Source organism: Desulfatiglans sp., assembly GCA_012513605.1.
In the GTDB taxonomy this organism is placed as follows: domain Bacteria; phylum Desulfobacterota; class DSM-4660; order Desulfatiglandales; family HGW-15; genus JAAZBV01.
Genome location: JAAZBV010000134.1, coordinates 1 through 57671, shown reverse-complemented (window position 1 = coordinate 57671; position 57671 = coordinate 1). Strand labels below are relative to the sequence as shown.

General features: G+C 43.2%; 52 protein-coding genes, 1 tRNA gene, 1 pseudogene and 1 riboswitch (1 of these 55 running past the window's edge). Of the genes and pseudogenes, 26 read left to right on the top strand and 28 right to left on the bottom strand.

The window, feature by feature from the left end:
* On the bottom strand, nt 1-732 hold the 5' portion of the coding sequence (locus tag GX654_18135) for a 4Fe-4S binding protein (GenBank protein NLD38784.1). The gene continues 279 nt to the left of window position 1, outside the view; the window shows 732 of its 1011 coding nt (coding positions 1-732); it begins with the start codon at nt 730-732; the stop codon falls past the left edge of the window.
* Nucleotides 733-1066: 334 nt separating this feature from the next.
* On the opposite strand from GX654_18135, the pseudogene GX654_18130 reads away from it, so the two are divergent.
* Both GX654_18130 and GX654_18125 read left to right on the top strand, forming a co-directional pair.
* Nucleotides 1067-1588: pseudogene (locus tag GX654_18130) on the top strand (hypothetical protein).
* A 122-nt stretch (nt 1589-1710) separates the two neighbouring features.
* Nucleotides 1711-2079, top strand: a complete 369-nt coding sequence (locus GX654_18125) for a cupin domain-containing protein (GenBank protein ID NLD38783.1) — start codon at nt 1711-1713, stop codon at nt 2077-2079.
* A gap of 61 nt (nt 2080-2140) precedes the next feature.
* On the opposite strand, the gene GX654_18120 is transcribed toward GX654_18125, so the two are convergent.
* From GX654_18120 to GX654_18095, 6 genes are all read right to left on the bottom strand, one after another.
* Nucleotides 2141-3082, bottom strand: a complete 942-nt coding sequence (locus GX654_18120) for a lipid A deacylase LpxR family protein (GenBank protein ID NLD38782.1) — start codon at nt 3080-3082, stop codon at nt 2141-2143.
* Nucleotides 3083-3234: 152 nt separating this feature from the next.
* On the bottom strand, nt 3235-3594 hold the full coding sequence (locus GX654_18115) for a VOC family protein (GenBank protein NLD38781.1): 360 nt from the start codon (nt 3592-3594) through the stop codon (nt 3235-3237).
* Nucleotides 3595-3727: 133 nt separating this feature from the next.
* A complete protein-coding gene (locus tag GX654_18110; protein ID NLD38780.1) occupies nt 3728-3985 on the bottom strand; it encodes a hypothetical protein in 258 nt (85 codons plus the stop codon).
* A gap of 54 nt (nt 3986-4039) precedes the next feature.
* Nucleotides 4040-5218: an FprA family A-type flavoprotein gene (locus tag GX654_18105; GenBank protein ID NLD38779.1), complete on the bottom strand. Its 1179-nt coding sequence runs from the start codon at nt 5216-5218 to the stop codon at nt 4040-4042.
* Between the two features lie 45 nt (nt 5219-5263).
* Nucleotides 5264-5929: a type 1 glutamine amidotransferase gene (locus tag GX654_18100; protein ID NLD38778.1), complete on the bottom strand. Its 666-nt coding sequence runs from the start codon at nt 5927-5929 to the stop codon at nt 5264-5266.
* A 35-nt stretch (nt 5930-5964) separates the two neighbouring features.
* Nucleotides 5965-6918 (bottom strand): sulfite exporter TauE/SafE family protein, encoded by a 954-nt coding sequence (locus tag GX654_18095; GenBank protein NLD38777.1) that lies wholly within the window; start codon nt 6916-6918, stop codon nt 5965-5967.
* Between the two features lie 986 nt (nt 6919-7904).
* On the opposite strand from GX654_18095, the gene GX654_18090 reads away from it, so the two are divergent.
* On the top strand, nt 7905-8378 hold the full coding sequence (locus tag GX654_18090) for a hypothetical protein (GenBank protein ID NLD38776.1): 474 nt from the start codon (nt 7905-7907) through the stop codon (nt 8376-8378).
* Nucleotides 8379-8400: 22 nt separating this feature from the next.
* On the top strand, nt 8401-9072 hold the full coding sequence (locus GX654_18085) for a hypothetical protein (protein ID NLD38775.1): 672 nt from the start codon (nt 8401-8403) through the stop codon (nt 9070-9072).
* Here GX654_18085 and GX654_18080 read toward each other — a convergent pair.
* The 4 genes from GX654_18080 to GX654_18065 form a co-directional block, all read right to left on the bottom strand.
* Nucleotides 9056-9199: a hypothetical protein gene (locus GX654_18080; GenBank protein ID NLD38774.1), complete on the bottom strand. Its 144-nt coding sequence runs from the start codon at nt 9197-9199 to the stop codon at nt 9056-9058. The two genes, GX654_18085 and GX654_18080, sit on opposite strands and share 17 nt — an antisense overlap.
* Before the next feature lie 8 nt (nt 9200-9207).
* A complete protein-coding gene (locus GX654_18075; GenBank protein NLD38773.1) occupies nt 9208-9390 on the bottom strand; it encodes a hypothetical protein in 183 nt (60 codons plus the stop codon).
* Between the two features lie 163 nt (nt 9391-9553).
* Nucleotides 9554-10090 (bottom strand): HPP family protein, encoded by a 537-nt coding sequence (locus GX654_18070; protein ID NLD38772.1) that lies wholly within the window; start codon nt 10088-10090, stop codon nt 9554-9556.
* 2 nt (nt 10091-10092) lie between these two features.
* Entirely contained in the window at nt 10093-10713 is a 621-nt protein-coding gene (locus GX654_18065; protein ID NLD38771.1) for a CBS domain-containing protein, read from the bottom strand.
* A gap of 222 nt (nt 10714-10935) precedes the next feature.
* Between GX654_18065 and GX654_18060 the strand changes: the two genes are divergently transcribed.
* The 7 genes from GX654_18060 (at nt 10936) to GX654_18030 (ending at nt 29172) form a co-directional block, all read left to right on the top strand.
* Nucleotides 10936-11400 carry a 7-cyano-7-deazaguanine reductase gene (locus tag GX654_18060; GenBank protein NLD38770.1) on the top strand — a complete coding sequence of 155 codons (465 nt, stop codon included), beginning with the start codon at nt 10936-10938 and terminating at the stop codon, nt 11398-11400.
* Nucleotides 11393-12943, top strand: a complete 1551-nt coding sequence (locus tag GX654_18055) for an ammonia-forming cytochrome c nitrite reductase subunit c552 (protein ID NLD38769.1) — start codon at nt 11393-11395, stop codon at nt 12941-12943. Before GX654_18060 ends, GX654_18055 begins: the two co-directional genes overlap by 8 nt.
* Nucleotides 12944-13079: 136 nt before the next feature.
* Nucleotides 13080-13820 carry a class I SAM-dependent methyltransferase gene (locus GX654_18050; protein ID NLD38768.1) on the top strand — a complete coding sequence of 247 codons (741 nt, stop codon included), beginning with the start codon at nt 13080-13082 and terminating at the stop codon, nt 13818-13820.
* Between the two features lie 402 nt (nt 13821-14222).
* Nucleotides 14223-15368: a hypothetical protein gene (locus GX654_18045; protein NLD38767.1), complete on the top strand. Its 1146-nt coding sequence runs from the start codon at nt 14223-14225 to the stop codon at nt 15366-15368.
* 320 nt (nt 15369-15688) lie between these two features.
* Nucleotides 15689-17353 carry a ShlB/FhaC/HecB family hemolysin secretion/activation protein gene (locus GX654_18040; GenBank protein ID NLD38766.1) on the top strand — a complete coding sequence of 555 codons (1665 nt, stop codon included), beginning with the start codon at nt 15689-15691 and terminating at the stop codon, nt 17351-17353.
* A gap of 30 nt (nt 17354-17383) precedes the next feature.
* Nucleotides 17384-26014: a filamentous hemagglutinin N-terminal domain-containing protein gene (locus tag GX654_18035; protein NLD38765.1), complete on the top strand. Its 8631-nt coding sequence runs from the start codon at nt 17384-17386 to the stop codon at nt 26012-26014.
* 269 nt (nt 26015-26283) lie between these two features.
* On the top strand, nt 26284-29172 hold the full coding sequence (locus GX654_18030; GenBank protein ID NLD38764.1) for a PAS domain S-box protein: 2889 nt from the start codon (nt 26284-26286) through the stop codon (nt 29170-29172).
* Between the two features lie 73 nt (nt 29173-29245).
* Here the strand turns inward: GX654_18030 and GX654_18025 are convergent, their stop codons facing one another.
* The 5 genes from GX654_18025 to GX654_18005 form a co-directional block, all read right to left on the bottom strand.
* On the bottom strand, nt 29246-29653 hold the full coding sequence (locus GX654_18025; GenBank protein ID NLD38763.1) for a hypothetical protein: 408 nt from the start codon (nt 29651-29653) through the stop codon (nt 29246-29248).
* Nucleotides 29654-29712: 59 nt separating this feature from the next.
* Nucleotides 29713-29901, bottom strand: coding sequence for a hypothetical protein (locus GX654_18020; protein NLD38762.1), 189 nt, complete (start codon nt 29899-29901; stop codon nt 29713-29715).
* Between the two features lie 65 nt (nt 29902-29966).
* The gene (locus GX654_18015; protein ID NLD38761.1) at nt 29967-30164 is read right to left on the bottom strand and encodes a hypothetical protein; all 198 of its coding nucleotides are present in this window, start codon (nt 30162-30164) and stop codon (nt 29967-29969) included.
* A 276-nt stretch (nt 30165-30440) separates the two neighbouring features.
* Entirely contained in the window at nt 30441-30896 is a 456-nt protein-coding gene (locus tag GX654_18010) for a hypothetical protein (protein NLD38760.1), read from the bottom strand.
* Nucleotides 30897-30920: 24 nt separating this feature from the next.
* On the bottom strand, nt 30921-32147 hold the full coding sequence (locus GX654_18005) for a multidrug effflux MFS transporter (protein ID NLD38759.1): 1227 nt from the start codon (nt 32145-32147) through the stop codon (nt 30921-30923).
* A 469-nt stretch (nt 32148-32616) separates the two neighbouring features.
* Between GX654_18005 and GX654_18000 the strand changes: the two genes are divergently transcribed.
* Nucleotides 32617-33357, top strand: a complete 741-nt coding sequence (locus GX654_18000; protein NLD38758.1) for an MBL fold metallo-hydrolase — start codon at nt 32617-32619, stop codon at nt 33355-33357.
* 196 nt (nt 33358-33553) lie between these two features.
* Here GX654_18000 and GX654_17995 read toward each other — a convergent pair whose 3' ends face one another.
* Together GX654_17995 and GX654_17990 are read right to left on the bottom strand one after the other, a co-directional pair.
* Entirely contained in the window at nt 33554-34549 is a 996-nt protein-coding gene (locus tag GX654_17995) for a KpsF/GutQ family sugar-phosphate isomerase (protein ID NLD38757.1), read from the bottom strand.
* A 192-nt stretch (nt 34550-34741) separates the two neighbouring features.
* Nucleotides 34742-37087 carry an ATP-dependent DNA helicase gene (locus GX654_17990; protein NLD38756.1) on the bottom strand — a complete coding sequence of 782 codons (2346 nt, stop codon included), beginning with the start codon at nt 37085-37087 and terminating at the stop codon, nt 34742-34744.
* A 146-nt stretch (nt 37088-37233) separates the two neighbouring features.
* On the opposite strand from GX654_17990, the gene thrC reads away from it, so the two are divergent.
* Genes thrC through GX654_17975 form a run of 3 tightly spaced genes read left to right on the top strand, consistent with a single transcriptional unit; the run spans nt 37234 to nt 39674 of the window.
* Nucleotides 37234-38736, top strand: a complete 1503-nt coding sequence (gene thrC, locus GX654_17985; GenBank protein NLD38755.1) for a threonine synthase — start codon at nt 37234-37236, stop codon at nt 38734-38736.
* Entirely contained in the window at nt 38737-39204 is a 468-nt protein-coding gene (locus GX654_17980) for a hypothetical protein (protein NLD38754.1), read from the top strand.
* Nucleotides 39201-39674: a 23S rRNA (pseudouridine(1915)-N(3))-methyltransferase RlmH gene (locus GX654_17975; GenBank protein ID NLD38753.1), complete on the top strand. Its 474-nt coding sequence runs from the start codon at nt 39201-39203 to the stop codon at nt 39672-39674. The genes GX654_17980 and GX654_17975 overlap by 4 nt, the downstream gene beginning before the upstream one ends.
* Before the next feature lie 24 nt (nt 39675-39698).
* Here the strand turns inward: GX654_17975 and GX654_17970 are convergent, their stop codons facing one another.
* From GX654_17970 to GX654_17955, 4 genes are all read right to left on the bottom strand, one after another.
* Nucleotides 39699-40064, bottom strand: a complete 366-nt coding sequence (locus GX654_17970; GenBank protein ID NLD38752.1) for a response regulator — start codon at nt 40062-40064, stop codon at nt 39699-39701.
* Nucleotides 40065-40298: 234 nt separating this feature from the next.
* Nucleotides 40299-41078, bottom strand: a complete 780-nt coding sequence (gene hisF / locus GX654_17965) for an imidazole glycerol phosphate synthase subunit HisF (GenBank protein NLD38751.1) — start codon at nt 41076-41078, stop codon at nt 40299-40301.
* Between the two features lies 1 nt (nt 41079).
* Entirely contained in the window at nt 41080-41709 is a 630-nt protein-coding gene (gene hisH / locus GX654_17960) for an imidazole glycerol phosphate synthase subunit HisH (protein NLD38750.1), read from the bottom strand.
* A gap of 107 nt (nt 41710-41816) precedes the next feature.
* Nucleotides 41817-42185 (bottom strand): PilZ domain-containing protein, encoded by a 369-nt coding sequence (locus GX654_17955; GenBank protein ID NLD38749.1) that lies wholly within the window; start codon nt 42183-42185, stop codon nt 41817-41819.
* 181 nt (nt 42186-42366) lie between these two features.
* Between GX654_17955 and GX654_17950 the strand changes: the two genes are divergently transcribed.
* Both GX654_17950 and tilS read left to right on the top strand, forming a co-directional pair.
* Complete coding sequence (locus GX654_17950; protein ID NLD38748.1) at nt 42367-42645, top strand: integration host factor subunit alpha; 279 nt, start codon at nt 42367-42369, stop codon at nt 42643-42645.
* 86 nt (nt 42646-42731) lie between these two features.
* Entirely contained in the window at nt 42732-44123 is a 1392-nt protein-coding gene (gene tilS, locus GX654_17945) for a tRNA lysidine(34) synthetase TilS (GenBank protein NLD38747.1), read from the top strand.
* A 31-nt stretch (nt 44124-44154) separates the two neighbouring features.
* Here tilS and GX654_17940 read toward each other — a convergent pair whose 3' ends face one another.
* The 5 genes from GX654_17940 to GX654_17920 form a co-directional block, all read right to left on the bottom strand.
* Nucleotides 44155-44547 (bottom strand): hypothetical protein, encoded by a 393-nt coding sequence (locus tag GX654_17940; protein NLD38746.1) that lies wholly within the window; start codon nt 44545-44547, stop codon nt 44155-44157.
* A 53-nt stretch (nt 44548-44600) separates the two neighbouring features.
* The gene (locus GX654_17935) at nt 44601-45593 is read right to left on the bottom strand and encodes a radical SAM protein (GenBank protein NLD38745.1); all 993 of its coding nucleotides are present in this window, start codon (nt 45591-45593) and stop codon (nt 44601-44603) included.
* A gap of 21 nt (nt 45594-45614) precedes the next feature.
* Complete coding sequence (locus GX654_17930) at nt 45615-45788, bottom strand: hypothetical protein (GenBank protein NLD38744.1); 174 nt, start codon at nt 45786-45788, stop codon at nt 45615-45617.
* 104 nt (nt 45789-45892) lie between these two features.
* Entirely contained in the window at nt 45893-46900 is a 1008-nt protein-coding gene (locus GX654_17925; GenBank protein NLD38743.1) for a uroporphyrinogen decarboxylase, read from the bottom strand.
* 299 nt (nt 46901-47199) lie between these two features.
* The gene (locus GX654_17920) at nt 47200-47577 is read right to left on the bottom strand and encodes a YkgJ family cysteine cluster protein (GenBank protein ID NLD38742.1); all 378 of its coding nucleotides are present in this window, start codon (nt 47575-47577) and stop codon (nt 47200-47202) included.
* A gap of 187 nt (nt 47578-47764) precedes the next feature.
* Between GX654_17920 and GX654_17915 the strand changes: the two genes are divergently transcribed.
* From GX654_17915 to GX654_17905, 3 genes are all read left to right on the top strand, one after another.
* Nucleotides 47765-48445, top strand: coding sequence for an adenylate kinase (locus GX654_17915; protein ID NLD38741.1), 681 nt, complete (start codon nt 47765-47767; stop codon nt 48443-48445).
* A gap of 431 nt (nt 48446-48876) precedes the next feature.
* Entirely contained in the window at nt 48877-49686 is an 810-nt protein-coding gene (locus GX654_17910) for a fibronectin type III domain-containing protein (protein ID NLD38740.1), read from the top strand.
* A gap of 191 nt (nt 49687-49877) precedes the next feature.
* Nucleotides 49878-49975: riboswitch (cyclic di-GMP riboswitch) on the top strand.
* A 68-nt stretch (nt 49976-50043) separates the two neighbouring features.
* Nucleotides 50044-50868, top strand: a complete 825-nt coding sequence (locus tag GX654_17905; protein NLD38739.1) for a hypothetical protein — start codon at nt 50044-50046, stop codon at nt 50866-50868.
* A gap of 290 nt (nt 50869-51158) precedes the next feature.
* Here the strand turns inward: GX654_17905 and GX654_17900 are convergent.
* Nucleotides 51159-51234: transfer RNA gene (locus tag GX654_17900), tRNA-His, on the bottom strand.
* 88 nt (nt 51235-51322) lie between these two features.
* On the opposite strand from GX654_17900, the gene GX654_17895 reads away from it, so the two are divergent.
* The 6 genes from GX654_17895 to uvrB form a co-directional block, all read left to right on the top strand.
* Entirely contained in the window at nt 51323-52741 is a 1419-nt protein-coding gene (locus GX654_17895) for an L-seryl-tRNA(Sec) selenium transferase (protein ID NLD38738.1), read from the top strand.
* A gap of 26 nt (nt 52742-52767) precedes the next feature.
* Nucleotides 52768-53334, top strand: coding sequence for a D-sedoheptulose 7-phosphate isomerase (locus tag GX654_17890; GenBank protein NLD38737.1), 567 nt, complete (start codon nt 52768-52770; stop codon nt 53332-53334).
* Between the two features lie 160 nt (nt 53335-53494).
* Nucleotides 53495-53728, top strand: coding sequence for a zinc ribbon domain-containing protein (locus tag GX654_17885; protein ID NLD38736.1), 234 nt, complete (start codon nt 53495-53497; stop codon nt 53726-53728).
* A gap of 25 nt (nt 53729-53753) precedes the next feature.
* Nucleotides 53754-54233 (top strand): 2-C-methyl-D-erythritol 2,4-cyclodiphosphate synthase, encoded by a 480-nt coding sequence (locus GX654_17880; GenBank protein NLD38735.1) that lies wholly within the window; start codon nt 53754-53756, stop codon nt 54231-54233.
* Between the two features lie 82 nt (nt 54234-54315).
* Nucleotides 54316-55767, top strand: coding sequence for a cysteine--tRNA ligase (locus GX654_17875; GenBank protein NLD38734.1), 1452 nt, complete (start codon nt 54316-54318; stop codon nt 55765-55767).
* Between the two features lie 141 nt (nt 55768-55908).
* A partial coding sequence (uvrB, locus tag GX654_17870) for an excinuclease ABC subunit UvrB (GenBank protein ID NLD38733.1) occupies nt 55909-57671 on the top strand: 1763 nt, incomplete at its 3' end.

The window sequence follows — 57671 nt, the reverse complement described above, 5'->3', positions numbered from 1 at the left end:
CAAGCTGTATGGACATTCCCCTGCACATTTGCCGCAACCAATGCATCTGTCTTTATCTCTTCTTACTTTTACAGGGCTAATCAATGCAAAAAGCCCGAGCAGTCCTCCATACGGGCATAAATACCTGCACCAGAAATTCTTTATAATAAAGGATGCTGCGAGTAATGCTATGAGGACAATTAATGTAGTCATACTCATGCGGATAAAAAAGAAGAGCATTTTGGCATCTGTCATCTTATAGTAGGGGCTTTCAAGAAATGTCTCTATTTCACTCACCGGCATTGATAGAATTATAAACAGGAAAAAACCGAGTATCAGGTATTTGATACCCCGCAGAGGAAAATCCAGAAATCGCAGTATTCTGAAATTTCTTCCCAGAAATAACTCTCCGGTTTTCCATACCCACTCAGATATTGTACCCACAGGGCAGATCCACCCGCAAAAGGATTTTCTGAAAAGAAGCGCGGTTAGTATAGCAAAACCAAGTATCACCATTGCTGCAGGATGGGTTTGATCCCACACGCCTTCAAATATAAAAAGCTTCCAGCCCATGAGCCCGCCTATCGGCAAAAACGCCTCAACCCCTGGTGGCCTTGATACAGTGATATTACCTTCGGAAGAAGCCTGAAACACAAATATAAAGAAATGCAGACCGATCGCCAGTGTGAGTATCAGGAAGCAGAGCTGTATGAGATTTCGTATCCCTGTAAAATAGATTTTTCCTGTTTTCATATTATTTAACCTCTCCAATTTCATTCTTTTTATAACAGGGAAAAAATTGAGTCTTTGACATAAGTCAACGACTTCAATCTGCGGAAATATTATGATGCTGATAAAAACTTCAGTTAATGTAATTTATTTTGGAGAAGACTCATGGAAAAAAATATATCAAGAAGAAATAGTTATAACAACCGACTGTATCCAGAAACCTCAGCAAGAGTATAGAGTATTGTCAGGAAAAGATATTTTATCTAGAATACATCAGGATCATAATGATCGTTCATTGTGTAATATGTAAACAAGGAGATAAGGTATGGAGACGATAAATTATTTTAAAAATAAAAAGATAAGTACACTGGTAATAGCAGCGATACTTTTGCTTGTAAATAATTTCAATGCCTTTGCACATTGCGATACAATGGACGGGCCTGTTGTGATTGAGGCGATGGAGGCACTTAATAACGGTAATGTTGTACCATTATTAAAATGGGTTAAAAAAGAATATGAAGAGGAAATTAAAGCAGTTTTCAATCATGTACAGGCTGTTAGAAATAAAGATCCTGAAGTAAAAAAACTGGCTGACAGATATTTTCTTGAAACGCTTATCCGTCTTCATCGGGAAGGAGAAGGCGCTCCTTACACGGGGCTCAAATCAGCAGGAACTATTGCGCCCTGTTTATTAAAGGCTGACCAGGCACTTGAGGCAGGTTCCGTCGACACACTGGCAGAAAAGGTCGGAAATGAAGTTGAAAAAGCTATAAAAGAGCGCTTTACACATCTGATGGAAACAAAAGCACATAAAAATGAAAGTGTTGAGGCCGGAAGAGAGTATGTAAAGGCTTATGTTATATATGTTCATTTTATTGAAGGTGTTCATAATCTGATTTCTCAGCAGGATGCCCATGGTGAGGAGTCAGGTAATCAAGAGCAGGGGAAGCATGATCATTAATTATACTGATTTTAGAGAGTCACCCAAAATTGGAGGCATACATGACACTTACACAGATAGATAGTGACACAAAGTCACAGAAGAAGACAGGTTTAAAGGCCGGTGAACCGGCGCATATTGATAACTTAATAGAATATGGAGAGGATGCAATAGTAAGCCGTACACTGGTTGAAAACGATGCAGGTACTGTCACCCTGTTTGCCTTTGATGAGGGTCAGGGATTAAGCGAGCATACTGCCCCGTTTGATGCACTTGTGCAGGTGGTGGATGGTGAAGGCGAGATTATCATAGGCGGTGCACCCAATAAGGTTAAAGATGGAGAACTTATTTTAATGCCTGCAAATATTCCTCATGCGCTAAGGGCAACTAAACGGTTTAAGATGATACTTACTATGCTGCGTAAAAAATAGACAGGCAGTTTACAATGAGTAATGGGTCGTAACCCTTTTGCGGTTACGACCCCGGTTTTTATCAAAAACTGTATGATAGATTCAGAGAGCCATAATCATGATTTGAGGCACGCTGGGTATCAAACTGTTTACTTCGAAATATAATGGAATAGGTAATCCTGAATTCTTCCACCTGCCATGTGATACCATAAACAAATTCTCCTACCAGTGATCTTTTTTTAACACTGTGACTATCCCTGAAATTGTTACCATCGAGAAAAATATCGTGTGCAACAATCTTACCATCAGTAGAAAAGAATAGATGAAGGCTGCTGCTTTTTATTCCATCCACGGAAAAAGGGGGAGATATTTCACAACCGGCACGAATAGGACAACTTCCGAAGTCATTGGGCAAGTTCCATCCCATTCGAAGTTCTGCTCCGCCATTTACGTAAATATTCACTGTGCCAATACGAACTCCCAAATGGGGGATCAGGTCAAAAGCGAAATTCAAATATGATCTGCTTGACCATGCACGCCACTGGGATTCGTATATAGCATCAATGGTTATCTCATTATTGAGTTGATGTTTCCACCCTTTGGCGCGGGCATCTCCTATAAGGTCGTGTGCAGCATTCTGGATAGTCTCCGCATAAGAGGCTGGCCCCACAATCCCCAATTGAATTTCCCATGTATTTTTCTGGACATCCATGCGGGAATGAAAACCCGCTGCAATATATGTGTAACCAGCATAGGGGCGGTCATCATTAATGAGCTCAGTACTTGCTGTATTATGTGGTGTATATATATCCTGACCAATTGAGAAGCTGAAAGCAAGGGTACTGTCACTTGCTTTTATAAAGGGCAGTATCCTATAGACCCGATCACTCCAGGCTGGAATATTTAACTTTTTCATCTCATCGAAGGATGAACTCCAGGTTAGTTTGATGCCATTAGTATAATCCCTGTCGGTACCGGAAAAAAAGTCGTTCTCCCAGTAAAGGGTAAAGTTATTTAAATCCACAGAAGATGATGTGGTATCCTCTGAGAAAGTTTCATCCGCAAGGCAATAGAGGTTTACAGATAATAAGATAGCTAAATAAGTTAGCAAAACAGATTTTCTCAAGCTCAAATACTCCTCATGTGAAACATTTACAAAATAATTTTTTGCTTCTTCTAATCCTGCCAGATTTCAATACGATGTCCTTCCGGATCATAGGAGTAAAATACACTTGCCCCCCAGGGATGTTTTTTTACCGCGGTAGGGTTCATACCTTTATGAACAGCATCCTTATGGACAGATAAAATGTCATTAACCTCCAGCGTTATTGTAACACCCTCTCCTTTGCAGCTTTTTATTGAAGCCCGTTTTTCATCCGCAACACTCAACCTTGATGAAGGGGATAGTATGAATTCGTAAAACCAGTCATTGGAAAAATTAACCGGAAGGCAAAGAATATCTCTGTAGAATGAAACCGTAGTTTCCCAGTTTTTGCAGTAAAGGATAATATTTGAGGTTTTAAGATTTTTTAGCATGGTATTTTAATAAAGGGCCAGTTAAAACCAGCCTGCTCAGTAGAGTGGTTGGAAAAATTAAAAAACTCCTCTCCCCACTCGCCCAAGCCAGACTGGTAAATAACTGATACGAGATTAATGACCTGGACTTTTTTTATACAAATAATGAACCAAAAGTCCATGAATGATCTTCAAAATGGCTCTTAAAACACTCATCACATAAAAAAGCAGAACCATCTTTGCAGCCGAACCCGATAAGACAGTCAAAGGATGCTCCATCTTCAGATTTAATCTCTGAAGTCCATTCCCGCTCTTTACAGATAGCACACTTATTCTTTAATATCTCTATGTAATTCCCTTTTGATTTGTTTGCCTCAATATAATCTTCTCTTTTTATTCTTTTAAAATTCATCTTCCTTACTCCTTTCATTTAAAAAGGTTGTATACAGGCACCGGTTGAATAACCCTAAATAAGCCCTATCTCCCTGTGTTTATCTGCTATAGCCTGGGCAAGCCTGTCAATGGCAAGCAAATCAGCCTCTTTTGGGAGCCCTTTAACCAGCACAGGCTCAACCACCTCTACCTTGAGGTTGGGGATCATGCCTGAAAGTGTTTCAACTGTCTTACCGCCCCATCCGTATGAACCGATAATGGAGAGGAATTTTGTCCTTGGCCTTATGGCATTTGCAAGAAATGTTGCATAGGCCACGACAGGATGAGGTCCGGCCAGTACAGTGGGCACACCAACAACTATTGTTGCCGCATCCACAAGAGACATGGCGAGCTTGCCTATATCGGTAACTGCAAGGTTAAAGAGTTCAACGCTCACACCCTGTGCTGTAAGCCCTGATAAAAGCCTCTCAATCATTACCCTCGTGCTGCCGTGCATGGATATAAATGGCAGAGAGACCAGGTTTTTTGGCCCTCCTGTTACCCACTCCTTATATGCATCCATGATCCAATCAGGTTTGTCATAAACCTGGCCGTGGCTGGGGCAGATCATCTGTATGTCATAATCCTTGAGTTTTTCCAGATTTTTTTCAATCACGTTTCTGAAGGGCATCATGATCTCTGCAAAATATCTTTTTGCTGCCTCATGTACCCGGCACTGGTCTGTCACATAGATATCAGATGTAGCGATATGTGAACCAAAAAAATCACAACTGAAAAGTATTTTATCTTCTACTAAGTAAGTCACCATGGTCTCAGGCCAGTGTACCCAGGGGGTGTGTATAAATTTCAGGCTCTTGTTCCCAATAGAAATGGTCTCTCCATCTTCAACTGTTACAAACGCATTTTCATCTATATGCATCAGATCCATAAGCATACCCTTTGCCTTGGGTGAGGCTATCACCTTTGCATCAGGGTAACGCTTCAATACCATAGGTATAGAGCCTGAATGATCCTGCTCTGCATGATGTGAGATTATATAATCGACCTTCTTTACATCAGAAAGCTGCTCCATAAGTTCATCACACATTACAGGGTCAACCGAATCAATCAGAACAGTCTTTTCACTTCCGCAAATGAGGTATGCATTATATGATGTCCCATCCGGCAGAGGGATGAGCGAATCAAACAACCTCCTGTCCCAGTCAATGGAACCAAGTTTAAAAATACCATCCTTTATTTTTCGTTTCTGCATAACAACACCTCCTTGATATTAAATTGATATTGACGGGTAATAACACTAGGGCGATATTAAAAAATCAAGGGCATTATACATTAAAAGATTTGATTCAGGTATATATTTATAATCCTCTCGTAATTTTTCAGCCTGCTGAATAAAAGGCCCTTTTATCAATTCATCACCACAGTTTTTAATCAGGCTTTCAATCCCGGTTTGTGTACTCTCCAGGTGAAACTGTAATGCCATTACCCTTTCTTTATAAATAAACCCCTGGTTTTTGCATGCATCACTTTCGCCTATCGGGGTTGCCCCTTTAGGGATATCAAAGGTGTCCTCGTGCCAGTGAAAGGCATAAAATTGATCGGGGAAGATACCTGTGTATTTGGAATCTGATTTTGTATTTTTTCTCACTGGAAACCAACCTATCTCCTTATTGCTGTTTTTGTATACCTTTGCACCCAGTGCCCATGCGATTAGCTGTGCCCCAAGACAGATCCCCAGCACGGCCTTTCTTGAAAAGATAGATTCTTTGATGAATTCTTTTTCAGACTTAAGCCAGTTGTACTTATCCTCATCATACACACCCATTGGCCCGCCCATTACAACTAGAAGATCAAAAGAGTTAATGTCTGGCAATGCTTCATCGAGAAAAAATGCGGTTCTGGAGACTAGAATATTTTTATCTTTTGCCCATTCGAAAATAATTCCAAGCTCCTCAAATGGCACATGCTGTAAAAATGCAGTTTCATTGTGTTCTCCTTTTAGATAGAGGCTATAAAATCAATTACATATTTTGTTGAGGTATAGAGCATTACAAAAGTGAGCATCCACTTTATATATTTAGCAGATGCATACTTCTGGCACCTGGCCCCAAAATACATACCTGCCATGCCTCCTATACCAAAAAGAATCCCGATCAGCCAGTCAGGGGCTACTGAGAGCCCTGGTACAGACAGGGCAATGGCCTGATAAAAGAGAACACCGGCCACTGATGTTACAAATGTCCCCATCAGGGATGCGCCAGCAACAATATACACAGGCAATTTGAAAAAGGTAATAAGGAAAGGTGCAATTATAGCCCCACCGCCTATGCCATAGATTCCACCAACAACGCCTACAAAAAAGCTCAAAAGAAATATCGCTAAGAATGGCGCTTCAAAGTGTTCATCATAAATTGTAAACCCGACCCGCTTCAGGTTGAAGCAGGTAACCTTGACAGCATACAATAGCTTATCCTCCGGCTTTCTGTTTATATATCCGCCTTTAATAATTTCCTGAAACCTGTTTTCACTTATAACCAATGCCCCGTGTGTCTGTTTTTTTATTAGCAGATCCGAAAGCATTCTATAGGCGATATAGAGCAGTACAAGGGCGGCAAACAGTTTAAAATGGCTCGGATCAGGGAGATATATTATCCGTATTATAGCCCCTATAAAAACACCTGGCAGTGTCCCGGTAATAATAATCAGGGATAGGGGCCATACCATACGTCCTTCACGCCAGTAGCGGTATACTCCCGATGGAATGGCTATAACATTATATAACTGGTTTGTAGCGCTCACAGAGGGGTTTGTATAGTTCAAGAATGATATCTGAAAAGGCAGAAGAAGAAACGCACCTGATATGCCCCCCATTGATGTAAAGAATGAAATAATAAACCCAACAAGAGGTGGAATCCATGGTAACACCTCTATACCTGCAGTCTCGAAAAACATTGCGTAGATCCTTAGTAACTTAAGACCTTAATAATCATCATTTATTTTCTGTTGAAAGCCATATCACTTTTTATCCTTTAAAGCCAAGGCTGATTTTGCGTTTTATTTACTCACTACTTTTCTACCTGTCTTTGCTTCTAAAGTGGCAAAGCCACGGAACATAAAGCCCTGCAAGGGCATCATACACTAACATAGGGAGTAGCTCTATAAAGTAGCACAGTCACGCAACAAAGCCCTGAAAGGGCGATATATCCTTATCTATTATCATACTGCAACCGCTTTAGCTAAGATACTTTTTTTCAGTTCTTCCAAATCATCTATTTTCTTCTGATAGATGGCTTCCAGCTTTTATGTATCAGCTCGCAGGTCATCTAATTGCCGGACGATGGTTTGTTGTTTACAAACTCGGCGAGGTTGTCACCAGTGAGGGCGTTATGGTCCACTTCGACTCGCTCAATGACTGTTCCGTCCTTCGAAAGTAGTGCCCGTCGAAGCTTTGGGGCAGCCCATACATTCCATTGAAATGTCTCATCTGTTCCGGATATCTTTACTTTTTGGAAGGTTAAACAAAAAGAGAAACCAAAACTTAGGGACACGAAAAATTCCAAAATACCATTCACCACGGAGAGCACTGAGGACACGGAGAATCTATAGCCATTGGCTTAAAAAATTTGAAATCTTATTCCTACCATCTCCGTAAAAGTGGGTTTACATTGGTATTACAATAGTTTTCTGGTTGTCCTCCGGAGTTTATTCTGTATTTATGGGTGACAGCTATGAAGACTTATTTTTAAAGTTGGCTGTAGTCTTTTACTCCGTGCTCTACGTGTACTCCGTGGTGAAAATTCTTTGCTTATAACTGTATATTTTTTTGATATTTGACCTGTGTCAAGGAAACTTAACTCCCACTCTGTAATAATAGCTCCAGTTGTGATTGTTAAAGGTGTAAAATAGATGCAAATCTTTATTTATTTCAGGGAGGAGTTATGAAAAATATAATTAAATATCTATTGGTTGCATGGGCGTTTGCCTTATGTATGACCCCGGTTTATGCCTTTTCATATGATAATCTTTCGCCCTCAAAACAGCCGACCGGATTCAGGGGCATCTTCTGGGAATCAGGTAAAAATCACCACCTGGACCTCTTTTCAGTGTTTGATAATGTTGATGGGGTTGAGACCTTTAACAGGGAGTGTGACCTGCTAACCCTTGGGTCAGCAAGGCTAAGTGAAATCAGGTATCATTTTTATCAAAATAAATTCTACCAGGTATCACTCATACTTGATAATGAGGTTGATCATAAGGCCCTTCTGGGTGAATTGACTAATGAGTTTGGCACACCCGAAGAAAAATCTGGAACATATGTATGGGAAAATGATACGGTTTCAATATGTCTTTATCCAGATGGGGCGATAATCAGTTATCTGCCGATACTTAATGAAATTAATGATAAATATTAACAGCCTTTAAAAGGAGAGTGTAGTGGAAAAGGATAAATATTTTTTTTCAGATCACAGCAGGCGTGAATTTCTGGGCGCAGTCCCTCTATTATGCGGGGGACTCGCCATGCTTAATGTGTCAGGGCATACCGATGCAAAGGAAGTTAAAGCGGGTGTGCCGAGAGTGAAAATCCCTGAACGATCTATCTTTATGAGACTCCCTGAATCTGCCCTTTATGGCATTACTGTTGATGAAAAGATAGAGATAACACTTAATGATGTGATCAAGGTACACGGTTACTGTGTCGGCGGGGGGACATTCTCCTTCAGGGCAGCAGAGGAGGCCTTTAAACTCATGTATGGGAACGAACTGCCGGTGCGTCATAAGGTAAAGGTTCAAACCTCTCACCATTGCTGCCAGGCAGCAGCGCTGGGCTATATCACAGGCGCAAGAAGGGATTATGGGGCATACCATTCGCAGGGCAACCTGATACTTCTACCAGTGGAGGATAAAAAGATTGTCTTTACTGATATACCAGGAGGTAAGAGTGTTACCCTGAGACCTCTGTTTAATCCCCATGACACCTTTGAACCGCTTTTTAAAAGGGCAAAAAAGGAGCCCGGTTTTGCGCCAGAGGTTTCAAAGGTGATGAATGAAAAAATAGATGAATACCTTAACGCGCCAGTAGAAAAGATATTTATTGTCGAGAGTTAAACGGACAATTTACAGGGCCAAGCAGTGACCTGACCGCCCTCAACTCCGCATTGTAGGCTTTCGGGTGATTCTCAAACCATTTATCATATGCCTGTGCATGGCCCTGGTAAACATCAATTACAGACATTTATTTTGCTAAAGATACTTTGCCAGGAATTTATCCAGTTTGTCTTTATCAGTAGTGACATCAACCGGGACCCACTCATTGTTCAGTAGCAGGTTTGTAGAGCCTTTGAACTGAGAGGCATATTTGAGCGCCTCTTCGGAATCAAGCGTTAATATTTTTAATTCTATTTTATCACCATACTTATCCTTCATGCTGTTGGCTACAACTATAGCCTTTTTGCATGACCCTCAGCCAGGGTTACCACTGTGAAACAGAGTCAGGTTAACCATTTTTAATTCCTCCAGAATTAATTATCAGGTTTATAATCAATCATTATATGGATACAAGATATTATGTCAAATAAGATAAAACTGTTCATATCCAGAATTCCGGGTATTTCCTGGTCTTAGGTATATTGTTTACAAGTAGTGCTACTATAAGCATGATTAATGCACCTGAGCCAGCCGGTATAAAGGCATACATGTAGCCCAGGTTATGTACCTGATCCCCGCCTATTACTGCAATGAGGGCAGTTGCACCTCCTGGGGGGTGGAGGGTTTTTGTCAGGTGCATCACTGCTATTGAAGTAGCTACAGCAAAGGCAGAGGAAAGCCACGGTATTTGTCCCAGCATCTGAAAACTGGCAACGCCGATTACTGCTGACAATATATGACCGCCAATAAGGTTCCTGGGCTGTGCAAGTGGGCTTCTGGTTGCGCCATATATCAGCACTGCTGATGCACCGAAAGAACCAATAAGCATGATCATGCTGCTGCCTGCGAGAAGCTTAAAGTGTGCCAAGCCAACAAGGCTGATTCCCAGAAATGCACCGATCCACGACCAGAATATCTCTGTCTTGCTTACAGCAGGAGGACTTTTTGTTATCCCTTTCATCTTTCTGAAATATTCCATTTCTATTCCTGATCAGTAGTGCAGACATTATTAAAAATGGCCTTGATAATATCCGACCTTGTAATGATTCCAATAAGCCGGTTGTTTTTGTCTTTTACCGGTAATCTGTTAATGCTGCCTTTATTAAGCAGATTTATTATCTCGGAAAGCGGGGTATTTTCATAAACTGCTATAGCAGGGGCTGTCATAAGGTCCACCACCTTCAGTTTCCTGAGAGACAAAGCAAGGCAGCCTTTATTGCTGAGGCACCGGGCTATTACAGACATAAGGGAAGGAGGGGCATCTTTTATCAAACTTTTTACAAGATCCTTTTCAGAAATAATCCCCACCAGCTCCTCTCCATTATTTATTACAGGCAGACCGCTTACCTTCTCTTTTGCCATAATATCTGCTGCGAGGGAAATATTACTTTCCGAAGCTATTGATAAAACCGATCGTGTCATAATCTGACCGGCAGTAATCCCATGGAGCAGACGCTCCCTTGCATGTTTATATGCCTTAATATAAAACTCCCTGAAATCGGCAGGGGTGATATCGATGTATCCCTCCATTGACCTCATGGCAGAGAGGATATCCTCATCATTTATCTCAGGCTGGCATGAAAGGGCATTAATATCTGTCATTATAGTTTTCCTCTCAGGATTTTAGTTTTATAATAGTATGGCAATCAATCACCATTTTTCTTATGACTTTAACACAGTAATTGGGATATGCCTTGACATAAGTCAAACTATTAAGCATAGAACCAGTCATATATTGTAAAATCAAGAAGTATTCATAATTGACATATTTTTTGATTATTGAGTAATATGGCCAAACATGAATATCTGAGATGGGAGGTATGAATGAAAGAAAGGTATAAAATATTTGTGCTACTGGCATCCGGGCTTGTGATCGGGTTCATTCTTTTTATTGGGGTCAGCGCTGGCATGCATATAAGCGACCACCGCCCTTTCTGTTCACAGTGCCATATTATGAACCAGGCAGCCATTACCCACAAGATGTCCAGCCATGCAAAACTTGCCTGTAATGAATGCCACGCCCCCCATAACCTTGTGGAGAAACTGCCTTTCAAGGCATTCACAGGCACAAAGGATATCTATCTCAATATGTTCGGCAACCTTGAGGAGCCGATCGAGGCAGGTGAAGATACAACGCAGGTGGTAAATACCAACTGCAAGGCCTGCCATGCAGATACAAATACACTTGTATCAAGCATGGAGGCAAAAGGGGTATGCACAGACTGCCATCGTAATATCCAGCACATGCGTATGAAACCAATAAGCACAAGGAGCGTATCTGATGTTTAAAAGATCTATATTCGTTAATACTCTATTATTTATTTTTATCTGTGTGGCATTAATATCATCAGGATGTTCAGATGTAAACGAACTTAAAGCCCCTGTATATAAAACAAAGCTCTCAGCAAATGAAATCCGCAACAGCGCATTCAAAGAGGAGTTTCCGCGCCAGTATGACTATTATGAGAGAAATGATGAAAGCAGGGTCATGACCGAATATAAAGGCTCTGTGCCCTACAATAAAAATAATTCAGTTGATTTTCTTCCGGAGGGCTACAAATATGCACAGCCTTATCTCAAGAACCTGTGGCTTGGCTATGCATTCAGCTATGAATACCGTGAGGCACGCGGTCATACAATGGCCCTTACCGATTTTCTAAATATAGACAGGATTGACCGGTATGCTGAAAAGGGCGGGCTTCCTAAGACCTGCTGGAACTGCAAGACCCCAAAGATGATAGACTGGTATAAAGAACAGGGAGACGATTTCTGGGAAGGTGATGTCAATGAGATGCGCACTGAGCCTGATTTAAAGGATAATACAATAGGGTGCGCAAACTGCCATGATCCTCAGACAATGGAGCTTGCCCTTTACAGTGTGCCTTTGCAGGACTATCTGAAGCTTAAAAATAAAAACTTCAAAGAGCTCTCCCGGAATGATAAAAGGGCGCTTGTTTGCGGGCAGTGCCATGTGGAATATTACTTTCTTGATAAATCCTTTGGACCGTCAAAAAAACCCAAATTTCCATGGGATAATGGCCTTGACCCTGAAGAGATATATACCTATTACGAAGACAAGGGTGAATCTACCGCAAAGGGGTTTGAAGGTAATTTTGTTGACTGGACACACCCTGTATCAAAGACACCCATGCTCAAAGCCCAGCACCCTGAATATGAGATGTGGAGCAACGGTGTTCACGGGGCAGCGGGTGTAACCTGTGCGGATTGCCACATGCCTTATGTGCGCTCTGAAGACAAGAAGAAGATCTCTTCGCACTGGTGGACTTCACCCCTTAAAGATCCTGAGATGCGCGCCTGCCGTCAGTGCCATTCAGATAAAACCGGTGATTTCTTAAAAAGCAGGGTAATCTTTCATCAGAAGAAGACCTTTGATCAACTGCTGATTGCACAGGAATTATCTGTAAAGGCCCATGAGGCAGTAAGGCTTGCGCTGGAATACAAGGGGGAAAAGGCTGATAATTATGAAAAGCTTGTGATACAGGCCCAGCAGATGATCCGAAAAGGGCAGTTCTTCTGGGACTATGTCTCCGCTGAAAACAGCGTGGGCTTCCATAATCCCTCAAAGGCGCTGGATACCCTTGCATCAAGTCAGCAGTACAGCCAGAAAGCAGTTGACCTTGCCTGCGAGGCCACAAGGTTCGGGATCGCAAAAGAGCTTGCAGGCGATATTAAAAAGATTGTCCCGCCCATTCTGAACCACAGCAGGAAGCTTCAGCAGGAGTCTGACCATATGAAAAGCCATAAATGGTTTGAGTATATACCGGTACTACCAAAGGCCGACAAGGTCTGGGACGAACAGAAAAGGCTGTAGGGATCAGAAGACAGAAAAGAGAAAATAGGAAATAGGAAATAGAATATGGAAAGAGGAAAGGGGAAAGGAAATTAGGAAAGAGGCATATGTTCACGGGTATGACCCGCGGGAGAATATACGTTTACAGGATCAGGCCATGACACTTGTTGATCTGCTCCATTCTGATACATCATACCCTGATGGCGCTCTTGTACTTGAGGCAGGGTGCGGTGTGGGGGCACAGACAATCACACTTGCAAAAAATAACCCCAGGGCGTCGATAATATCTGTGGATATCTCTGATATTTCAGTAAAGCAGGCAGAACAGAAGGTGCGTGATGCAGGGTTTAACAATGTACAATTCAGGCAGGGTGATATCTTCAACCTGCCTTTTGCGGCCCAAACATTTGACCATGTCTTTGTCTGCTTTGTGCTTGAGCATTTGAACGACCCTGTCTTAGCACTGAAGAAACTTAAGACATATCTTAAGCCCGGTGGCACCATCACGGTTATTGAGGGTGATCATGGCTCCACCTATTTTTATCCTGACAGCGAGGCTGCACATTCTGCTATCAACTGCCAGGTAGAATTACAGGCACGTGCAGGCGGAAATGCCCTTATAGGAAGGGCACTTTATCCTCTCCTTACATCCGCAGGGTACAACTCTGTCAGGGTATCGCCAAGGATGGTATATGTAGATGCGAGCAAACCTGAGCTTGTTGATGGCTTCACCAGAAAGACATTTACCGCTATGATAGAGGGTGTGCGCCAGCCTGCTATCAGTAATAATATTTTAGACCCTGACACATTTGATAAGGGTATAAGAGACCTGTATCGCACAACAGAGGCTGACGGTACCTTCTGTTACACCTTTTTCAAGGCTGTCGGCTTGGTGTAGAAAACAATTCTGTTGATTTATGCAAAGATGGAATATCCCCATTTCGTAGAGACAAGGCATGCCTTGTCTCTACAATTATCAGATCAGGAATCCTTTGCTTCTCGTTTCCTCTCCGTGGGAATATCCTGCTTTACCCCCTCTTATTACCAACAATGATGAATGCTGTTAAGGATTTGATATTTGTTTTTATCATAGAAAAGACACGAAGGTTAAAGATAATAAACTATAACCACACAGATATCACTGCATCACAGACCGACTTTCGGGTTTCAGCATGTTTTAAAAAAAATTCTCATTTTATATCGGTGCATATTGACATAGATCAAATACTATTTCATTGATATGTAATATTTCGGTTATCATATTTCGATACAGGTAAATATTTTCGGAGGTAAAAACAGAATGACATTAAGTATAGCTTTTCCTGATAAAAAAATCTCCTGGTTCAAAGAAAAACTAGGAATAGGGAATAATGATTTTAATCAGATTGGTGAATACAGTAACCTGTTTATAAAAAATAAAACTAGTTTTTCCGAATATTTTTTCGATTATTTCAGTCGTATTGATGAGACTGATTTCTTTCTTAAACACCAGGAGCATGCTGAAAATCTGAGCTGGATATGGGAGGAATGGTTTGCCTCTTTTTTCAGGAACAATTTTGACAACAGCTTTCTCATGAGCCTTTGGAGAAGCGGGCTAAGGCACGTCGAGTTGAATATTGATCACAGGTTTATAACATTGAGCTATTCCATTCTCAGACAATTCTGTCAGGAGATTGTCAAAAAAGAGATCCCGAAAGATGCCCACAAGGAGGTGCTGATTTTTATTGATAAGATGGTAGACCTTTGTACCCTTGTTGAGACCCATGCATTTATCGAGGCCACCTCAAGGTGTGACATGGAGGTTGTGAGGGGAATTTCACATCAGGTCAGAAACCCGCTCACAGTGATAGGTGGAAATGCCATGAGGCTTATGAATAATGCTGGCAAAGAGACTGACCATAATAATATCCATAATATTTGCAAGACCATTATTGAAGAGAGCAGAAGGCTTGAGAAAATGGTGACCGATGCGGCAATATATTCTGATATGTATGAAAAGGAAACAGAGTATACAGGTATTTCTTTAAATACACTGATCTCTGAAGCAGCAGGAAGTTTAAATGGCAGGTTAAAAATAGCCATGGATCTCCCTCCTTCAGATATCATGATACAGGGCGATAAAAATGACCTTAAAATCCTTTTCGTAAATGTCTTTCAGCACTGTATTGAAACAGCAGGTGAAAAACAGACTGACATCTTGATCTCTCTGGATCATTATGACCCATCCTCACCATTTATTGAGATAGAGATTACGAACAGGGGGTTTTTCGCATTACCGGAAAATATACAAAATGCATTTGTCCCATTTTATTCATCAAGGCCAGATGGCACAGGCTTTGGCCTTTCCATTGCCCGACTTGCAGCAAGAAAAAACCTTGGTGACATTTACCTTGAAAATCTGCCGGACAAGGGAATGATATATTCACTTAAGCTACCTGCCCTTTAAAAGAAAACATCGCTCTGACAGCTCTATATGATGGCGCTTATACCATTTGAGGCCTTCTGCGTCAGCTCCACACCTCCAACATAATCGATCACTACCAATATCCGATTTTTCCTCCTGCCACCTGTTTTGGTTTGCCAGGCTATAGAAAAATCTGGCACATTTTTTGCGAAATATAATTAATGTTTTTTGAGGTAAAAAAAGAGTCGCTGGCTTTTTATTTGTATACGGAAATTATTTGAGGCATATTCATGAAAACACCATTCTGCAAAAATCTGTTACTATCTGTTTTTATTATATTTTTACTACTATGCAGTACCCTGATGGCCCAGCCTGACGCTGGAACCCTTCTTAAGGAGCAAAGGCAGGCTGCCCCTGCCATTCCTGACCGTTTCCCGGAAAAGGAGGTCATCAAAGAGGCTGAAGCTCCCTCTTCTGACACAGGTGTCAAAATTCCCGTCAGGGAGATCAAATTCACAGGTGATTACAGTAAAATGGCCACAGAGGCTGAACTATATGAACTTGTGAGAGAAAAGATAGGTAAAGAGCTAACATTTTTTGAGCTTAAGCAGATTACCCTCTATATTACAAACTATCTGCGTGAAAAAAAGGGGTTTCTACTCGCCCGTGCATTTCTACCTGAGCAGGATGTTACAGATGGTATTATTGAGATACAGATTATTGCGGGGCATATTTCAGGCATGGCAAATATAAATGTCAGGGAACCTGCAAGGGTCAGAAAAGAGATTCTGCAGGGAATAGCTGACCATGCAATCCCTGAAGAGAGCGCAACACGCATGGACAAAATAGAGCGGGCCGTACTCCTTATTAATGACCTTCCAGGTATAAAGGCACAGGCATCTCTTGAACCTGGGGCAACACCGGGTTCAACCTCTTTAAAAATAAACGCATCAGAAGATCGCCTTATTCAGGGTCTTCTTTCTGCGGACAATCACGGCGACCGCTATACAGGTTACATTCGCGGGGCAGGGCAGATATTTGCCAATGATTCGTTCGGCCAGGGTGATCAGATAGCCATTTCATATGTTGGGGCTGAAGATATGATTCATGGAATCGCCTCCTATGCACTGCCCATTGGCTACAGCGGGTTAAAGGAAAACATCTCCTATTCTTATCTCCATTATGAACTTGGAGAAGAGCTGAAACCGCTTAATGCAAAAGGGGAGGCACAGGTTATTGGTTCAAACCTTTCATACCCTGTTGTCCGATCACGCAGGGCAAGCCTGTGGCTGGAACTCGGTTTTGAATATCTTGATTTATGGGATGAGGCAAACAGTATCAAAACAAGGGATCGTGAACTGGCTGTTGGGAGCCTTAACCTTAGAGGTAATTTTTTTGACCGGTTTAAAGGGGGCGGGCTTACCATTGCAGAAATGACCTTTTATGGAGGAAATGCTGATCTGTCAGGGGTTGCCTCAAACAGGATGGCGGATGCAGCAGGCCCCGGCACACATGGAGGTTTTTCACGCCTTACCTATTCAATGGCCAGGCTTCAGAGAATGACCCAGGCAGTGGCCCTGTTTGTCTCCATGCGGGGGCAGTTGGCATCAGGCAATCTTGATTCATCACAGAAATTCATACTTGGCGGCCCCTATGGTGTTCGTGCATATCCATCAGGAGAGGGGGCCGGTGATGAAGGTCATATGGGTACAGTAGAGATCAGGTATGACCTTCCACCTATCCCTTATCTAAAATCAACACAGCTTGTAGGTTTTTATGACGCTGGCTGGACTAAGCTTAACCATGACCCCTGGCCCGGAGCAATAACCAATACAACTGGAAAAAATGACTATCTGCTTTCCAGCGGCGGGATCGGTTTAAATATTCAGTACCCGGGTATTTACAGCCTGAGGGCAACCTACGCCCATAAGGTCGGCTCCAATGATGGAAGAAACATTCAGGGCAAGAATGCTGATAACCGCGCCCACAGCGGCCGGTTCTGGGTTCAGATGGTATTGTGGTTTTAATTAGAGATATTTAATAAGAGGTTATACCCCATGAATAAAATATATCAACTTGTGTGGTCAAAAACAAAGAAGATGTGGATTTCAGTTTCTGAGATGGCGGCATCCGGATGGTTCCGACGTCCATTGGTGTCGGGCTCAATTCTCCTCATTGCACTTCTCACAGCAGGAGGCAGTTTATGGGCCATTGATCCGGGAGAATTGCCCTCTGGTGGATATGTTACATCAGGTCAGGCAGATATTTCCCAAAACGGAAGTTCAATGACTGTAAACCAGTATACAGATAAAATGAGCGCTGAATGGGACACATTCAATATAGGCCAGGATGCCTCCGTTGATTTTATGCAGCCCGGCTCATCCAGTGTTGCGCTTAACCGTATTCATGACCAGAACCCCTCGCAGATTTTTGGAAGACTGAGCTCAAACGGTCAGGTTTTTCTTCTTAACCCTTCAGGCATATATTTCGGCCCCACAGCCCGGGTGGATGTGGGTGGCCTTGTTGCCTCTTCGCTGAATATCTCTGATGAGGATTTTCTTAAGGGAAAATATAGTTTTGAGAGCAGCGGAGATGCAGGCGCAATACGAAATGATGGCAATATCAGCGCCTTAAATGGCGGCTACCTGGCATTTATTGCCCCTGAAATAAAAAACACCGGCCTTATTTCTGCTGATAAAGGCTCTGCCCTTTTTGCTGCCGGTGACAGGGTGAATCTTGACTTTGCAGGTGACGGCCTTGTTACATTTACAGTTGATAAGGGCGCTATAGATGCGCAGATAGAAAATAGAGGGCTGATTCAAGCAAAGGGCGGCACAGTTATAATGACTGCAAAGGCGGCTGATGATCTTACAGGGTCAGTTATTAACAATAGTGGTATTGTAGAAGCTCAAGGGGTAACTGAACAGGGCGGAAGGATATTTCTTTTTGCAGAGGGTGGTCAGGCCACAATATCAGGCGCACTTAATGCATCATCTGATGCAGGGGCAGGCGGAAATATAACAGTTACCGGAGAGAGGGTGCTTGTTGAATCAGGCGCGCACCTTAATGCATCTGGCATAACCGGCGGTGGTGATGTGCTTGTAGGCGGCAGTTGGCAGGGGAGCGATCCAACTATTCATCAGGCAGAGGGCACAGTTATTGAGCAGGGGGCCTTGCTTGAGGCCAATGCAACAGATAAGGGTGATGGCGGAACAGTGGTTGCATGGTCGGATGTACTTAACCCGAATTCTGTCACCCGCGCCTATGGCGCATTTGAGGCCAAGGGTGGCCCAAACGGCGGCAATGGCGGGCGGATAGAAACATCAGGGCACTGGCTGGATGTGGCAGGAGTAAAGGCTGATGCATCAGCCGCGAATGGCAAAAATGGCGAGTGGCTGCTTGATCCATGGAATATCATTATCGGTGGATCAATCAGCGGAACCGCCTACAGCAGCACCTTTGTTCCTGGTGCCGATTCAACTATTCTGGCCACAGATATAGCGGTTTCATTACAGGGCGGGACAGATGTTACCATCACCACAGGAACTACAGGGAGCAGCATTGGCGATATCACTGTCAGTAATGCCATCACAAAAGCCAGCGGTGATACGAACGTAACGCTGACTCTTAACGCAGCCAATTCAATTGTGGTTGATCAGGCAATCAGCAACACCGGAGGCACTGGTAAACTGAATTTGGTGCTAGATGCTGACAACAACAATGGTGTTGGTGATGGAGCAGGTATTATAATATTAAACTCTGATATCAATACAAATGGTGGCAACCTGAGCTTCGGTACCGGCCGCACAGCCACCATAGGTGGCGTTTCCACCCTGGTGGGTGGTGATGTCTTTGTCGGCGGCAGCGCTCCCCAGACAATCTCTACTAATGGTGGCGCTGTTGATATCAGGGGAGAGATGCTCATCGCCAACACCAATGGCCTGTCAGTTAACTCCAGTGGCGGTAATATCCGTTTCTATGGGCTGCTCAACTCCGCCAACAGCTACACCGGCGTAACCTACTCAGGCACCTGGAGCAATGCGCTCAGTAATTCTCAGAGCGGAGCTGGAAACGCTGTAGGTTCAACTTATCTCGCAACAATAACCTCCAGACTTGAAAATTCCATAGCAAGCAGAGCTGTAAACTACCAGGAATCCTGGCTGGGAGCGCGACGCGTAACCGGCATCGGAACTGACAACCAGTGGCGATGGGTTACTGGTCCTGAAGGCACAGCAAACAGCGGCGCAGGAACAACCTTCTTCATCCAGACCGGTAATGGGATTGGTAACGTCATCAGCGGATATTTTTCGAACTGGAGCAGTAGCGAACCGAACAACTATGTCAGCGGAGCAGGGAACACCGACTACGCACTGGAATATGAGTCAGTACTGCAATTTACAGGTACCCAAGGACAGTGGAATGACTTGACTGGCGGACCTTCTTACACTATCAACACGCCGCAGACTCTCAGCTACTATGTCAAAGAAACCAATCAGGCAGCTTCACCTCTAACGATCAATGCAGGCGCTGGTACGGTCACATTCTCCGGGGCTGTGGGTACAAGCAAGGCACTGGCGTCCCTGGATGTCACATCTACATCAGGTATTGCCATCAACGGCGGCGCGGTCACAACAGAAGGTCTGCAAACCTACAATGGCAACGTTACACTCGGCTCAGCCTCGACAACACTGACCCAGACCAATGCTAATGTCGATTTTACCTTGGCTACAGGAAAGAGCATAACCAACGCAACAGGGGCAGATGCAGATTTAACTATCAAAACAACCCGCAGCATTATTATGGAATCCGGCAGTTTAATAAGTTCATCGTCTGGTAGGCTTAACACCATTATGTGGTCTGACAGTGATGGTTCTGACAGCGGTCACATTTATTTTGCTGGGACAAACAGCATTTCTACAAATGGGGGAGGCATATGGATGGGTGGCGGTTCAGGCACCGCACAATGGACACCATACGAAGGGGCTGGCTTACTGACAGTTGGAAACGGTTATGCAGTTAGTGATGGCACATATATAGGTGGCGAATGGTCATATCGGGGTGGCATAGAGATGTCAAATGCGACCAACCTGACCTCATCAGGCGGCAATATTAATCTTTATGGAAAAGGTTATGATGCACCCAGCAATTTTGCCGCAGGTGTCTATTTTAGAGGCGGCACAATCGATGCGGGAACTGGTAAAATAGTTATTGATGGAATATCAAGAGGAAGTGGCGAAGGCCTGAATTCACAGGCGGTTTCTATGGCGGCGGCTGTAAACATCAAATCAACAAATGCAGGAGCAGACGCTATTACTATTACAGGTGATGCATCTTCAGCTGTAAGTCCCGATTCAGCGGCTATTGGTATCAATATGCCAATAAATGGGACTATTCAGTCAACAGGCGGGGGAGGCATTACTCTTATTGGGAAGGGTGGTACTGCCCCCTACAGCCCGGGTTTTCAGATGAATAATGCTAACGTGCTAGCCAACAGCGGCCCAATAAATTTTACAGGGGTGGTTACAAACACCTCAGATCAAAAGAGTTTTTATGGCGGGGATAGCTTTACCATAGGCTATAAGGCAGGAACAGATGTGACGGCCTCCACGAGTGATATTACGCTCACCGGCGACACAGCGGATTTGGGCGGGTCTTTTGCCCTGTCAAGCGCCGGTAAGCTCCTAATTCAACCATACACCGCATTAAACACAATCGGTATTGCAGGCGGCACAGGGACTTTAAGCCTTCCTGCAAGTTACTTCTCTACCAACTTTACGAATGGCTTTTCCAGCATCACCATTGGCAGCGCCAATGCCGGCAATATAAACATCGGCAACACAGCGCTGACTTACAACGATCCGCTGACGTTGAAGACAGCCGGAAATATCACGACCAACAGCGAGGCAACCGTCACAGGCGGCATGGACCAGACTGCGCATCTGACACTGTGGGCGGATGCGGATGCTAATAACGATGGTTACATCTTCCTTTACGATGGCAGCGCAATTGATACCAACGGCGGTGATATTGTGATGGCTGGTGGGGCAGATGGCAATAGCGATGGCAGACCTGATGGGTTTGCGACTTCGGCCACATCAGATATAAGCGGAGTCAGTATCGGTAGATTGAATGGTGCTGCAACTGCTGGAACAACCATCTTGTCTGATGGCGGAGATATCTTTATAAAAGGCAAATCTTCGGGTGGTGGTGTTGGAATGGGGATAAACTACTCTCATAGCGGAGTATTAGATGCCGGAAGCGGTACCCTGACTATGATAGGTGAATCCTCCTCATATAATGCCATTGAATTATCCGCATGGATTGCCGGTGTAGCTGAAGGCAGTTATTTAGATATCAATGCGAACACTATTAGCATGAGTGGCATAAGTAGCGCATCTGGAAGAAGCGGTCTTAACAGCTCACAATTAAATAATCGATATACCCGAATAACATCCGGGCCAGGAGGCATAAGCTTTTATGGTGAGAACACAGCAGATACAAGCAAGGGTATCAGTGTCTCACTTAATGCCTCGACGAGTGGTGGTGATATCACGATGGTTTCGCCAAACAACGTAGAACTTTATACCGGAAGCAACAATAAAAGTATTAATGCTGGAACTGGCGATATATCGATCACGGCCAATACTCTCAGCATTCAAAATGGCACTACACTCTCCGGCAACGGAACCCTGGCCATCGAACCTTACACCGCAGGCCGAGCGATTAATATCGGCACTACCGGTGCCAACACCCTGGACATTGCCTCCAGTTATTTTTTCACCAATTTTACGAACGGGTTTTCAGACATCACTATCGGCAATGCAACATCCGGTGCTACCACAGTTGGCAGCGCGACTACTTTTAATGACAACATCACACTAATTAACAATTCCAACATCGCAATCAATGGAGCTGTGACTGCAAATGAAAATCTGACCCTGACCGGAAACGGCGCAGTCTCTCAGACCGCCGCGCTTAACATTATTGGTAACACAGCTATCACAGCGGGCAGTGCAAACAACATTACTCTCAGCAATGTCGGTAATAACTTTAATGGCGCAGTGTCAGTCACATCTGGAAATAATGTTTCGATTATTGACAGTAACACGATGACACTCAGTTCAATTAATGTGGATGGAGAAATTGATATCGCAACATTAACCGGCGACCTTTCACTGACCAGTGTGGTTACCACAACTAATGCCACAGCCGACGCCATCTCGCTCAATGCAGGTAAAAATACAGCAGCAGGCACATCAACCGGCGGAAATATCCTCATCAGTGGCGGCTCAATAAACTTTGGAGCGGGAGGCACTGCAAAACTTTATTCAGGGGATGTTTCTGACAGCACCGGCCTTGCAGCACTTGTGGGTTCAGGAAGCGGCAGATTCAGGTATAACGCAGATGAAACTACAGACTTTTCATCAGGCGGCTGGACAGCTCTTAACACTGGGCTCAATGCCATATACCGTGAACAACCCATCATTACTGTCACCCCGAGCAGCGGACAGACGGTCACCTATGGATCAGGTCCTGGCAGCGTCTATACCCACTCCGGTTACTTGAACGGCGACAGTTCCACTAGTACATCTGGAACCGTGACATGGACATTGAGCGGTACCTTATCAACCGCGGGCTATGCAACCGTCGGAACTCACGACATTATTTACAGCAGTGGACTCACCAACAGCCTCGGCTATGGCTTTTCAGACAATGCCGGAAGCACTGATGAACTGACGGTTAATCAGAGGTCAATAACTATCTCAGGTATTACCGCTACGAACAAGGTCTATGATGCAAATACCACAGCAACAGTAGATACCACTGGCGCAGCAGGCTGGCTGGCAGGGGATACAGTTACTGTCTCTGCATCAGGTCTGTTTGATAATAAAAACGTTGGTACAGGCAAGACAGTAAACCTTACAAGCAGCTATGGCGGTGGTGATTTAGGGAACTACTCCATTACTGATCAAGCAACCACAACAGCTAATATAACCCAAAGGCTAATCACCATCTCAGGTATAACAGCCGCAAACAAGGTCTATGACGCCAATACCACAGCAACAGTAGACACCACCAGCGCAGCAGGCTGGCTGGCAGGTGACGCAGTGACTGTCTCTGCTTCCGGTCTGTTTGAAAATAAAGACGTAGGGACAGGAAAGACAGTTAACCTGACAAGCAGTTATGGTGGAGCGGACGCGGGTAACTACTCTATTACTAATCAGGCAACCACAACAGCAGACATAACCCAGAGGGCAATCACCATTTCCGGTATTACCGCTACGAACAAGGTCTATGATACCAATACCACAGCAACTGTAGACACTACCGGTGCAGCAGGCTGGATAGTCGGAGATACAGTGACTGTCTCTGCATCCGGTCTGTTTGATAACAAAAACGTGGGTACAGGAAAGACTGTTACACTTACCAGTAGTTATGGCGGAACAGATTTAGGAAACTACTCTATTACTAATCAGGCAACCACAACAGCAGACATAACCCAGAGGCCAATAAATATCTCAGGTATTACTGCTGCAAACAAGGTCTATGATGCAAATAGAACAGCAACAGTTGACACTACCGGCGCAACAGGGTGGCTGGCAGGGGACACTGTGACTGTCTCTGCATCAGGTCTGTTTGATAATAAAAATGTGGGAACAGGTAAGACTGTTACCCTGACCAGCACATATGGCGGGGCAGATTCGGGTAACTACTCTATTACTGATCAGGCAACCACAACAGCAAACATAACCCAGAGGGCAATCACCATTTCCGGTATTACCGCCGAAAACAAGGTCTATGATGCAAATAGAACAGCAACAGTTGACACTACCGGCGCAGCAGGGTGGCTGGCAGGGGACACTGTGACTGTCTCTGCATCCGGCCTGTTTGATAATAAAGACGTGGGTGCAGGAAAGACAATTAACCTGACAAGCAGTTATGGTGGAGCGGACACGGGTAACTACTCTATTACAGATCAGGCCACAACAACAGCTAACATAACCCAGAGGGCAATAAATATCTCAGGTATTACAGCCGCAAACAAGGTCTATGATGCAAATACCACTGCAACAGTAGATACCACCAGTGCAGCAGGCTGGCTGGCAGGAGACACAGTGACTGTCTCCGCATCCGGCCTGTTTGATAATAAAGACGTGGGTGCAGGAAAGACAATTAACCTGACAAGCAGTTATGGTGGAGCGGACGCAGGAAACTACTCTATTACTGATCAGGCCACAACAACAGCTAACATAACCCAGAGGGCAATAAATATCTCAGGTATTACTGCTGCAAACAAGGTCTATGACGCAAATACCACAGCAACAGTAGACACCACCGGCGCATCAGGATGGCTGGCAGGAGACACGGTGACTGTCTCTGCTTCAGGTCTGTTTGATAACAAAAACGTAGGAACCGGAAAGACTGTTACACTTACCAGCAGTTATGGCGGAACAGATTTAGGTAACTACTCAATAACTGATCAGGCAACCACTACTGCAAACATTACACAAAAATCATTGACCGCCACCTACACCGGAATAGACAAGGTGTATGATGGTACTACAAATGCCCAGGTAGCAGCCTATTCTGCTGATGTTATAGCGGGCGATATTGTAAACTTTATCCAGAGTGCAGCTTTTACAGACAAAGATGCAGGGATTGGAAAAACCATAGATGTAACAGATATCAACCTTTCAGGAATCGATTCAGCAAACTACAACCTGCAAAATACCACATCTACGACCACTGCTAATATTGCACCTGCCCTGCTGACTGTAACTGCCAGTGATGATACCAGGGTTTTCAATAATGTTACATACAGCGGAGGTAACGGAGTAACATATACCGGTTTTGTCAATAATGAGACAAATGCTATACTGAATGGAATACTTGAATATGGCGGGACAAGTCAGGGGGCAGTTAATCCCGGCCTGTATGATATCGAGCCTTTTGGTCTGACCTCGAATAACTATGATATTAACTTTTTAAGCGGTCAACTTGCAATTATCAGTGAAACGAATGTGGAAATTGACATGGTTTCGAGAGACAGACAAAACGGCATTAACAGTACCGGCCAGGATCACGCCTCTATATCAGGAGGTTCCTTTACCTCTTTGCTGGGGCCGGGAGCAGGCAGTTCGGCAATGGCCGGTTATGCCGGATTTGAGGTTATGTCCCTTAACATTACAGAAACCGGTGCATTTTCACTCTCATCAGAAAGTGGAAGCACAATAATAAGCTTTATGCCTGGTCCAGAAGGCGGGAGCATCATGAATAGCGGAGGAGCTTCATCTGGCGAAATAAAAACCATCATTAATTCAATGCCTGTTTTTGAGCAGATTGGGCCCGCTGACCCGGTCTGGATCAATAACTACACAATAAGCAAGGATAATCAGGCGTTATCGGCTGCCCCAAATAACAGTGTGGAAATGGAAGTGCTTACCAGATACAGGATGCCTGAAAAGCAATATCCCTTTACACTTAACCTGCAGGATGGAATGTCTGTTCAGTATACCGCTGGTATTACTGATGAGGGATATATGGTGATCAGCTTCTCTTCATCTCATGGTGGTGTGGATATCGAAAAGATTATCCTTATGGGTATTGCTGTAGTTGAGAAAGAGATAAAGGAAAAGTCGGATAATATCAGGGGAGTAGTAATAGTAAAAAGGCCTCATGCAATATAAGGCTTTTGTCACCCGTTCCTGTGGTTTCCATAGGAACGGGGGACATATGTTCCGCTAGTATAATACAAAATTATCACCGCTATTGAGGATACGATATGCGAGTTTTCTTTAGTAAACCCATAAATTCTCATGCTATTTTTACAGACAATGAAATGGATTTAAATTGACATAATATATTGATCCCCCTATATTTTATTTAAAATTATGATTCATCGCTGGTAATGCTGACAGAAAAATCTGAATGTATATAGATTTTAGATGGAGGTTAAATGGAAATATTCCCTCGTCGGCTGAGGATAGTCCTTGTGCTGGTGGCCATAATACTCCTCGCAAGCTGTATCTGGTATTACAAAGCTGCACAACAGCGTTATCTAAACGATACTACTGCCCGACTTGAATCCATTATTCAACTGACAATAAACCGACTCACTGATTGGCGTAATGTGATGCTGCGTGAAACCATCATGATGATGGAAAGCCCTTACTATGTCAAACTCGCTGAGCGATGGGATGGTGGCCCCAGGGAAGAGGATATTGATGAAATAATGACCAGGTCGCGAGTAGCGCAGCAGTCATATTTCTATTCAGATGCCCTTTACGTTGATGTTGATGGGAAAATTTTCTTGTCATTAAAGGATAATCAGGCTGGATTGTCTGAAACATCCCGGAAGGCCCTGCATGAATCCTTCAGGACAGGGAAAGCCGTGATGACAGACCTGTACATCCCTGCTGACAATATAAACCCTCATTATGACCTTGTAATGCCCTTTTATGCGGGCAAAGGCACTTCCCGCGTCCCGAACTCAGCCTTTATTTTTGAGTATGAATCGTCACGTGTTCTTGACCCCATTATTAATTTCTGGCCCGGATACAGCAGCACAGCCGAAAGCCTGCTCATCCGCCGTGAAAATGATTCTGTACTTTTCCTAAACGAGGCACGTCATAAAAAGGGTACAGCCCTTTCATTAAACATCCCGCTGGACCAGGGTAGTATTGAATCTCAGGCTATACAGGGGTTGAATGGCGTAATACAGGGGAAAGATTATCGGGGTGAAGAGGTTATTGCAGTCGCTAATTCCGTGCCTGATACATCATGGATGCTAATTGTTAAAATAGATAAAAGTGAAATATATTCAGGTTTAATAAGGGAGTATATCCCAGTATTAATCTCTTTTTTATTTCTTGTCGGGCTGATTTTTTTGATCCTTGGGATATTCTGGCAGAGAAATGAAAAGGCCCATTACCGCACCCTGTTTGAGATGGAGGCTGCCCGGAGAAAGACTGAGGAGCGATATCGAAATGCCCTTGATGGTATCATGGAAGGATGCCAGATAATTGATTTTAACTGGCAACTTATATATCTGAATGCCATGGCGCTTAAACACAGCGGGCGCACAAAAGAAGAGCTATTAGGGCGCACACTGATGGAGGCATATCCCGGCTTTGAAAAATCAAAAACCTTTGAAGCCTTTACCACCTGTATGGTTGAGCGTATTGCACAGCATGTTGAAGGTTCAGCACAGCTACCAGACGGCACTGTAAAATGGTATGAAACCAGTGTTCATCCGATACCTGAGGGAATTTTCGTCCTTATAAATGATATTACTGAACGAAAACTGGCTGAGGCGGATAATGACCGGCTGGTATCGGCCATTGAGCAGTCCGGCGAGTGCGTGGTTATTATAGATAAAGGGAGGGTTGTACGTTATGTTAATCCCGCCTATGAAAAAGTAACCGGCAGAACACGTGAAGAGGTGATTGGTCGCAGACTTGATTCTGATCTTAATGAAAACAATACTTATAACAAAGAATTCTGGGCTACCCTTGAAAGTGGAAAGCCATGGGGCGGACGACTCGAAGACCGCAGGAAAGATGGCGCTCCTTACACCGAGGTAGCAACTGTCTCGCCCGTTTTTAATGATGCAGGGGATATAGTAAATTATGTTTCAGTATCGCGGGATATCACCGGATACCTGGAGCTGCAGAAAGAAAAGGAAAGGCTTCAGGATCAGGTTCTACAGATCCAAAAAATGGAATCTGTAGGAAGACTGGCAGGCGGAGTGGCCCATGATTTTAATAATATGCTTAATGTTATAAGCGGTCATGCGCAGCTTGCCATGGACAGTCTTGATCCCTCTGCCCCTGTTTACAGACACCTGAGCGAAATCTATAAGGCCTCACTCAGATCCTCTGCCCTTACAAGGCAGCTCCTAGCATTTGCCCGCAAGCAGACCATAGCGCCCAGGGTCCTGGATTTAAACATTACTCTCGGAAATATGTTAACCATGCTCCAAAGGCTTATTGGTGAAGATATCGAGCTGGAATGGAACACCGGGCATAACCTGTGGCCTGTTAGAATTGATCCTGCCCAGATTGACCAGATTCTGGCTAACCTTGCTGTTAACGCACGCGATGCCATTGAAAAACATGGTAAAATAACCATCTCCCTCGAAAACATCGTCCTTGATGAAGATTACTGCCGTCAGCATCCGGGCAGTATGCCGGGTGATTATGTAATGATTACCTTCAGTGATGACGGGTGTGGAATGGAGCATGATATACGTGAACATCTTTTTGAGCCCTTCTTTACTACAAAGACCGATGGCAAGGGGACCGGGCTGGGGCTGGCAACCGTTTACGGTATTGTAAAACAGAATGATGGCTTTATAAGCGTATATAGTGAACCCGGCAGGGGCACAACCTTTAAAATATATCTGCCCAGATACCAGGGCTCCGAAACCCCCGGAGCGATTGAAACAGAGAATAAACCAGTTACAGGCGGTGCTGAAACCATCCTTGTTGTTGAGGATGAGAAAACCGTTCTGGATCTGACCAAAGATATGCTTGAACGGCTTGGTTACCATGTAATTGCAGTCAACTCACCCGATGAAGCCATACGTCTTGCTCAAAATTATGATGGAAAGATAGATCTGCTTCTCGTTGATGTTATCATGCCAGGAATGACCGGACGTGATCTTTCAGAACATCTGGCAAACCTGCGCCCCGGGATAAAAAAGCTGTTTATGTCAGGCTACACTGCCGATATCATTACCCATCGTGGCATTCTGGAGGAGGGTGTCTTTTTTATCCAGAAGCCCTATTCAATAAAATCGCTGGCAGAAAATGTGCGCGCTGCACTGGAACAGAGAGATGAATGATATCTGGTTTCATACACACCCCTTTCTAATTTCATTAATAACAGATAGCATAATAAATAGGCATAAACCTCACTTATTTCACCCTGCCATAACTTGATGTAAGCATCACCTCAATCCAGGTAACAGGCTTACCAACCCTTTTAAAAACAAGCGGGCAGTGGGACAACCCGGCCGGGACAGTCACTATTGAGGGTTTGTTTATTATCTGAGGCTCGCCCTCCATAAAAAAAACAATATCTGCGTCAAATTCATACTTGTCATTCGGGTTGCTACCAAAAAAACACATAACATGCGAGAAATCATGAGTATGTGGCTCTGTTTCATCCCCTTCCTGGTCGGCCTCTGTTATGACAGAGTATAATATCTGGCAGTCAACCCCCAGTTTGTCAGGGCTCGCAAGAAATCCATCAAACAGCTCTCCGGTATGGAGCTTTCCTTTAGGTGTCTCAAGAATGTATTTCCTGTATTTTGATTCGGCCATTCTATTCAAGCCTCCCTTTACTATTATTAATTGATAACCTGCCTGTATACTATTTATTTTTAAAGTATTTCATCAATCAGTTCACTGATTCGGCCTGTTAAGTATAAAGGGATTGAAAGCAGGCGGTACTTTACCGGTTGCCCTGAAGTTGTTTTCAGACCAACATCTTCAACCCTTGGGGTATTAGAGTCTATTCTTACAGCAAGCTCAAGATTTTTTTCTGCCATAAATTGATGAAGTGATTTCATGCATCCTGCTGTTCCTGATTTAACCTCTACCGGAATTATTTTGTCAGCATGTTGAATAATATAATCTATTTCACCAAGTCTTCCCCCTGTCCTCTGCCAGTAAAAAGTTGAGGATCAGTTGAAACTGCCTGGACAGACCTCAACTGCTGTCCTACAAACTGTTCAGCTATCCCACCCTTATTGGTAAAAATCAAATCCTTTGTCTGTACTGGTTTTACCGATGACAAACCAAGCTGTGCAGAAATCAGGCCGACATCAAGCATGGGCGCCTTGAAAAATTTTTCATTGGATTAAGCGAAGGTTATTATGTTCTGCAAAAGCACGTACCAGTCATGTCTTTCCTGTCTGACGCGCCCCACGAATTACCAGGGGTTTCCGGTTGTGACTCCCAAGCCATGCATTAAGTATAGTTGATGCAAAACGATCCATGTTTTACTTTATATACCTTAATTTAATATCAGCAAAATAACTATCTCGATTTATTATGAAAATTGTAATAAAATAACGCGTTGATTTTGTCAATTGTTAATATTTTAACGCTATGTATTGGTAGTCAGACGAGCAGATTTCCGGGCCTTTGCCTTTGCTTTTCTGTTTACATAAAAAATAAGTATCCTTATTATGGCAAACCCGGCAATAAAGGGGACAAAAAACAGGACAGGGTTTTTTGTGCGCATATAGGTAATCCCGCCGACAAGAAAAGTTGCGCCTATAATCACAGACCCTATGTAATCATAAACCTTAAAATCAAAATCACCCGGCTTTTTTACAAACGAAATAAAACGCATAATTCTAAAGCGTCTTGAAATCAATATAATCAGGGCGCCTATAAGGGTGGAAACAAGAGATATGATCTTCACATGTTCAAACCTTGCCTCAAGTATCATGGGGAAAAGTATCCCCACAATACCTACAAAAATAATAAGCACTATTGTTATGCTGATTAAAAAACTTATTATCTTACTGACCATCCGGTTTTCTAACAGGTTTTTCATTGCTGACGCCCCGTATAAAGTATTTTACCTCATGTTTTTAGGGATTTTACACCTATTTTTTGTATATAACCAGAAGAATAAACTCATGATGCCAAGCAGCATATTGATAACACCAAGCACTACAATCCGGTTGCTCCAGTCCATGGAGATAATCACAAGGCCGATACTGCCCAGGGTACCCATGAAGCAGAACATAAGGGATGAGGCAGAGCCGGTATTTTTATCCTGCTGTTCAATCAGAAGATTCATTGATGGAGGTCTCTGAAGCGCAAACGCAGCGCTGCCCACAGCTATTGATCCAAGGAACAGCATTGGGTGTAACCCGCCAAAAAGTATGGTGAGTATACCGCTTGCAATACTCAATGCAAAACTCCCTGTAATAATTGTAAGCGGCTTTATGAACTGAGAAATGCGTATATATGCTATGGCAACAAGAACGCTTATTGCTGCATTGGTTGCAAAATAGTAGCTGTATGCCTGCTCGCTTAAACCGAATGTCTGCTGAAAGATAAAGGATGATATGCCTACAAATGCCATCATACCCAGCGGGGCAAATGAGAACAATAAAACAAGTCTTGCAAAGGATGGGTTAAAAAGCACAACAAACAGCTTCCCAAGCGAGGCCGGGATGCTGTCTTTTGATAGATCAGTATTGGTCTCTTTGTAGAAAAGGCCGAAAATCAGGGTGATAACCCCCAGAAAAGCGAGCACTACAAATGCCCCCCGCCATGAGGTGAATTTCAGTATCCATGCGCCAAGTATAGGGGCTGTTACAGGCACAAACCCTGTTAATGCCCCTATAATGGCAAAGGCCTTTTCCTTTTTTTCAGGCGGGAAAAAGTCCTTAATGATTGCAGTTGAAACTGCCATGCCCCCTGCGCAGCCTATTGCCTGAAAGAGCCTTGAGATAATCAGAAAATATATTGTTGTACTGATTGCACAGGCAGCACTTGCGGCTACATAGAGTGTAAGAGATACCATAATAACGGGTTTACGGCCGAACCTGTCAGACAGGGAACCGAAAAACAGCCCGCTGATACTGATGACAAAAAAGAACCCTGACATTGTGAGGTTAACCAGCTCAATGGTGGTGTTCAATTGATCTTTGATAGAGGGAAGGGCAGGCATATACATATCTGTGGCCATCATGGGAAAGGCAGTGAGTATCGATACAAATACCATCATGACACCAACACTCAACTGTCCTGAATTTATCTCATTCTGATTAATGGATATATTTTCATTACTCATATTTAACTCCGAAAAAACAAGCCGACCTGTTATTAAAAGTGCTGCCGGAGTATCTGTATTTATTTTTTTGATAATGCATTAACAGCGGGTTAGCATAAAAATAAAGATGTAAAACAAAAACTCTTAATATGGAAACACCCTTTATAGAAATGATACTCTTTATCGGTTGTTATTTACTCTAAATTATTAATAAAACTCAAAATACCGGGCAGGAGTATATGTGATACGCGGGAAGGTGTCAACAGGGAACAATTGCCAGTATTTCCACTGTTAATTTTTCTTCCTTATTTTTTAAAAGAAAGATTGCTTAAGATATCATCAAAAATAGACAAAACCCGATATTTTGGTTATTATTCAATCCTCAATTAGTTATACAACAGATAATACATTTATTGTAATATGTCATGGGGTCGCTCTATGCGGCTATTCTGACAGGGTAGATTTTAAAGTTTAACAACGGAGACATATCATGAAAAAAGCTATTAGGATTATGACCCTTTTTCTGTTTCTTTTATTACCCTTATACACCTTTGCGCAGGGAGGATTTGAGATGGATACGATAAAGACATCACAGGGAAATCTGGAAATCACATTTATCGGTCATGGCACCCTTATGTTTTCGTTCGATGGCAGGATCATTCATGTGGACCCCTGGACCGAATTCACGGATTATGAGGATATGCCCAAGGCAGATATAATACTTGTTACCCATGACCACTATGATCACCTTGATAAAAAGGCGATAGCAGCCCTCAAAAAGGATGGGACACAGATCATTTTAAATGAGGCAGGTAATAAACAGCTTGGTGAAGGGACCATAATGAAAAATGGTGATGTTAAAATCCTGTCAGGTTTGAAGATAGAGGCGGTGCCGGCCTATAATATAGTGCATAAAAGGGATGCAAATAATCCATTTCACCCAAAGGGGGTAGGCAATGGTTACGTAATTACTTTTGGTGACAAAAGGGTATATGTGGCTGGTGACACTGAAAATACACCTGAAATGAAGGCGATAAAGGGCATTGATATTGCATTTCTGCCCATGAACCTGCCCTATACCATGACACCAGAAATGGTTGCGGATGCGGCAAAGGTATTGAAACCAGCTATCCTCTACCCATATCATTATGGAGAGACAGACACCTCAAAGCTCATTGATCTATTGAAGGATGAAAAAGGGATAGAGGTCAGGATAAGGAAGATGAAATAAAAACGGGGCGAAAGGCTCAGGGCACAGGGCGCAAGGAAAAGCAATAAAAACACTTACCATGAAGAGAATCCGCCTTTCCATCCTCCATAGCAGGCTACTGCGGCGGACGGGCGCTAAAAGCCACGGTGGGACAGGGGGCTCAAGGCACAGGGAAGAAAGACCTTGAACCTTGTGCCCTGAGCCTTGAGCCAGTCTGTTATGTAGAGGTTAACCCTCCATTAAGTCTAAACTCTTCTTTTCCAAGTATATCATGGAGGTGCAGGATGCCCCTGAGCCGCTTTTCATGGTCAATGATCACAAGGTGTGTTATCTGATAAAGCTCCATTATACCTAAAGCCTCTGCGGCTGATATGTTTTCATCGATTGACCTGGGCGAAGGGGTCATGATCTCATCCACAGTAAGAGAATAGATATTTTCCTGCCTCATTAAGGCCCTTCTCAAATCACCATCAGTCAGTATGCCTGCAACACGCATCTCTTCATCCACAACTACTGTAACACCGATATTCTTTGAATCTATCTCAACTATGGCATCATAAACCGATGTACCTGTTTTTACTGTTGGCACACTATCTCCTGTGAACATGACCTCTTTCACCTTTGTGCCCAGCCTTTCACCAAGAGTTCCTCCAGGGTGAAACCGCTTAAAATCCTTTTGCCCGAACCTCCTCATCTTCATCAGGACAACGGCCATTGCGTCCCCCATAGCAACTGCTGCTGTTGTGCTGGTTGTTGGCGCCATTGTTTCAGGGCATGCCTCCCTTGCAACCTTTACATCTATAACAACATCGCTCATGTGCGCCATTGGCGATTCAGTATCGCCTGTAAGACATATTATCTTAGCACCCATATCCTTTTTTATCATGGGTAATATCTTGTTTATCTCATGGGTATGTCCACTGTTTGATATGGCGAGTACAACGTCATCCCTTGTTACCATACCCAGATCGCCATGAAGAGCCTCTGCCGGATGCATAAAAATGGAGGGTGTGCCTGTGCTGCTCAGGGTTGACGATATCTTTCTGCCTACCAGCCCTGACTTACCAATTCCTGTAATTATCACCCTTCCCTTTGACTTTACCATTAACTGTACTGCCTTTTCAAACTCAGGGCCAACCTTGTCTATAAGGTCAAGTATACCCTGGGCCTCTATTTTCAGCACATCTTTTGCCTGTTCAATTATTGTATCCATCTTTTCCTTCTAAAATATACTCCGTTTTCAACAGGTTACATCAAGTGCAACCAGGATGAAATCTTTATCATGATAACCTGCGCTTCACAAGGTTTAATTTAAAGGGGTAGTTTGCTTACAATAACACATGCAGAGACAAGGCATGCCGTGTCTCTACATCCATGCTACCTTTGTTTTCTTGATCAACACAGGCTATTCCCCGATCCAGAATCTTTCCAGCGCTCTTTCCAGTTCTTCCTTTGTTTTTACTTTTACAGGTTGCCAGTTCACAGGGAAAAGGGATTTGTATCTGTGCTCCCTGTACCTCTCATCCACAAGGATCACCACACCCCTGTCTGTTTCAGAGCGGATTACCCTGCCAGCAGCCTGCAACACCCTGTTTATACCGGGGTAAAGGTATGCATATTCATAACCTGCCTGATCTGTCTCATTGAAATAATCACGAATAATATCCCTTTCAGGCGAGATACCTGGTAGACCTACGCCATAAATTACAGCCCCTGAAAGCCTTTCTCCAGCCAGATCAATCCCCTCCCCAAATATCCCCCCCATAACAGCAAAACCTAAAAGGGCGTTTTCATTACAGACTGAAAAGCGACTCAAAAAATTGTCCCGCTCCTCCCCTGTCATGCCCTGGTTCTGGATAATGATCTCAAAACCCTTATCTTCAGCCTCAAAAAGCGAGATGATCATCTGCATGTAGGCATATGATGGAAAAAAGAGGAGATAATTTCCCTTTCGTGTATCAATAACAGGGTTAATAAGGGCTGCGGCGTTCGTCTTTGTGGACTCCCTGTTTTTGAACAGGGTCGAGATACCGCTGTAAATAATAAGACAGAGGTTTTCGGGAGGAAAGGGCGAGGCTATCTCCAGGTTTCTTGTGTTTGCCGCACAGCCGAAGAGCCTTTTAAAATAGCCTGAAGGAGACATGGTAGCGGAAAAAAATACAGCGGCCCTGTTTTTGCTGAATGTCCTCTCAAGCCTCTTTGAAGGGTCTATGCAGAAGAGCTTTACCCTGAAATCCTTATCCATGATCTCAAATATGGTTCTGTAGGTTTCATCATATTCCTCGAGTATCCTGGCAAATGTCCTTACATTAAAATAGAGATCAAGAATGGTATCCTTTGATGGAGACTCTATATTGAGTGCAAACCACTCTTCACACTCCTTGATAAGGCCCCTTATGGAAGGCACAAGGGAAACGGGCGCATCTGTCTCTACAATCAACTTTTTCCCATTTTCATCGCACCTTTTCTTGAGTTTATTGAGGGCTGTATTTATGCCACCTATCTTTTTATAAATAGCGGGCAGTTCTTCCCTGTTTATCTCCTTTCTCGTATCGAGGAAGGTCTGTTTGAATATCTCAGCGGAAAACATCTCACGTGACCTGTCCACCAGATTATGGGCCTCATCCACAAGAAGGATAAAGTCGTTTTCCTCCTCCAGAAAAAATCTTCTCAGGTACACCCGCGGGTCAAATACATAATTATAATCGCATATGATGACATCCGCTATGAGCGATAGACCAAGGCTGAACTCAAATGGGCACACCTTATTTTCTTCTGCTATTCTTGCAATAACATCCCCTGTGAAATCGTCCTCATGAAAAAATCTCTCCTCTGCCTCATCAACCCTGTCAAAATATCCCTTTGCATATTCGCACTCATCCGGAGAGCATGCTGCATCAGGCTTGAAACAGATCTTGTCCTTTGTGGTTATCACAAGGGTCTTGATCCTTAACCCCTTTTCCCTCATTTCATTGATGGCTGCACAGGCTGAATCCTTTCCGGTGCTCCTTGCTGTAAGATAAAAGAGCTTTGATGAAAGGCCTTCGGCCATGGCCTTGATTGCAGGAAACAGGGTTGACATGGTCTTCCCTATGCCGGTTGCAGCCTGAATAAGTATTTCCCTTTTCTGATGGATTGCCCTGTAAACCTCAACTGCCATCTCCCTCTGGCCCGGCCTGTAATTCGCAAATGGGAATTCAAGCGCCTTTATTGAACTGTTCCTAATCTCCCACCATTTTTCAAGGTCGGTTATCCGCTTCAGATAATGGGAAATCAGCTTACAAAAAAAGTCTTCAAGCTCTTTCCGGTTAAATAGATTTATGATCTCTTTTTGTTTTCCTGAATCGAGCTGGTAATAGGTAAGCTGGCCTGATATCTCATTAAGCCCTTCCTGCATGAGCCAGATGTAGCAGTATATCTTAAGCTGGGCCCAGTGGGTGGGATTAGTGAATTCCTCATAATACTCCAGCCCTCTTGTGGTGGTTTTTATCTCCTCAATTATTATCCGGTCTGTGTACCGGAATATGCCATCCATACGGCCTGTTACCTCAAGGATATGGTTCTCGGTTTCAAATTCTCTTTTTATTGAAACCTCACCTGTGTACTCGGCTGGTCTTGATTTCTGTATCTTCTGGTGGGCGCGTATTGCATCAACCGGGTTGATCTGCGCAAATGTATCAAAGGAGAGGTCTCCTCCCCTGTATGAATATTCAACAAGGTTCCTTACTGATACACTTATCTTTTTTTTCAATTGATTTCCTCTGTCTGACCTTAAATCCTGGATCATAGGTGATTTCTGATTCGGAATATCTCATATCCCGAAAAAGAATCAACCCCTTGTATTAAAAAAGTCTTTCGGCTATTATGCCGCTTTAATCTCAATAAAAGGACTTTAATATGAAAATAAGCCAGTTACCAGAAGATATACGAAAATATATAATGCCATCCCCAAACGGCGCCATGTCATACAGGTGCCTTGGATGCAATAACCATTTTGGAATAGACGAACTGCTCTATACCTGCCCTGAATGCGGCACGGTTCTAATGCTTGAGGATACCTCCTTTGACCGCTACAAGGAGATAAGCGGTGAGATGTGGAGGAAGATATTTGACTACAGGTCAATGATATGTGACCCGCCCCTTAAAGGCATCTTCAGGTTTTATGAGTTCATAGCGCCTGTCATACCGCTTGATAAAATAGTATACCTTGGAGAAGGTCACACGCCTGTAGTAAAGGCAAACAGCAGACTCAGGGATATTGTGGGCAGGAATTTTTTTTTCAAGGATGACGGCCTCAACCCCAGCGCCTCTTTTAAAGACAGGGGCATGGCCTGTGCCATGAGTTATATTAACTATTTTGCATCAAAGAACAATGTAGACAAGATACTTGCCATATGCGCATCCACCGGTGATACTTCCGCTGCTGCTGCCCTTTATGCAAGCTACATGGGTGAATTCTTAAAATCAGCAGTTATTCTGCCCCAGGGAAAGGTCACACCGCAGCAGCTTGCACAACCACTTGGCGCAGGCGCAAAGGTGCTGGAGATCCCCGGTGTGTTTGACGACTGCATGAAGGTGGTTGAGGCCCTTGCCGAGAACTATCATGTTGCGCTTCTTAACTCCAAAAACAGTTGGCGCATACTGGGGCAGGAATCATACTCATATGAGATAGCCCAGGCATTTGACTATGAGGTGGGTGACAAGGTGATTGTCCTTCCTATTGGTAATGCCGGAAACATTACGGCTGTCATGAGCGGATTTTTAAAATTTTATAAAGCAGGCGTTATAAAAAATCTTCCAAAGATAATAGGCGTTCAGTCAGAACATGCTGACCCGGTCTACAGATATTATCTGGAAGGGAACCCTGATAAAAGGGTGTTTAAAGCTGTGAATGTAAAGGCCAGCGTTGCACAGGCCGCCATGATTGGTAACCCTGTCTCAATGCCCAGGGTAATAGAGGTGGCAAATGCATACAATAATGCAACCCCTGAAAGAAAGGTGTTTGTCGTTCAGGTAAAAGAGCAGGAGATAATGGACTCAATGATCATGGCAAACAGAAACGGCAATGTGGTCTGTACCCAGGGAGGCGAATCCATGGCCGGTATGAAAAGGGCAGTGGAGCTCGGGATCGTGAAAAAGGATGAGATAGGCATCCTTGATTCAACTGCACATATGTTAAAATTTTTAAGTTTTCAGGAAAAGTATTTTAATGATTCATTTGAACCTGAATTCAATGTGAAACCTGTTCAGGAGCTGAAAAATTTCCCAATGTTCGTAAAACCCTCTACCCTTGAGATATTCCCTTCACCTGGAAGGCCTCTTTCAGGAAAGGAGATGGATAAATTCGTTGACAGTATGAGCACTGAAATAGCCGGTATTCTCGGACTGGAAAAGAGATAGATGAATATCCTCTTTGTATGTACCGGTAACATAAGCAGGAGCTTTCTGGCAAAGGCCATCCTGCTTGATGAGGTCAGAAAAAACAGTATAAAGGGTGTGGAAATCTCCTCTGCCGGTACGGGTGCCTTTCCGGGCACGCCGGCAGACCCTGAAATGGTAAAATTCCTCATAGATAAAAAAATCCCTGTGCCCGGGCATGCCTCTAAACTTGTAACCTATGAAGATATAAAATGGGCGGACATGATCCTTGTCATGGATAGAACCCACTATAACCATATAATAAAAACATGGCCTGAATCAGCCGGAAAGATGGAAATGCTGGGCAAGTATATCTCCCCTGACCACCCTGATGATGAGATAATAGACCCCTATGGCAGGTCTCCCTACCATTACAGGCTTGTGCAGTCACAGATCCTGCTTGCAGTATCCAATCTGGTCAAGGCCATTACACAGAGGAAACAATCGTGATCAGGTTCAATTTTATAATGGTGGACCGGACAAGGGCATCATATATCAGGGAAGGGGAGGAGGAGTACCTTAAGCGCCTTAAACGATTCGTTAGTTATAAATGGACAGAGGTGAGGCCTGTAAAAATCACCAGGGGCATCTCAGATGAGGAGGTTATCCGCAAAGAGGGTGACCATATCATTGAAAAGATCGAACATGGCGATTACCTGATAGCCCTGGATAAAGGGGGTAAGCAATACAGTTCCGAGGGGTTTGCCTCTCTGATAAAGAAACTGTCTGATGAAAACAGGGGCCAGGTCTGTTTTATAATAGGCGGCCCTCTGGGATTATCAGAAGATGTTAAAAAAAGGGCTGATCAGACTCTCTCTCTATCTGAATTGACCCTTACCCATGAGATGGTCAGGCTGATCCTTACTGAACAGATTTACAGGGCATTTACAATATTGGAGAGGCACAAATACCATAAATAGAAAAACAGGATCGTTATCGATCTTTTATATGGCTGAACTTGCCTCAAGGGCCAGTTTTATCTTGTTCTTAAGCTCTGTCAGATCAAAGGATTTGATGACATAAAAATCCGCGGCAATGGATTTCATGTCTTCCTTGAATGTATCGTATGCTGTACAGAGTATGACAGGCAGTTCATAAAATTTATTACGTATATCCTGAAGCAGATCAAGCCCGTTATAGTCCACCATTTTTATATCAAGCACAACAAGGTCAGGTTTTTCAGACTCTATCTTTTCCAGCAGCATATACCCGCTGTCAGCAGTGGTAATTTCATAGCCTGCCTCTGCCAGCTCTTCTGAGTAGAGAAAGCGGATATGCTCTTCATCATCAACTATCAGTATCTTGGCCATCGAATCCTCCCTTACAAAGCAGTAATAATGGGATCACATGAGAACAGACTGTTTAAATTATACATCTGGAAAACAGGAGAATCTAAAAAGTACTGCATTTTTACCATATTTTCCCGGATGATGCAAATAATTTCATTGTCCTGTAATAAAAGGTCAACCCGGAAGCAGGTTAAGTCCTCAATTTACTTAAGTCCCTTGCCCCAATTTATACTTTCCTCCAGTCAGATAGGCAGTTCACCAGTTCATACGGACCTTTATTCCCCTCTCTGAGAGATATTCCTTTATTTCTCTTATTGTATACTCATTAAAATGGGTCATGGATGCTATCAGTGCCGCATCAGCCCTGTCATCATCAAGCACCTGAAAAATATGTTCGGGGGTGCCTGCGCCGCCCGAAGCAATTACCGGGATGCCTACATTTGAAGATATGAGACTGTTCAGCTCAAGCTCATAACCCTCCTTCGTACCGTCTGCATCTATGGAATTAAGGCATATTTCACCGGCACCAAGGCCTTCACCTTTTTTTGCCCAGAGAAGTGCATCAAGTCCCATATGTCTTCTGCCGCCGTTTATGACAACCTCATACCCGCTGGGGATATTTTCGGAGACAGGCACCTTTTTGACATCCATTCCAAGTACGATACACTGACTTCCAAAGGCATCAGCCCCCTGTGAGATAATCTCAGGATTCTGCACTGCAGCGGAATTAACGCTGATCTTTTCAGCGCCTGCAAGCAGAACTCTTCTCATCTCTTCAACTGTTTTTATACCCCCTCCCACTGAAAAGGGTATAAAGATTTTTTCGGCCACCTTTTTTACTGTCTCTATCATGATATCGCGGCCCTCACTTGAGGCGGTAATATCATAAAAGACTATTTCATCAGCCCCGTGCAGGTAATACTGGTAGGCTGTTTCTACCGGATCACCTATATCGACATTGCCCTTGAATTTTACACCCTTTGTAAGCCTTCCATCCTTTACATCCAGGCAGGAGATTATCCTTTTACTCAACATTTTATTTCCCGCTCCACTTGCAAAAATTTTCAAGGATTTTAAGCCCCGGTCTGCCGCTCTTCTCAGGGTGAAATTGCACTGCAACAAGATTGCCAGAGGTTAATACAGAGGTGAATCGGATCCCGTATAAGGTCTCACCTAAGATATTATCAGGGGATGAAGGCGCAGGGTAATATGAGTGGACAAAATAGAACTCAATATCCTCCGCCACCCCGTCAAATAGAGGATGAGGCTTTTTTAATTTTATACTGTTCCACCCCATATGAGGCACCTTCAGTTTTCTACCTTCAGTGTCCTTGAGGTCATCCGGGAATTTCAGCACATCCCCTTTTACAAGTGAAAGACACCGGGTATTATTCTCCTGGCTTGATTCGAGTATGATCTGAGTGCCAAGGCAGATGCCAAGCACCGGTTTACCTGACTCAAATACCTCTTTTAATGCAATATCGAGCCTGTTTGCCTTCAGGTCACTGATGGCCTTTCCTGCTGCCCCGACACCGGGGAAAATAACCCTGTCTGCATCCAGAATTTTTTTAAAGTCGGATGTAATTAAGGAACTCACACCAATGAAATCAAGTGCCCTTTTTACACTTGTCAGATTTCCGGCATTATAATCAATAATCGCTATCATCTATGCCACACTCCATAGCTTAACTTTATCAGGTATAAATGTATTTCTTGTCAATGCTTTTATGATTTTTTCAAATCAAAGGGAAATGAATCAGTACAGACTAAAGACTAAAACAACCCGGGATGTTTTTTTATCTCCTGTTCCACCTTTTTGGGATCAGAGGCATTATAAAGGGCAATGCTGTGCAGATGGTCAAGGCTCTCAGGGTCTATCTTTGTAAACACAATAGCAGATGTTACATCATCAATCCTTACTATCTTGCCTTCTACCGAAACAACAGGGGCCTCATCATTATCCCCGAGCATTATTTTCAGGAGACATTTATCCCCGGTATTTGCGTTGACGCTTGTGGGGAGCAGACACCCTCCTATACTGAGATTTATCAACTCTTCTATCATGTATGTACAACCGTTGACAGATAATTCAGACTTCATTCTATAGTAAAAACGTGTAAACTTTCTATTTTCAGAGCCCATATCTCTCCCTGTCCATTTGAATTTAACACTGTTTCAGGCAGCCATTTCAGTATAATTTTAAAAGTTCTATTTACTTCATAAATGCAATATGTTAACAGAAATATCATATTCTTGCCCTAACAGTAAAGAACATAGTTTAAAAATATCAGAAAGAATAACAGTGCGAATTTCAGGAGAAGAGATGTCATTAACAAAAACAGAGATTGTGGAGAATCTGGTTAAAATTGGTTTTAATCGTAAAAAGGCAGTACAGATGCTTGAAAACCTTTTGGAGATCATAAAAAGAGATCTGGAAAACGGTGAAGATGTGCTGATTTCAGGTTTTGGCAAATTCAGCATAAAAAATAAAAAAGAGCGCAGAGGCAGGAACCCGGCAACAGGCGATGACCTGATTCTGGGAAAAAGAAAGGTTATAACCTTTAACTGCTCTTCGGTTTTAAGGGAGAGGTTTAATAAATAGGGTCAGCTCAAAATTCGTTTTTCAATGCCCCGCAGCTCAATCAGATATTTATAAAATCTTATAACGGCTTCGGGGCTGTTTATTTTATGAGTGATGCCATGCAAGTGAAACAGATGATAAGCCAGGCCAGAAAGACCATATCAAAATACAATATGATCCGAAAGGGAGATCGTATCGTAGTTGCCGTTTCAGGAGGGGCGGACTCCATATGTCTTTTGGACATACTGGCCGCTCTTTCAAATGAACTGGATCTAACTCTTATAACAGCCCATTTTGAACATGACTTCAGACCTCTGGAAGACCCTTTTGAAACCGCACTTACAGAGGAACATTCAAGATCATTAAATCTACCCTTTGAGACAGAAAAGGCATCGGGCCTTGATTTAAGCGCCTCTTCCCTTGAAGAAAAGGCAAGGGAACTCAGATATGATTTTTTTGAAAGGGTAAGGAAAAGATATAATGCTGACCTGATTGCGATGGGGCATAACCTCAATGATCAGGCCGAAACCGTGTTGATGAGACTATTAAGGGGGAGCGGCATTGCAGGGCTTTCAGGAATACCCCCGGTAAGAGATAATATCATTATCCGGCCACTTATAGAGACCAGCAGGGAGGATATCTTAAGGTATCTTGAGGAAAGGCAGCTCAGATATGCTGTTGACAGCTCCAACAAAGACATCCGGTTTACAAGGAACAGGATTAGACAGATATTGATACCGGAGATGATCAAATATCAGCCTGAATTGATTGAGATGCTCGGGCGTCTTTCAGATCATCTCAGGGAAGAAAACCGCCTTGTTGAAACATGGGCCGATGAATGGATTAATAACAACCTTAAAAAAAATCAGAATAATGCATACCTCGTTGATATCAAGTCAGTTAAGACTCTCCACCATGCCCTTATTAAAAGGATAATCAGGGGTATTGTGAAAAGCTATAATAACAGCACGTATAGCATTGAATCGGATCATGTACAGGAGATATTTGATCTCCTCTACAACCCAAAACCCAATATAACTATTAATCTGCCTGGAAACCTTATTGCCCGCAAGGAGTATAACTCCCTGATTTTTACATACCGGGGCTCCTGCCCTGATTCATTCTGTTATGAGTTGAAATCCAGTGGAGAGACCAGTATCAAGGAGATCGGAAGGACAATTTTCATAGAGGAAACAGTTAACAGACCTGGTATCATTAAGGCGAATGCAGATATTGCCCTTCTTGATAAAGAACTGCTTTCATACCCTCTTACTGTAAGGAATTTCATGCCTGGCGACAGATTCGTTCCACTCGGAATGAAAGGACACAGAAAGCTAAAGGATTTTTTTATAGACCTAAAAATTCCATCTCAGAAAAGGAAAGAGATCCCTGTTTTTTTAAAGAAAAACCAAGTAATCTGGGTAGGAGGATACCGGATTGATGACCGTTTCAAGGTGACAACGGAAACAAAGGAGATATTAAAGATCTCCCTCATATGACCTTTTCTATATATTCTTAAAAGATGGAATCCTATCTTGCCAGTTTTATAGTCGCAGATGTGACCACACCCCATATCCAGTTATAGACAAGCACAAAGACAGGGGTAAGAAGCCCCAGCTCTATGCCTGCCATGCCATTACCGGTTCTATAAGGAAAGATATAAAAAAGCTGAACAAGGGTCGGAAACAGGCTGATAAGAGTCCCCCTGGAAAAAGTCTTTAGCCCTAGTATGGGAACAAGAAACAGAAAACCCCAGATACCTCCCCATACTATGCGCTGATAAAGCCAGGGACTGGCAAGCGCCGGTGCTATGCGTACACCAAGCAAACCGGTAATGCCATAATGACCGGCTGCCCACACTGCAAGACTCATTATAAGCCCACCAAAACTCCCCGCAGCAAAACAGATCAATAGTTTTTTCATGTTAGCTCCTGTTTATGGTTAACGTCAGGCAAGATACCATGCTTTTAATATCTCTATCTGAAATACCTTGATGACCCCTTTATTACCTCCCACCCTGCTTCATTAAAAATTTTACAGCAGCTTTCTACTGTCTCGCCTCTTCCCTCTTCAGTCTTTTTTTCAGTATCTCTGGGGTTTGCACCGACCTCTGCCCAGAAGAGGTTTGCGCCTGCTACAGCGCCAAGTGCACATGGTTCATGGGTACAGTTACCAGGGACTCTCTCTGGAGTACCAAGCCTTGTAGCTGCCAATATCTGGGCCATCCTTAATTCAGATATCATGCCCCTTTTTGCCATTTCTGTACCGGGTATAGGTATCCTTCTTGCAGCGCCGCTGAATGAAGGCGCAAATGTGGTGATCAGCGCTATCATAGTGGCAAGTTCTTCATTGGTATGTTCAGGCCCAACAGGTTCAACACATGTGCCTACCTTAAGGCCCGCTTCTTTGAAATTATTGATACTCCTTATCCTCTGATCAACAGGTATCCCTGTATCAATCCCTTCCCTTAAACGTACCGCATGATATACCCCTGTGAATCCGGTATCTTTAAGTTTCATCGCATTTTCCAGACCCTGATCACCAATATTGGCCAGCATGATTGTTTCAGGCTTCAGGTTTCTTCTGACCTCAACGGATATTTCAATAAAACGTTCAAAGGAAAACTTTGCATTGGACATCATGTAAATAGCATTTGCGCCATTATCCTCAAACATTTTAGCGTAATCCACTGCGGTTTTATGTGTGATTTCAGTCTCATCACTAAATATTCTGTTACTCCTTGCAAATGAACAGAAAAGGCATTCACACGGGCAGGGCCCAAGGTTGACAGCAAACTGTGCATGCACCTCAGCCTCTCCCCCTGTGAGTCCCTTTGAAATACGGGATGCCTCGGCCATTACCATATAACTTTCCATTGAATCAGGAGGAAAGCTCAGTATATGGACAAGTTCATTGTGAGACAAGATATCGTTAGCCTGTGATTTTTTTAATATATCATTAATATCCATAATTCACCTGTTATCAACATATCATAGAATGCTGACTGCTCTTTTACCCAGTGGTGAAAAGCATACCTTTACCAGCTTGAAATGGGCAATACCGAAAAAAACAGAAAATATCAAAATGAAGGATAAAAAACAGCCGATCCACGCAAAAAAGCCTCCCCCAAATACAAACCAGATGAGATTTGCAGCAAGAATCATATGACGGCCCCTTTTATTTCAAATATTCACCAGCGATATATAAAAAAGGCCAGGCATTATCAAAAGACCTGACCTTTTTATCGACTCAGTCATACAGGGATGGATTAGAACATCTCTTTACTCATCTTGTCTATTTCCTCGGAAACAGCCTCATACACACCGGGGTATGTGCTCATTGGGCCGCCCATTGTTGTGTTCGGGATAAAATAGAGCTTCCCGTTTGTTGTACATGCCCTTCTTACCTCTCTGGCGATAACTTCCCGTGACCAGTTCTCGCGATCAACAACGCCGTTATCAATATCACCCATAAAGGAGATCTTTCCGCCATATTTTTTAACCAGCTCAGGTGTCTTATTGGTTGTAACACATCCCTGCCATATATCAATTCCCATCTCTATCATATAAGGTACGAGGTTTGCGCCATACGCATCACTGTGATGAACAATAAGCTCAACACCGTTTGCCTTGTAATAGCCATATATCTTTTTATATGGTTCAACAAAAAATTCATTAAACATATCAGGAGACATGAATGAGGAGGTATGGCTGCCCCAGTCATCATGGTGGAATACACAATCCGGTTTAAAATGTTTACAAAGAAGCTTTGCATAACCAAGTTCCCATTCTGTGATATAGTCAATCAGGTCCTTCATTGCTTCTGGTTCTAAAGCCAGGTTCATAAGGGCGGTATCCACACCCATAAGGTAATGGGTCTGCTCAAATATACCGGGAGCTATAAAGACTGTGGCAAACACCTCATTTCTATCGATTGCCTCAACAGAGGGTTTATATTTTTCCCATTCTGAATCAGGATAGTCAAGCTTTGGTGATTTTACAACATCCCGCCATTTTGTTACGTCCTTTATGACCTTGTGCGCATCATCATGAACAGGAAATGGCCCTGGCAGCCCTTCCGGCCACTTTATTGTGACACCCCAGCCGTTAACAGCCTGTTGTCCTGGCCCAGGTGATGGGTTTCCTGCACTGACAGGATCGCCCATGATCATGCCGAACATGGTATCCTGACATGCCAGTGCTTCATACTGGTTTACAAACCTGTCCGGTTTTCCACCTCTTATTGTTTCCAATAGATTTTGTCTTTTTGTAAGCATCTCCCTAATCTCCTTTTATCTCATTTTTACAGGTTTATCCCTGAATATCTAACAGCTATGGATACTGATTCTATGGAAAAAGCTGCCATAAATATTCATAATCTTTATTGCCTGACAAGGGTTTTAACTGCCTTTCAAGATATATGGAAAATCTATCTATGTGTCAAGGCATTTATATCCTATTGATAAATCAGATTTTTTTAATGAGATGCTGAATATAAATGATAATCCCTCCTTGGTCTTTAAAGAGGAAAAGCAGACATGTCATCACATCTCTCCGAATCTGTGAAACCTGTAAATCATGCAGCCTTGGGGTAACCTTCAGGAGAACTCCATGAATCAGGGGTAAGCGGGGCAAGCCCCCAGACATTTCGTGCATAATCACACCTTGGAGAAGGGAGATTATCTTCCCAGGCAGGCTTAAACTCCCTGCATACAGAGGAGCGGTTTTCATAGATTTTGCAATAGACACTATGCCCTATCTCTCCTTCAAGACAGTCGCAGCGTGGATGTATATTATCCGTTCCTTTCATTGCTACCATGAAATCATTTATCTTTACAGTCAAATGGGAAGGGACACCACCTTGGGTAAATTCCGATGTCTCTGCCCAGTAAAAGGAGGCGCGAAAAAGGGCACAGCAGGCGCCGCAACTAATGCATGGATTTATTATCATAATTCACCGATATAACAAAAAATGTATCTCAAATTAAATGGCAGAATTCTATAGAGCGTAGTAGTTTTTAAGTCAAGATTATTTATTAAACCCACACAAGAAATATCACCTGTTTTGCCCTGCCTTTACAGGATTGACTTTATAGGGAATATAAAATAATCCTATGAAAAAACCAAAAGGAGATATAATCATGAAAGTTCTTTTCTTCGGACCAAATGGCAGTGGAAAGGGTACACAGGGTGCTATTGTTAAGACCAGGCTGAATATCCCTCATATTGAAACAGGTGTTATCTTCAGGGAAAATATCCTGAAAGGAACCACACTTGGCAAAGAGGCAAAGGGCTATATTGACAGGGGAGAGCTGGTGCCTGACAGTATTACCATCCCAATGATTCTTGACCGAATCAAGAACGATGACTGTAAGAATGGGTGGCTCCTTGATGGCTTCCCGAGAAATCTTACACAGGCGGAAGAGCTTGACAGATCTTTAAAAAAAGAGGGCATCGCACTTGATATCGTTATTGAAATGGAGCTGCCAAGACAGATCGCCAAAGAGAGGATAATGGGGAGGCGACTCTGTGAAAATGACAACAATCATCCAAATAATATATTTATTGATGCAATAAAACCTGATGGTGATAATTGCCGTATCTGTGGCGGTAGGCTCAAGACAAGAAATGATGATCAGGATGAGACGGCAATCGATAAAAGGCATGACATATACTATGATACGAAAACAGGGACCATGGCTGCGGTAAACTATTTTAAAAAACTTTCCATGGCAAACAAAGGAATACCTAAAATTATTGGGCTGGATGGAAGGCCCGGGGTTAAAGAGGTATCTGAGTATCTTCTTGATAAGCTAAAATGATATTTTCTTTAATGGTCAAATACCATGATTCACCCTGCTCAGGGTGAATCTTATAGATTTTTTGCCATTTATTACCCTCAATAAAAAAAATTAAAAAAAATAATAAAAATACTTTACATATTGAAAATATACCCTTAAGGTGTGCCTTAGTTGAGGAGATTATGCAGGGAAAAATATACAGTGTCCTGCATGGAATCAGGGACAAAAAGTACCTGGTTATGATACCTTCCGGTAAGTTATATAAAAAAATATAAGTAAATAATTCAGCAGGTTACATAACAAATCTGACTGATAAAAATTGAAGGAATAAAATTTGCATTAAACTAGTTTGATTCTTCTGATGGTGGTAAGTAGTAAATAAGGCCCGAAAATGGCCTATTTAATAAAGCATACATCATTCTTGAGCTGAAACAGACTAACTGGAAAATTTTATGTATTTTGAAAAACCTGATCGCCTCTTTAGCATTTTTTTATCATTAGCTTTTCTCTTTTTATTGGTTTTGTTCTCTTCTGAGGTTTCAGCACGTGAAATAACCCTTACCTGGGAGCCTAACAGCGAACCGGACCTTAGCCATTATATAGTTTACTGGGGAGTTGGACCTGGTGCATATACATCTAACAGCGGAAATATCGGTTTAAAAACTGAATATAAAATCAATATACCCGATGGTGATGAGACCTATTTTTTTGCAGTTACCGCTGTTGATACATCAGGCCTTGAAAGTGATTTTTCAAATGAGGTGAATACAAGCTCTGTTGTATTTTCCTTAAAAAGCGGCTGGAACCTTATTTCCATACCAGACATATCAGCAAATATTTCTATTCAAGAGGCCTTTGGCCCAATTATGAGCAGTATAATTAATATATCAGCCTATGAAAACGGGGCATGGCGTGTATATCCATATAATCCACAGTATGGCACTCTTTCTATAATAAAGCCCTGGCAGGGACTATGGTTAAACATGCGAAATAGTGAAACAATATCATTCATACCCAAAACATATAACAGCGTTTATCTCGTAAAGGGGTGGAACCTTGTCAGATTCACCCTGCCTCTTTCACAGGATATCCGTAATGCTACTTCTTCAATTTATAGAAATATTATAAGCATATGGACATATCAGGAGGGTAAGTGGATGGTTTATGACCCTCTCAATCCCTATTTAAGCGATCTTCAAACTCTTGAACCCGGGCCTGGTTATTGGATAAATGTCAAAAAGGCCTGCTTGTGGACTCATTGAATACCTGAGAGTATCTAATATGTATAAAATAAAATATGTACATGTCTTATTTTGTATTATCCCTTAAACCTCTGTATTTCTTTTATTCAACAATCATATTTCAAATTATATTAATAATATCAATGCATTATAATTGCTTTTTTAAAGTGTTTTATGATTGGCACATAAAATGCTTATATAGAGATCGAGTCGCTTGATAAGGGCAAACCGTTCGAAAGGGCGGGACGCAAAGCCGTCGGCCTAAATTCCCTTGTAACAAAATGGGGAACATGGTTGCGAGGTTGCCGGGCGGGTCGGCACACCCTAAGTGCTGATTCGGCCACATGCTGATACGTGCAGACACTGGGAGGTGCCAATATGGAACATAATAATCCTGTAGTTCGCTTTTTACTCAAAGGTTTTATCCAGGTTTTTTCAATCCTCTTTATTGTTTTTTTTGTAACATCTGCTGCTGCCCGTGAGGTTACCCTCACATGGGAAGCGAACAGCGAGCCGGACCTGAGCCATTATATAGTCTACTGGGGAAACAGTTCAGGTAATTATACAAAAAACAGCGGTAATATCGGTTTGGCTAATGAGTATACGACAGACATACCGGATGATGGGAGAAAATACTATTTTGCGGTAACCGCTGTTGATGAGGCAGGCCTTGAAAGCGACTTCTCAAATGAGGTCAGTTCTGTTCCCGGCATGTTTATTTCAACAAAAAGCAACTGGAACCTGATTTCGATACCAAACGTAGCTGAAAACACACCGATTGAAGATGCCCTTGGTCCTATAATGGATGATGTAGTAACCATATGGACATATGTTGATGGTGTCTGGAAGTATTATAACCCTGACAACCCGAATACCAGTACGCTTCTTGAAGTAAAACCAGGCCAGGGCCTCTGGCTGAACATGAGTGATAATGCTGAACTATATATCCCGGAGGCTGTGCCTGTAGATGCAGTAAACCTCTCTCATGGGTGGAACCTTGTCGGGCTAAATTCTGCCGCAATTCTGAATATGCCACAGGCAATATCTTCAATCCTTGATAATGTAATAAGCATCTGGACATATCAGGATAGCAAATGGAAGGTATATGATCCTGATAACCCGGAGTTCAGTGACTTGACAACTTTAAAGCCCGGTTACGGTTACTGGATAAAGGTCCGCTCAGCATGTACATGGAGATATTAAGATAATTTTCTGATACATAACCATTTAACATCGCCCCTCGATCCTATGTTTTTACCTCCCCCTGGATCGAGGGGCGATTCCTGTTTCAGCCCTTTCTAAACTTTCTTATTAAAGACCAAAATTATAGAATTGATATTCTTTGTTCTTTAAAACAGAAATAAAATATGATACCAAAGTTATGTTTTTGATAAAATTGAGAAAATTTGCAGGGCGTAGGAATTATAAGGCTAAAGAGTATGGTCCAGGAAAAATTAAAGGGAGCATAAGCTCCCTGAAATTTCTTCTGTTGATGGGGTGAGTGACGGGGCTCGAACCCGCGGCATCTGAGGCCACAACCCAGTGCTCTACCAGCTGAGCTACACCCACCATGTTTTTTTAATCTTTTATCATGCTTTTAAAATTTTGCAACAAAAAGATTAAAATAATAGCAAACAAGGAGAAGGCCAATATAAAAATGATAGATAACAGAGCAGAATTATACAGGATGATACCGGCAGTTGACCGGCTGCTTGATAACCCTGTAATAAAAGATATTGCAGAGCACTACCCCAGAACCCTTATCCTGCGGGCAATAAATGAGATACTCTCTGAAACAAGAAAGGGCATAGAAAAGGGGGACATATCAAAAGAGAGCCGTACGATTGATCCGGAAAACATCGTCAATATGATTGTTATTAGGCTCGAATTCCTTTCACACCTGAGCCTTCGTAATGTAATTAATGCTACAGGTGTTATCCTGCATACGAATCTTGGCCGGTCAATACTGGCAGAAAGGGTTATTGAAAGATTAATTGATATAAGCAGGGGTTACAGTAATCTGGAATATGACCTTGAAAAGGGAAAACGTGGCAGCAGGTATACCCATGTGGAGGGTATTTTAAAAGAGCTGACCTCAGCGGAGGCGGGAATGGTGGTAAACAATAACGCTGCCGCTGTACTTATTACCCTTGAGACATTGGCAAAAGAGCGCGAGGTTATTGTCTCAAGAGGAGAACTTGTGGAGATAGGCGGCTCTTTCAGGATACCTGATGTCATGAAAAAAAGCGGTGCAAGAATGATAGAGGTTGGGACAACCAACAAGACCCATCTTAATGATTATGAAGCAGCTATAACATCTGAAACCGCTGCCATATTGAAGGTGCATAAAAGCAATTTCCAGATAATAGGTTTTCACGATGAGGTAAAGAGGTCAACGCTTGTTGAACTGGGCAGAAAACACAATATCCCTGTTATTGAAGACCTTGGCAGCGGCTCTTTTATTGATCTCTCCAAATATGGTTATCAATGGGAACCAACCGTCCAGCAGGTGGTTAACGAAGGTGTGGATATTGTAACATTCAGCGGGGATAAACTATTAGGTGGCCCGCAGGCAGGGATAATAATCGGTAAAAAGGAGCTTGTTGAAAAGATACGTAAAAACCAGCTTAACAGGGCACTGAGGATTGATAAGCTTACACTTGCCGCACTGGAAGAGACCCTGAATATATACAGGGATGAACAAAAGGCAGTTGAGACAATTCCTACGCTCAGTATGATATGCAGGTCATACGAGGACCTTAAATTAAAAGTGCAAAGACTGTATCGCATGATACCTGTAAAGGAGGGGAGCAGTTTCAAGATCGACATGATAAATGGAACATCCAAGACAGGAGGAGGGGCTTTACCACTGCTGGAACTCCCAACACGGCTTTTGAGACTTAATCCGGTAAAAATGACTGCCCATGAGATAAGCGAGGCACTAAAATCCTGCACCCCTCCCATTATAGTAAGGGTTGAGCAGGAGAGCGTACTCCTGGATGTCAGGACAATACAGGAAAAGGAGCTTAAGCCTGTAGCAGAATGCATTAATAATCTGAATAAAATCATTGTGTAAGGCAGGTAGATATAATGAAGGATATAATAGAAAATATTTTCCAGGAGAGTGTAAGAGTAAAGGAGCAGTTTATCAAAGAGAACTATAATGACCTGATCACCCTTGCCAGAAAAATAGCATCCGCATTTACAAGAGACCGGAAGCTGATGCTTTGCGGGAATGGCGGTAGCGCTGCTGACGCACAGCATATTGCAGCTGAATTTGTCAACCGGCTTGAAATGGAGAGACCTCCCCTTCCGGCCATATCTCTTGCGACTGATTCCTCTATTATCACATGCATAGGCAATGACTATTCTTTTAATGATATTTTCACCAAACAGGTGAAAGCTATTGGCCTGGAGGGGGATGTTCTCCTTGCAATAAGCACGAGCGGTAATTCACAGAATGTAATATCAGCAGCAGAGACAGCAAGTGAGATGGGCATTTATGTGGCTGCACTTACCGGCGGCAAGGGCGGAAAACTGAAAGATGTGAGTGATCTCTGCCTTATTGTCCCAAGTGAGAGTACCGCAAGGACACAGGAAAGCCATATCCTGGCCGGGCACATTATCTGCAAACTTGTGGATCATATTTTATTCCAGGGAGGAGAATAGCATAGCGGAGTGAGGTTTACGGTATGAGGTCTTCGGTATACGGGTATATCATGAAATCCCCTGGTGGATAATAATTTCAAATTAATCATGTAAAGACTTTACAACCACAATTATGGAACTTATAAAGTGTTACAGAACGAAAATAATATGGGAGTAAGAAATGCCTATTTATGAATATCAATGCACAAAGTGCAATGAAGAGTTTGAGTGTATTGTACTCGGAAATGATACAGTCACATGCCCTAAATGTGATACCAGAAAGGTAAAGCGTAAGATCTCCGCATGTAGCCACAAAAGCGGCGGCAAAGGTGGTGGGGATTATTCCTCATCTTCCAGATCATCCTCATCCGGTTGCTCTTCCTGTGCAGGCGGAAGCTGCACTTCGTGCCATTAATTAACAGGCATAAGAGGGGTCTTGTATGTTCCGCATAGGTTTCGGATATGATGCGCACCGCCTGGTTGAGGGGCGAAGGCTGATACTGGGTGGAATCGAAATCCCCTGGAGGCTTGGCCTGCTTGGCCATTCAGATGCTGATGTGCTTGTCCATGCAATAATGGACGGGATACTTGGCGCACTTGGGAGAGGAGATATTGGAAGGCATTTCCCTGATACAGACCCTGCTTACAAGGATAAAGACAGTCTCCTGATGTTAAAGAGCGTCATGTCCATGGTAAGGGAGGATGGTTATCAGATAAATAATGTTGACTGCACCATTGTGGCACAACAGCCAAAACTCTCTCCCCACATTGAAGCTATGATAGATAAATTGGCCACTGTACTTGCGGTAGAAAAAGGCAGTGTAAATATCAAGGCAACAACAACCGAAGGGATGGGCTTTGCAGGTCGGGGTGAAGGCATGGGGGCATATGCGGCAGTCAGCCTGGTGAAGAAGGTCTAAGGTTTGAGGTTTGCGGTATACGGGAAGGTAGATCAGGTGAATCCTGATCTTAATTTTTACAGGAAACAAGGTTTAATAAATTATGAAATTATATAACACAGCAACACGACAGAAAGAAATTTTTATTCCCCTTGTTGAAGGGAAAGTTGGGATGTATGTATGCGGCGTAACGGTTTATGATCATTCACATATCGGTCATGCACGTTCAGCCATTGTGTTTGATGTACTTGTAAGATACTTCAGGGAAAGAGGCTTCTCTGTAACTTATGTGCGCAACTTTACAGATGTGGATGATAAGATAATCAACCGCGCCAATGAACTTGGAAAAAAGCCCTCTTCTCTTGCTCAGGAGCACATTGACTCATTCAATGAGGATATGAAGGCCCTTTATGTCATGAAGCCGGATATTGAACCCAGGGCAACAGAACACATAGGTAACATGATCAAGATGATCCAGCTCCTGATTGACAAGGGATTTGCATATGAGGTTGATGGCGATGTCTTTTATGCTGTGGAAAAACTGGATGATTACGGCAGGCTTTCAGGCAGAAAGCTTGATGAGATGAAGGCGGGGAGCCGCATAGATATAAATGATAAAAAACGCCATCCAATGGATTTTACACTCTGGAAACCCTCCAAGCCCGGAGAGCCTATGTGGGACAGCCCCTGGGGTAAAGGAAGACCGGGATGGCATATGGAATGTTCTGTGATGAGCAATAATTACCTGGGCAGCACCTTTGACATACATGGCGGCGGCCAGGACCTTCTATTCCCTCATCATGAAAATGAGAGGGCACAGTCAAAGGCGGCCACAGGAGGTGAGTTTGCCCGCTACTGGGTGCATAATGGGTTTCTTACTGTTGAGTCCGAAAAGATGTCCAAGTCCCTTGGCAATTTTATATATATAAAAGATGCCCTGCACAATTATCACCCTGAGGTGCTGAGGTTTTTCCTGCTTTCAAAACAGTATAGAAGCCCTCTTGATTTTGCAAAAAAGGATGTGCTGGATTTCCAGGCTGGCCTTGTACGAATATACCGCACCCTCCAGAGGGTTGAAGAGCTTACTGGGCCTGTAGAGGGTAATGGTCAACCCAATATTCAGGGGTTACTGGCTAATGAACAGAAAAATGATTTTTTAAACCGGTTTATCAACCTTATGGATGATGACCTGAATACTGCCGGTGTTGTGGGTATTATCTTTGACAGGATAAAAGAGCTTAACAGGATCATGGATGATGCAGGTGACCGCCCTTCTAAAGAAGCCATAGATCAGCTTAAAGATGAAAGAGCAGCCCTGCAAAAAGTTGGAGCTGTACTGGGTATATTGAATTTTAAACCATCGGTCTTTATTTCACAGATTGAAAAGCCCTCTGACATTGATGAATCTGAGATCGAGGGACTCATAAAACAGAGGAAAGAGGCCAGGGCTCAGAAAGAGTGGGCAAAGGCGGATGAGATAAGAAATAAACTCAAGCAGATGGGCATTGTACTGGAAGATAAAGAAGGCGTCACCAAATGGCGAAAAGATATATGAATCGGTGCAAGGCGCAGGGCACAAGGCGTAAGGAAAGGCTTTTACCCTGTGCCTTGAGCCTTGCGCCTGTTATTTGAATCTCAAAAACTTCATGCTTTATTTATCTATCTAACATCTAATTTTTGACAATAAAGGTTTCCCATGTTCAAAATAGTTACAGACCTTAAACCATGCGGGGATCAGCCGCAGGCTATAAACGACCTGGTCAGGGGTATAAAAAATAACCTGAAACATCAGGTGCTGCTTGGCGTAACCGGTTCGGGTAAAACCTTTACCATGGCCCACGTCATAGAGAGTGTGCAGAAGCCTGCACTGATCATGGCCCCTAACAAGACCCTGGCTGCCCAACTCTATGGTGAATTCAAGAATCTTTTTCCTGAAAATGCGGTTGAGTATTTTGTGAGTTACTATGATTATTATCAGCCTGAGGCATATATCCCACAGTCTGATACCTATATCCAGAAGGACTCCAGCATCAATGAAAACATAGACAAGATGCGGCATTCAGCTACACGGTCTCTCCTTGACAGGGATGATGTTATTATCATTGCAAGTGTCTCCTGTATCTACGGCCTTGGTTCCCCTGAGGCATACCATGATATGATCCTGTATGCGGAAAAGGGTGACAAGCTATCAAGGGATATTGCAGTAAAAAAACTGGTAGAGATCTATTATGAAAGGGGTGACTTTGATTTTTACAGGGGCAGGTTCAGGGTGAGGGGCGATATACTTGACATCTTTCCTGCCTATGAAGAGGATAAGGCCATAAGGATAACCTTCTGGGGAGATGATGTTGAGGCCATTCAGGAGATTGACCCGCTTACCGGAAAGGTCAAAAAAGAGCTCAACAGGATCACCATCTATCCTGCAACCCATTATGTAACATCCGCTGAGATAAGGGACAAGGCAATAAAGGGTATAAGGGAGGAGATGAAGCAGAGGGTAGAGGAATTCAGGAATAACAATAAATTTATCGAGGCGCAGCGTATTGAGGAGCGCACCCTTTTTGATCTGGAGATGATGATCGAGATGGGCTATTGCCACGGCATAGAAAACTATTCACGGCACCTTACAGGAAGGGGTCAGGGCGAGGCGCCCCCAACGCTCCTTGATTATTTCCCAAAGGATTTTCTGCTCTTTATTGATGAGAGCCATATCACGGTCCCGCAGATAGGCGGGATGTACCGTGGAGACCGATCCAGAAAAGAGACGCTGGTAAGTTATGGTTTCCGACTGCCATCAGCGCTGGATAACAGGCCGCTCAAATTTGAAGAGTTTAATGAAAGGCTAAATCAGATAGTGTATGTCTCTGCAACACCTGGCCCCTATGAGCTTGAAAAAGGCGAGGCCATAACCGAGCAGATAATCAGGCCAACCGGCCTGATTGATCCTGAAATTATGATTGTCCCGGCAAAGGATCAGGTTGACGATCTGCTTTACAGGATAAGGGAGAGGGTAAAAAATAACGAACGTGTGCTGGTAACAACTCTTACCAAAAGGATGGCAGAGGACCTTGCTGAATATTACTCTGAGCTTAACGTAAAGGTCAGGTATCTCCATTCGGATATAAAGACTATCGAAAGGATGGAGATCATCAGGGATTTAAGACTGGGTGTATTTGATGTGCTGATAGGCATCAACCTTCTGAGAGAGGGGCTTGACATCCCTGAGGTATCCCTTGTTGCTATTATGGACGCTGACAAGGAGGGTTTTTTAAGGTCAGAGAGGTCCCTTATCCAGACATGTGGCAGGGCAGCCAGAAATCTGAACGGCACGGTTATTCTATATGCGGATCAGGTTACAGGCTCAATGGAAAGGGCGATTGATGAGAGCAACAGGCGAAGGGAGATTCAGCTTAAATACAATATTGAAAACAATATCACACCTGAATCCATTGCAAAGGA

Excerpts from the sequence above, each read along its gene's own strand:
- GX654_18040 (NLD38766.1), top strand. The coding sequence starts at position 15,689 with ATGGCCCAGCCTGACGCTGGAACCCTTCTTAAGGAGCAAAGGCAGGCT.
- GX654_17895 (NLD38738.1), top strand. The coding sequence starts at position 51,323 with ATGATAGATAACAGAGCAGAATTATACAGGATGATACCGGCAGTTGAC.
- GX654_18025 (NLD38763.1), bottom strand. The coding sequence starts at position 29,653 with ATGGCCGAATCAAAATACAGGAAATACATTCTTGAGACACCTAAAGGA.
- GX654_17915 (NLD38741.1), top strand. The coding sequence starts at position 47,765 with ATGAAAGTTCTTTTCTTCGGACCAAATGGCAGTGGAAAGGGTACACAG.
- GX654_17970 (NLD38752.1), bottom strand. The coding sequence starts at position 40,064 with ATGGCCAAGATACTGATAGTTGATGATGAAGAGCATATCCGCTTTCTC.
- GX654_18005 (NLD38759.1), bottom strand. The coding sequence starts at position 32,147 with ATGAGTAATGAAAATATATCCATTAATCAGAATGAGATAAATTCAGGA.
- GX654_18095 (NLD38777.1), bottom strand. The coding sequence starts at position 6,918 with ATGTTTTTCGAGACTGCAGGTATAGAGGTGTTACCATGGATTCCACCT.
- GX654_18125 (NLD38783.1), top strand. The coding sequence starts at position 1,711 with ATGACACTTACACAGATAGATAGTGACACAAAGTCACAGAAGAAGACA.
- GX654_18090 (NLD38776.1), top strand. The coding sequence starts at position 7,905 with ATGAAAAATATAATTAAATATCTATTGGTTGCATGGGCGTTTGCCTTA.
- GX654_18110 (NLD38780.1), bottom strand. The coding sequence starts at position 3,985 with ATGAATTTTAAAAGAATAAAAAGAGAAGATTATATTGAGGCAAACAAA.
- thrC (NLD38755.1), top strand. The coding sequence starts at position 37,234 with ATGAAAATAAGCCAGTTACCAGAAGATATACGAAAATATATAATGCCA.
- GX654_18010 (NLD38760.1), bottom strand. The coding sequence starts at position 30,896 with ATGAAAAACCTGTTAGAAAACCGGATGGTCAGTAAGATAATAAGTTTT.
- tilS (NLD38747.1), top strand. The coding sequence starts at position 42,732 with ATGAGTGATGCCATGCAAGTGAAACAGATGATAAGCCAGGCCAGAAAG.
- GX654_17905 (NLD38739.1), top strand. The coding sequence starts at position 50,044 with ATGGAACATAATAATCCTGTAGTTCGCTTTTTACTCAAAGGTTTTATC.
- GX654_18080 (NLD38774.1), bottom strand. The coding sequence starts at position 9,199 with ATGTCTGTAATTGATGTTTACCAGGGCCATGCACAGGCATATGATAAA.
- GX654_18050 (NLD38768.1), top strand. The coding sequence starts at position 13,080 with ATGACACTTGTTGATCTGCTCCATTCTGATACATCATACCCTGATGGC.
- GX654_17995 (NLD38757.1), bottom strand. The coding sequence starts at position 34,549 with ATGGATACAATAATTGAACAGGCAAAAGATGTGCTGAAAATAGAGGCC.
- GX654_18060 (NLD38770.1), top strand. The coding sequence starts at position 10,936 with ATGAAAGAAAGGTATAAAATATTTGTGCTACTGGCATCCGGGCTTGTG.
- GX654_17940 (NLD38746.1), bottom strand. The coding sequence starts at position 44,547 with ATGAAAAAACTATTGATCTGTTTTGCTGCGGGGAGTTTTGGTGGGCTT.
- GX654_17935 (NLD38745.1), bottom strand. The coding sequence starts at position 45,593 with ATGGATATTAATGATATATTAAAAAAATCACAGGCTAACGATATCTTG.
- GX654_18070 (NLD38772.1), bottom strand. The coding sequence starts at position 10,090 with ATGGAATATTTCAGAAAGATGAAAGGGATAACAAAAAGTCCTCCTGCT.
- hisH (NLD38750.1), bottom strand. The coding sequence starts at position 41,709 with ATGATAGCGATTATTGATTATAATGCCGGAAATCTGACAAGTGTAAAA.
- GX654_18015 (NLD38761.1), bottom strand. The coding sequence starts at position 30,164 with ATGCTTGATGTCGGCCTGATTTCTGCACAGCTTGGTTTGTCATCGGTA.
- GX654_17880 (NLD38735.1), top strand. The coding sequence starts at position 53,754 with ATGTTCCGCATAGGTTTCGGATATGATGCGCACCGCCTGGTTGAGGGG.
- GX654_18105 (NLD38779.1), bottom strand. The coding sequence starts at position 5,218 with ATGCAGAAACGAAAAATAAAGGATGGTATTTTTAAACTTGGTTCCATT.
- GX654_17980 (NLD38754.1), top strand. The coding sequence starts at position 38,737 with ATGAATATCCTCTTTGTATGTACCGGTAACATAAGCAGGAGCTTTCTG.
- GX654_18075 (NLD38773.1), bottom strand. The coding sequence starts at position 9,390 with ATGAAGGATAAGTATGGTGATAAAATAGAATTAAAAATATTAACGCTT.
- GX654_18115 (NLD38781.1), bottom strand. The coding sequence starts at position 3,594 with ATGCTAAAAAATCTTAAAACCTCAAATATTATCCTTTACTGCAAAAAC.
- GX654_18000 (NLD38758.1), top strand. The coding sequence starts at position 32,617 with ATGAAAAAAGCTATTAGGATTATGACCCTTTTTCTGTTTCTTTTATTA.
- GX654_18055 (NLD38769.1), top strand. The coding sequence starts at position 11,393 with ATGTTTAAAAGATCTATATTCGTTAATACTCTATTATTTATTTTTATC.
- GX654_17925 (NLD38743.1), bottom strand. The coding sequence starts at position 46,900 with ATGCTTACAAAAAGACAAAATCTATTGGAAACAATAAGAGGTGGAAAA.
- GX654_18045 (NLD38767.1), top strand. The coding sequence starts at position 14,223 with ATGACATTAAGTATAGCTTTTCCTGATAAAAAAATCTCCTGGTTCAAA.
- GX654_18020 (NLD38762.1), bottom strand. The coding sequence starts at position 29,901 with ATGAAATCACTTCATCAATTTATGGCAGAAAAAAATCTTGAGCTTGCT.
- GX654_18035 (NLD38765.1), top strand. The coding sequence starts at position 17,384 with ATGAATAAAATATATCAACTTGTGTGGTCAAAAACAAAGAAGATGTGG.
- GX654_17950 (NLD38748.1), top strand. The coding sequence starts at position 42,367 with ATGTCATTAACAAAAACAGAGATTGTGGAGAATCTGGTTAAAATTGGT.
- hisF (NLD38751.1), bottom strand. The coding sequence starts at position 41,078 with ATGTTGAGTAAAAGGATAATCTCCTGCCTGGATGTAAAGGATGGAAGG.
- GX654_18030 (NLD38764.1), top strand. The coding sequence starts at position 26,284 with ATGGAAATATTCCCTCGTCGGCTGAGGATAGTCCTTGTGCTGGTGGCC.
- GX654_17955 (NLD38749.1), bottom strand. The coding sequence starts at position 42,185 with ATGGGCTCTGAAAATAGAAAGTTTACACGTTTTTACTATAGAATGAAG.
- GX654_17875 (NLD38734.1), top strand. The coding sequence starts at position 54,316 with ATGAAATTATATAACACAGCAACACGACAGAAAGAAATTTTTATTCCC.
- GX654_18065 (NLD38771.1), bottom strand. The coding sequence starts at position 10,713 with ATGACAGATATTAATGCCCTTTCATGCCAGCCTGAGATAAATGATGAG.
- GX654_17930 (NLD38744.1), bottom strand. The coding sequence starts at position 45,788 with ATGATTCTTGCTGCAAATCTCATCTGGTTTGTATTTGGGGGAGGCTTT.
- GX654_17885 (NLD38736.1), top strand. The coding sequence starts at position 53,495 with ATGCCTATTTATGAATATCAATGCACAAAGTGCAATGAAGAGTTTGAG.
- GX654_17910 (NLD38740.1), top strand. The coding sequence starts at position 48,877 with ATGTATTTTGAAAAACCTGATCGCCTCTTTAGCATTTTTTTATCATTA.